Genomic DNA, 55,345 nt, shown 5'->3' on the forward strand with positions numbered 1-55,345 from the left:
ACCTATCAGTGAAGCCCGGAAGGAAGTCCGTTCAACTTTAATTGAAAACCGTGCCCTGTTAAACACGGATGCGGGATACAGTGTGATTGACGGAAGTAAAGAAGCGATGAAGCACCTGGAAAGTGGCAGGTTATCCTTGAAAAAGGTCACCGCGATTCTTTTGTTAAGTGACGGATTGATGATGCCCACGGGGCTTGAGGAAGCCGATGGCTGGGAGCAGTCGGCCAACATTGCTTTTCAGTATGGAGTGGACAGGTTAGTGAGTGCAGTGGAGGAAAGGGAGAACGATGATCCCGAGTGTATAACATACCCGCGTCTGAAAATGAAAGATGACAAGACAGCCGTTCTGATAGAAATCGGCTCGTAACTTTAATATTTGATTGCCGGGACTGGAACTGGTAAAACGTTTCGCTCCTGTTTTTAAGGTACTTTTCCGGACAATGAGCACAGATGTAAAGCACTGAAATAACGTTGGATTTTATGAAGCCGTCATATGCAGAACTGGGATAGAGAGAAGGAGGAGGTCGGTCGTCTCCTTCTTTCTATCCGTTAAGCTCTGCCGCGGCTTCTTTTTTTATCCATACTTTTTCTGGTGCTGCTTTTTCATAGCCAGATATTCTTCGTCTTCCCGGACTTTGATCCATTTCTGTTCGAAAATCCGGGCGGACTCGGCTTTTTCTTCATCTATATCGCGTTCTTTGACGTTTCCGTCTTCGTCGTACTTTTTCCCGCCTTTGTAATTAGCGTACCTTCTGGAACGGGTGTAGCCCATCTGCAGAAATTTCCGGGCCATGTCCATACCGACAAACTCGTTGTTCTTCTTGTAATCAAGGTACATATTGTATATAGCTTCCGAGGATTCCCGGGCAATCTCGGGAGTCTTGAAGCGCCAGTGTGCGAGAATCTCACTTTTATAGGGTTCCACGAGCAGGACACCCTGCTCGCCTCGTCCCACCCGGTATTTCTCGGGATTCTTGCGGAAGTCGGTGGTGTCGAAATCGAGATCATAATCAAAGCTCATGTTCGATCACCCCGAACATGTTCAGATCCAGCTCGTTGGAAAGCGATTTGACGAGGGCACCTCCGGCCGTGCTGTTTCCTTTGGCATCAATCGCCGGACCGATGATCCCTATTCCCATACGTCCGGGGACGGCACCGATAATAGCTCCGGAGACCCCGCTTTTTAGAGGGAAGCCCGCTTCCACGGCGAACTGACCGGACGAGTTATACATCCCGGACGTAAGCATAATAGATTTGACCGTTCTTAAGTGTTCCGGTGATATGAGGCGGATGTTCGTTTCCGGATCCCGGCCTTCGTTGGCCATAAAATGACCGACCCGGGCGAAATCCTCGGTACACATCATGACAGCGTTGGTACGGAAATAGAGATCGAGTGCTTCTTCCGGAGGCATAATCATTGCTCCCGTACTTTGCATGAAATAAGCGAGGGCACGGTTGCGGGCTCCGTTTGATTTCTCCGCTTCATATATTTCTTCGCTCATCACTAAATCAGGGTTTCCGGTGATCTGTCTGATGAATGTCATAAATCTTTCGAAACGCTCTTCGACGGAACCCCCTTTAACAAGGGCGGCAGTGGCGATAGCGCCGGCGTTGATCATCGGATTGAACGGTTTTTCCGTCTGATGCCTTTCCAGCTGACCGATCGAGTTGAAGAAATCTCCCATCGGCTCCATACCGACCATGTCGAAGACACGCTTCTTCCCGAAGTCGTTCAGCGCGAGCATCAGCGTAACGATTTTAGCTGTGCTCTGCATCGGAACATACAAGTCGGTCTTCCCGGCATGAAAATACTCCTCACCGGTCCAGACCGTAACTCCCAGTACGTCTTTTTTCGTATCGTCATACATAGGGATGACCGGTCTTACTTCCCCGTCTGATGCGTAGGGGAGACTGTCTTCGACTATCTGTTCCAGAAGCTGGTTGGATAATTGAGCCATAAGTGAATTCTCCTTTATTGAATGACTTAAGAGTATGATAAATATGCACGAATCATTCATTTTTAAAAGTGTACCCTCATTTTTTCCGTTCTATGCCTGCTTTTCTAAATAAAAAAAAGGTAAAATACTATGTATGAAACTGCGATTCATGTTATTATGAGAAAGTATAGAATATACGTAAATTCTGCGATAGGAAGAGTACGTTCTTTTGCCCATCCCAAGAGAATCACCGGCTGGTGGAAGGTGACAGATGGAGAAGAAGGGAAAATCATCCTGGAGAAGCGTCGTTGAAATGAGTAGATGCCGCCGGTTACGTGACCGTTACCCACGATGGTTCAAAGTGCCGCATACGTGCGGAATTCGGGTGGTACCGCGGAAATAACTCCGTCCCTTTTATATAAGGGGCGGTTTTTTTATACCTGTGTTTCTGGTGGGCCCGGTTCGTCCGGGATGGTTTTAATGGAAAGAGAGACTGGGGAACAGGGTTCCTTACTCAAACAAATCACGTGAGGTGAAGAGGAAATGCGTAAAGTCAATACGAAAGAAGTGGCAATCGAACGCGAAAATCGCGTCAAGGATTACTGGCAGGAGAAAAACGTGTTCGACCGTTCCATGGAAGAGCGGGAAGGAAACGAAACGTTCGTCTTCTATGAAGGTCCGCCGACAGCAAACGGTCTTCCCCATGCCGGGCACGTGCTTGGCCGGGTAATCAAGGACTTCGTCGGTCGTTATAAGACGATGAACGGCTACCAGGTTATCCGTAAAGGCGGCTGGGATACACACGGTCTCCCGGTGGAAATCGAAGTGGAAAAACAGCTCGGTATTTCCGGTAAGCAGGAAATCGAAGAATACGGAGTGGAGAAGTTCATCGAACAGTGTAAGAAGAGCGTGTTCGAATATGAAAAACAGTGGCGGGAGTTTACGGAAGCGATCGGGTACTGGCTTGATATGGACGATCCGTACGTCACACTTGAAGATAATTATATCGAGAGTGAGTGGTATATCCTGGCCGACCTGCACAAACGAGGTCTCCTCTCCAAAGGTCACCGGGTTACACCGTATTGCCCGAGCTGCCAGACGACTCTCAGTTCCCATGAAGTCGCCCAGGGCTATGAAGATGTAAAAGATCTGTCGGCCACGGCGAAATTCAAAGTGAAGGATGCGGAGAATGAATACTTCCTCGGCTGGACGACGACGCCATGGACACTGCCGGCGAACGTGGCGCTTGCCGTTCACCCGGAACTCGACTACGTCAAAGCGAAACAGCACGATGAAGTATTTATCGTAGCCCGCGATCTTGCGGACGCAGTGATGGGAGAAGAATATGAAATCATTTCCGAACATAAAGGGAGCGAACTCGTAGGAATCGATTACATCGCGCCGTTCCCGTTTGTAAAACCGGAGCGGGGTCACACCGTCGTTTCCGCTGGATTTGTAAACGCAGAAAGCGGTACAGGGGTCGTACACATTGCCCCTGCCTACGGGGAGGATGACTACAACCTCGTCCTTGAAAATAATCTCTCTTTCTTTAACGTCGTGGACGGAGCGGGACGCTATACTTCCGACATCCCTCCGTTCGAGGGACGATTCGTCAAAGACTGTGACGTGGACATTGTGAAATATCTGTCGGAAGAAGGGCTTCTGTATGATAAAGAAAAATATGAGCACAGCTACCCGCACTGCTGGCGCTGTGACACGCCGCTCCTTTATTATGCGATCGAAAGCTGGTTCATCAAAACGACGGAGATGAAAGATAAGTTCATCGAAAATAACCAGACAGTGGAGTGGCACCCGGATCATATCAAAGATGGTCGTTTCGGAAACTTCCTTGAAAATATGGTGGACTGGAACATTGGTCGTAACCGTTTCTGGGGTACGCCTCTGAACGTTTGGATCTGTAATGAATGCGGTCATCAGCACGCTCCGGAGAGTAAATCGGATCTTCTTTCCAAAGCGAAAGGAGAAGTGACGGATGTCGAGCTGCATAAACCTTATGTCGATCGTATCCAGCTCTCCTGTGAGGAATGCGGCGGCACGATGGACCGCGTCCCGGAAGTGATCGACGTGTGGTTTGACAGCGGATCGATGCCGTTTTCCCAGTACCACTACCCGTTTGAGAATGAAGAAACGTTCAATAAGCAGTTCCCGGCGGACGTTATTTGTGAAGGAGTGGACCAGACCCGCGGCTGGTTCTACAGTCTGATGGCCGTATCCACGATGTTTACAGGGAAAGCTCCGTACAAGCGGGTTCTTTCCACCGGTCACATTCTTGATGAACATGGCAGGAAGATGTCCAAGAGTAAAGGGAATGCGCTCCATCCGATGGACCTCGTAAATAAATTCGGAGCGGATGCTTTCCGCTGGGCTCTGCTTGCCGACAGTGCTCCGTGGAACAATAAACGTTTCTCCGAGCGCGTCGTCTCCGAAGCGAAATCGAAAGTTGTCGATACGTTAGTAAATACGCACGGTTTCTTTACACTGTACGCGGATATCGATAACTACGAGTATGACCCGGAGGATACAGGAGAGAAGACGCTCCTGGACCGCTGGATTATTTCCCGCGCGAACACTGTGGCGGCCCGCGTGAGAACCGGACTTGACGAGTATGACTTTACAAAAGCTGCGAAGGAAATCGAGAAGTTAGTCGATGAAGTAAGTAACTGGTATATCCGTCGTTCCCGTAACAGATTCTGGGAAAGCGGAATGAGTGAGTCGAAAAAAGCTGCCTACTCCACGCTTCGCGAAGTGCTCGTAGGCCTGAGTCGTCTGCTTGCTCCATACACTCCGTTCGTAGCGGACGACATTCATATGAACCTGACGGGCGAAAGTGTCCATCTCGCTGCTTTCCCTGAGCGTGAAGAACATCGCGTCGATGAGAAGCTGGAGAGAGACATGGATGCTGTCCTTCAGGTAGTGGAACTTGCCCGCGGCGTACGTAATACGGAAGCGATCAAGACGAAACAGCCGCTGGCCGAACTGACGGTCATCCCGGTCAATCAGGATCGCGGCGCCGCTCTTAAAGAGTATCGCCCTATTATCGCAGAGGAAATCAACGTGAAAGAGGTCGTAGTAAAAGAATCCTCCGAAGATCTTATCCGGTATGAAGTTAAACTTAACTTCCGTGAAGCCGGACCTAAGTTAGGGAAAAACGTCAATACAGTGAAGAAATACCTGGAGTCGCTCTCTGATGAAGAGGCAGCTGATATCGTGACGAATCAGAAAGCGGTAGTTCCTGCAGAGGACGGGGACATCGAAGTGCCGATGGACCTTCTGATCGCTGAAAGAGTAGCCGACAGTGGACTGTCGATGGGATCGAACCAGGAATTCCACGTAGTGCTTGATACGACTATTACGGAAGAACTCCGCCTTGAAGGTCTTTCCCGCGAAGTGATCCGCGTTATCCAGGACGTACGGAAGCAGAAAGACCTGCCGATCGATCTTCGTGTAAACATAGCTATTGCAGGAGACGAAGATGTGAGGAAGGCGATACAGGAAAACGAGCAGGTCATCCGTGACAACGTACTGGTTAATGAGCTCGACCTGCAGGAAACAGAGGACATGGAAGAATTCGAAGTAAGCAGTCATAAGCTGAAGCTTCAGATTCAGACGTGAGATAAACACCTCCCGTTTCCAGTCTGGACTGATGCTCCGGGTAAGCGACCCTTATCCGGAACACTTCTGTCCGGCGAATGTGAAAATAAATAAAAAAGCGTACCTCGTGGAAAAGTATTCCACCAGGTACGCTTTTTTTGTTCAGTATTTTTCAGTTATATCCTCAGCAGTACTTATCGTAAGCTTCTGTCAGGTTCTCCACGATTTCTTCCACTTCATAATCTTCAATGTGCTCGCGTGGAATGAAATGCATAACCTGGCCGTCTTTTAAAATCGCCATGGAAGGAGAGGAAGGTTCGTATCCTTCCAGATAGTCGCGCATCCGGGCCGTCGATTCACGATCCTGACCGGCGAACACGGTGACGAGGTGCTCCGGCCGATTGTCGTTTTCGAGAGATTTGATAGCTGCAGGACGGGCCAGTCCGGCGGCACACCCGCAAACCGAGTTGATGACGACGAGAGATGTGCCCTTCACAGAGCTGATGAACTCGTCCACTTCATCCGGAGATACAAGTTCCGTAAAACCGGCTTCCGTCAATTCGTCTCTCATCGGCTGGGAAATTTCTTTCATATAAGCTTCATATGCGTTCATAGTAAACGCCTCCTTATTTATTTTCTTTCGTTTTCGTAGCCTGGGTCATCTGATACCAGACGGATCCTTCCGCTGCGTGACCGCCTTCGATCCGTTCGATGGCCATTCGGATCTGCAGGCGCACTTCAAATTCCGGATCGTCTTTTGCTTCCTGAAGAGCAGGAAGCGCCGTTTCGTCCCCTACTTCATAAAGGTACATAGCTGCTCTCCAGCGGACGATTTTACTCGGGTCCTTCAGGGATTTTATCATATGAGGAATGGCATCGGTGGATCCGATGTCGGAGATGCAGTCCCCGGCGGTTCTTCGGACGGTGACGGTCTTGTCAAAGAGCGCTTCATAGAGATAAGGGAGTACTTCCTCATCTTCGATCATCCCGAGATAAGCAGTCGCAAGCCTTCTTATCGAAGCTTTTTCATCATGCAGGGCTTTATGGAGTACGGGTAAATCTTCAAGCGTCGGGTGCATCTGATCGAGCGCCTGATAACGTATCCTCCAGTCGGAATCATCCAGTGTGGAAAGCGTAACCGGACTCTCCTGCTTTTCGGTTTCATTCCGGAAAGCGAGTTCCACCAGGCGGGCAAGACGTTCTTCGTCATAACTCGCGGAAATCTCCTCCTGCACCTGCCGGCCTACTTCTTCTGCATCTCCGTAGCGGGAGGCGTCCTCCTCCCACTTCCTTTCCATAATCATGTTTTCGGAAGCTTCGGACGCTTTCATGGCTGCGTTTGTGAACCTCTCGGGGAGGGCCACTCTCGTTTCCGTTTCCCCGTCCTGCAGCTTGATCTGCATCGGGATATTGCGGAATTTCTGAATGAATACCTGAACTTCCCCGAAACTCTCCTCAGGCTCTTCGCGGGAAGCTTCGCCCTGAAGTCCTTCATCCGAACCGAGAGCGTCCCGTACTTCCGGGAGGATGTCTTCCCATGATACTTTCGGATGACGTTCAAGAGCAAGGAAGTCCAGCACGTGGTAAATCCCTTTCACTCCGTTTATGTCAAAGAGCTGACGGGCCCATGAAGGGAAAGAAGATATATCTCCGTCTTTTGTATAGTTGTATGTCTCGCTCTGAGGCAGACTTTCATCTAAATTGATTTTCATCGAATTGGGACTGGGAGTCGGTTCGATAGATACGATCCTCATGCATAGCACCTCCGTTATTTGTATCATATCAAAGTTTCAGAGTGACTTCTATCATTCAAGTTTTCGACGAAAAAATGAAACATTTTTCCAAGTCCTTCGTATACAGGGGATGGGAAGGGGAGATTTAGTATGGAGAGCATAATGAAGCTTGAAAAAGTGAACAAGACAATCGGTTCTCATCACGTCATCAAGGACCTGAGTTTTGAAATTTTTCCCGGGGAAGTGTTCGGATTTCTCGGACCGAACGGAGCGGGAAAAACCACGACGATCCGTATGATGGTAGGCCTCATGAGTATGAGCAGCGGCGATATCGTCATTGCCGGCAACAGTATACATAAACAGAGAAGTAAGGCAATGGAACAGGTCGGGGCGATCGTTGAGAACCCCGAAATGTACCCATTCATGAGCGGTTGGAAAAACCTTGTACACTTTGCCCGGATGGGGAAGGATGTAACAGAAGAAAGAATCATGGAAGTCGTTCAGCTCGTCGGTCTGGAGAAACGGATCAATGATAAAGTGCAGAAATACTCTCTCGGAATGCGTCAGAGGCTCGGTATCGCCCAGGCTCTGCTGCACCGTCCTTCCGTCTTGATTCTTGATGAACCGACGAACGGGCTCGATCCTTCGGGAATGAAAGAAATACGGGCGTATGTAGAGCGCCTCGCCAAAGTGGAAAACGTGGCTGTAATTGTGTCGAGTCACATCCTCTCCGAAATGGAACTGATGTGTGACAGGTTCGGAGTCATCCATAACGGCGAACTGGTCGATATCCAGTCCGTGAAGGACGCCGTCGCAGACGCGGAAATGGAAGTCAGTATCGAAGCAACTCCGCTTGATGTGGTGGAGCGCATCCTCAAAGAAGAGACGAAAAATGTGATTACGAAAAAACAGCGTTGCCATATTGTCCTTGAGAAAGACCGGATTCCGGACATTACGACGAAGCTGGTTGAGAATAACGTCAGCATTTATAGTATATATACCGAGAGGAAAACACTTGAAGACGAATTCCTGAAGGTGATTGGAGATGGTGTCATTGATTAGCCTGATTCGGAACGAATGGATGAAACTGTTCGCTCAGCGCTCTACGTGGATAGGAATTATTTTGTTCGTCTGTCTCATCACCGGGTTTGCGTTATTTATGACGACCGGTCCTTCTTCCTCCGAACAGTACGGAAGTGACTGGAAGCAGGAATTGCAGCAGGAAAATAAAGAGATGAAGAAACAGATAGAGGAAACACCGTCCACAGCCGGGTTCAGACAGGATCAGATAAAGAAGAATGAATACCGGATTGAAAACAATATCGCTCCGAATGAGTTCACCGGGTGGAAATTCGTACAGGAAAACCGGATGTTCGTTTCGCTGATCAGTCTATTTACAATTATTATAGCTGCAGGCAGTATCGCTAATGAGTTCCGTTGGGGATCGATTAAGCTGCTGCTCATCCGGCCGGTGTCACGCACGAAAATTCTATTCTCCAAGTTCATCACTCTGCTTCTGTTCGCTTTGCTTCTTCTCGTCGGTCTGTTTGTATTATCGATGGGACTCGGAGCTTTATTATTCGGCCTCGGTTCATGGACGGACCCATACGTATTTATGGAGGGCGGTGAAGTGAAAGACACTTCTATCATGGCTTTCTCTCTTATGCAGTATGGCTTCTCCTCAGTAAATCTGCTTATGATGGTAACATTCGCTTTTATGATTTCGGCCGTCTTCCGGAACAGCGCGCTTGCTATAGGAGCGGCTGTATTCCTGATGCTGAGCGGGAACTCGATCGTCGCTTTCTTTTCCGACAAAGTATGGGCGAAATATATCCTGTTCGCCAATACGGATCTGAACCAGTTTGTCACGGGCACACCATTAATCGAAGATTTGACTATGACTTTTTCTGTTTCGGTACTGATTGTATATTTCCTCGTTTTTCTTGGGGCCGCCTGGCTCGTATTTACAAAACGGGATGTTACGAGTACTTAAATTTTAAATCGCTTCTTTCATATGGAAGCATTAAAAAACTCCGACCATTGAATGAGAATGGTCGGAGTTTTTCAGTATTAATTATTTTTCTTCTTTTACTTCATCCGGTACCTGAAGGCCGAGACCTTCGGCGACACGGGTTCCGTAATCAGGGTCGGCTCTGTAGAAATGAGCGATCTGACGAAGCTGGATTTCCTCTGAAGTCACCGGTTCCATATGACCTACTACGGCATCAATGAGACGATCCTGCTCATCTTTACTCATCAGACGATACAGATCTCCTGCCTGCGTATAGTGATCGTGGTCCGGGTAAGGTACGCTATCGGCATAGCCTTCCACTTCGAACGGATTGATCTTCGACGTATCATCTTCTTTCGGAAGATGATCGTAGCTGTTCGGTTCGTAGTTGTAATTGCTTCCTCCGTTGCCGTCTACACGCATGTAACCATCGCGCTGATAGTTATACTGTTCGTTTTTCGGACGGTTTACGGGAATCTGTTCATGGTTTACACCGAGACGGTAGCGCTGAGTATCGGAATAAGAGAACAGACGGCCCTGAAGCATTTTGTCCGGAGAAGCTTCGATGCCGGGTACGAAGTGAGCCGGGGAAAGTGCAACCTGCTCCACTTCGGCGAAATAGTTTCTCGGATTCCGGTTGAGCGTCATTTTACCGACTTCGATACGTGGATAGTCTTTCAGAGACCATATTTTCGTAACGTCAAACGGATCCCATTTGTATGATTTCGCATCCTCAAACGGCATAATCTGTACGTATAGCGTCCAGGAAGGAAAATCACCTTTATCAATAGCGTTGAAAAGATCTTCCGTGTGATAGTCAGGATTCGTTCCGGCAATTTCATCCGCAACGGAAGCGTCCAGACCTTTCACACCCTGGTCACTGACGAAGTGATATTTAACCCAGAATGGTTCTCCTTCGGCATTCACCCACTTGTAAGTATGACTCCCGTACCCATTCATGTGACGGAAAGTAGCGGGGATACCGCGGTCTCCGTGAAGGTATGTCACCTGGTGAAGAGACTCGGGGGAGTGAGACCAGAAGTCCCATACCATGTTTTTGTCTTTCAAGTTTGTCTGAGGGTTTCTTTTTTGCGTATGAATGAAGTCAGGGAACTTGATAGCATCGCGAATAAAGAAGATAGGGGTATTATTACCTACAAGATCGTAGTTTCCCTCTTCTGTGTAAAATTTAATGGCGAAACCGCGCGGATCACGGACGGTATCGGCTGAACCGGATTCCCCTGCGACAGTGGAGAAACGGATGAACATATCCGTCGCTTTTCCTTTTTCACTGAGAAAGTCCGCTTTTGTGTAATTGGAAATTTCATCATTTGTTACTTCGAATGTACCGTAGGCTCCGGCACCTTTGGCATGTACGACTCGCTCAGGAATTCTTTCGCGGTCGAAGTGGGCCAGTTTTTCCAGCAGGTGTACATCCTGAATCAATCCAGGACCGCGACGACCGGCTGTGAGTGAGTTCTGATTGTCTCCAACGGGTGCGCCGCTCGAGGTAGTAAGACGATTGTTCTTATCTGTCATAATCCAAAACCTCCTGTATAATTTCTACAATATCCATTATAACAAATGCCCGTTTAAAATCAATGTTTTTTTATAATGATTTTAAATAGATGGCGATTCATGCTTTCGCAGATGCTTCGAGGAGAAGGTCGTGGAAAGAGGATTACGTGTGTTAATAAAAGGAAATAACAGGTGAGTATTTTCTTAAAAAATATAGTATTTTTCTCTTTACAATAAAGGGACTATCTATTATATTTGGGGAACCACAGGAAATCGGTTTCCACTCTTGTCTGTGGTGGAAGCGGAACCTGTAATAAACTGAATAAAGGAGGGAAAAAATATGACACTACTGTACACGAAAGCCCGTGAACTTTTTGAGGAAGATTTCAAAAAGAATCCAGTCGCTAAAGAAAATGCAAAACCAACTTCGGGTGTGAAGCAGACACGGAGCGGTAAATTGTTCCGGAAGCCTAACAAGCGCAAGTAATGGTGATGCAGTGGTGGAGTTAACTCTATGAGAAAAAATAAGCAGTTCTGTTTAGGACTCTTAATAAACGAAAGTCATTAGGTCAGCGTCTTTGAGTGAGCAAAAAATGCTCAGGACGCTGATTTTTTTACATATAAAATGCTCCGCCTGTCTTTACTGTAATAGTTTACGTACGGCTTCTTCAGGATATAGATAGAAGAAATAACAGATAGGAGTGGAGAAATTGCTATTTGCTGATAATGCGTTTAAAGGGAAACATATAGTAGTCACCGGAGCGTCCAGAGGAATCGGCAGGGAAACGGCCATTCAGCTGACCAGGGCCGGAGCGTCGGTTACGCTTACAGGCAGAAACCGGGAAAGATTAGAGGAAGTACAGAAAGAATGTGAAAATGGAACAGGGGAAACGCAGATTGTGGTGGCAGACCTTAATCAGGCAGCAGATCGGCAGGAGCTGGTTGAGAAGTCTCTCGAGTTTCTTCCGGTATATGGACTGGTGAATTCAGCCGGCGTCCTCAGCACTTATTACCTTGAGGATATTCCGGAAGAAGAGCTGAGGAAAGCGATGGAAGTGAATTTCTTCTCGCTGACTCTACTCACTCAGGAATTTTACACGGAAATGAAAAAGAGGGAAGAAGGAGCCATCGTCAATCTCTCCTCCCTTTCCGGTCTGAGAGGGACACACGGGAACGTGGCGTACTGTGCTTCCAAATTTGCCGTGACGGGATTCACCCAGTCGCTTGCCCATGAAGCGATCCGCTCCAATATCCGCGTGAACGCCGTAGCACCCGGTTTCGTCGATACAGAAATGGGGCGGAAGGCCGTCGCTGCAAAAGCTGAGAGGGAAGGACGGAGTTTTGAAGAACAGTGGGAACTGGCCCAGTCCGGGAATCCGTCCGGCAGAATTACGACTGCCGGAGAAGTGGCCGGTACGATTCTGTTTCTCCTCTCCGAAGCTTCCGAAAATATTATCGGGGAATCAGTGAAAATATCCGGAGGAAGTGTCATGAGATAGTTTGTATTTCCGTATCAAGGGAATTATATTTTTAAGAAAATACGAGCTCATTAAAAGGAGGAACGTTTGTGGGACGTCTTTTAAAACGAATAATCAAATATGGACCGATGCTCTATCCGCTAATCCGCAAGTTTATGAGAAGAAAGCGCTGAAGCGTTCCGGTCATTATAAAATAAGCGTGGATCCGGCGCTTATTTTATTTTATACTGCGGGCTTTTCAGTATAGGCAGATAACTTTTGTTATACTTACAGGTAGAAAAAAAGGGGGGAGAGTCATGGAAGAATGGGATAAATCGAGAGTAGTCCGCTTTTTCGGGGGCCGGGGACTTCTTTACATACTTGGAGTACTTCTGCTCATCGGGGTGAACATCGCCGTGTATTCGAATATATCTTTTATATTCGATCCGCTGTTCGTTTTTATAGAGACGGTAGCACTACCGATCATTCTGGCCGCCGTCGTATACTATCTGCTCCGCCCTGTCATCACTCTGCTCGAAAAAACCGGTATCCCCCGTATCTGGGGCATACTGATTACCACCATAATCGTTGCGGGTCTCATCACCCTGCTCGTCTTCCTCGTCATTCCGTTTTTTGAGCAACAGTTCATGAAAATGGTGGAGGAGCTGCCTGATTACGTTATGCAGGTGGCGGAAGGTCTGGACGAATGGCTCAAAAATTCTATATTCGCCTCCTACTATAATGATCTGTTCGGTGATTTCTCACAGACGCTGAATAACCTGCCGGAAAACTTGAGTACGTATATCGGGGACGCGCTTTCCGGGATTACGAGCATTATATCGGCGGTCACTACTATAGTCATCGCTATCATTACACTGCCTTTCATTCTGTTTTACCTGCTCAAGGATGACCATAAGCTTCCGGGTGCGATGCTGCGCATTCTTCCGCCACGTACACGGCCGGAAATGAAAGAGATGTTCCGGGACATCGATCGGCAGCTGGCTGCCTATATCCAGGGGCAGATTATCGTCAGCTTCTGTATCGGTCTCATGCTGTACGTCGGATTTCTGATCATTGGCATCGATTACCCGGTAGTTCTTGCGGGTATCGCCAGCGTGACGAGTGTCGTTCCCTATCTCGGCCCTACGATCGCGATCACTCCCGCACTCATTATTGCGCTCGTGACTTCCCCGTTCATGCTTATAAAGCTTGTGCTCGTATGGACCGTGGTGCAGCTTTTGGAAGGCAAGTTCATTTCTCCGCAGATCATGGGAAAACGGCTCCACGTCCACCCTGTCACCATCATTTTTGTTTTGCTCACTGCCGGCCATCTGTTCGGTATTATCGGAATTATACTGGCCATTCCGGGATATGCCATTCTGAAGGTTATCGTTTCCCACCTGTTCCACTGGTTTCAGAGACGTTATAACAAATTTGCTGTCGGAAACGATAAATACGACCTTTAGTTTCAAAAAAATCGTCTTTTTTCCGAAAAAAAGATTTAACAGCAGAAGAAGAGGGAAAGAAAATAAAGGTGAATTTGAAACGTTCAGGTCTGCTTTTCGTATACACAGTAGAGAGGTCACGGTCATACTTTTTTTGGATGAGGTGAGGCAACGGTGAAAAAACTGGATGAATTGATTCACGATTTGCGTAACATAGGTGTGGAAGTGGAAAAAGTATACAAGCTCTCAGAGGGGAAATAAAGACGCTCATCACGAGCGTCTTTATTTGGATAGGTTTCGGTTTATGAATACACGAAAAAGGAGAGGAGACAGATATAGTGCTTACGAAATGGGTATTTACAGAAAGACAGGCTAGTCTCATCGAAAAAGCGGAACGAATTAAAGAAACGGCTTATGCACATGCCGAAGAAGCGGACGAAAATGCTTCCTTTCCGGACGAGGTCATGGACAAAATCAAAGAGGAACAGTACCCTTCTCTGCCTCTGATACAGAACCTGGGAGGAGAAAACATAACTTTGTACGAATTTCTGCTGATGCAGGAGAAGATCGCCGAAGGGGACGGTTCTGTCGCTCTTTCCATCGGCTGGCACATGGGAGTCATGATGGAACTGCGTGATGAAAGACCGTGGCAGGAAGAAAGGCTGGACCGGTTAATGAAAGAAGTGGCCGGGGAACAGAAAGTACTCAACCGTATCGCCTCCGAACCGGCTACCGGAAGCCCGACGCGTGGCGGCATGCCGGAGACTACGGCCAGAAGGGAAGAGAACAGTTATATACTGACCGGAAGGAAAACGTTCGCTTCTCTTGCCGATCATCTTGATTATTATCTTGTTTCTTCTTATGTGGAAGACATCGATACGATAGGCTGGTTCCTTATCCCGAAACAGACAGCGGGCGTGTCCGTCGAGAAAACATGGGACACACTCGGTATGAGAGGTACGGAGAGCGACGATCTGCTGATGAAAGATGTGATGCTTCCGGTGGACGCTCTGGTGGAAACGAAGTCCTCGAAGCCTCCCGTACCGAAAGGATGGCTGCTTCACATACCGGCCTGTTATCTCGGAATCGCTGTAGGAGCCCGGAACGAAGCTGTGGAATTTGCGAAAAATTTTCAGCCGAACAGTCTCGATACCCCAATCAGCGAAGTGCCTCATATTCAGGACAAAATCGGTACGATGGAGTGGAAACTTCTGCAGGCTCACAGTTTTCTCTATGATACAGCAAGAAAATGGGATGAATATCCGGAGCGGAGAAACGAATGGGCGGAGGAATTAGGGGCCGTGAAGCTGGCGGTCACCAATGCCGCCCAGGAAGTGGTGGATCTCGCTATGAGAATCACCGGAGGCCGCGGCCTCTCCAGGCGTCAGCCGTTCGAAAAATATTACAGAGATGTAAGGGCAGGTCTTCATAATCCGCCGATGGACGATGCTGTCATCAGCATGCTCGCCAGAAATGTATAGCTGTTCATAAAATAAAAGAGGGCCTGCGGAGGCCCTCTTTTATTCGCGCTTACTCTCTTTCGACGTTTTTCTCCCGTGTATCGTACGTACGGCGCCACGGAGAATCTTTCGTTACGTATATGACCCACCATATAAGGAGAGGCTGGAAAAGCGGGCGCAGCCAGAGAGCAGTGAGACTGGTGTTTTCCGTCCACGGGGCTGGCACCTGCTGGATGGCTGCGTAAATGTTAGCCGGCAGAACTACGACGAGGAATACGGCTGTTGCGAGTCCCGCCGCTTTTCTCGTATGAGGGAAAATAAGCAGAAGGGAGAGCAGCCATTCCGTAATTCCTGTAATATAAACGAGCTCGTAGCGGAAAGGGAGAAACTCGGGGATCATCGCCGCAAATCCGCTGTCATAAATAAAGTGAAGAATTCCTGCGGAGAATAGCGCACCTGCAAATAAGTAAAGGCCGATCGTTTTAATCATCGAAGACAATCCTTTCGTGTTGGATTTATATTACTGTTATTCATTCAGTTCGGTTATAATAAGTATAGGTCTATTACATTTTTTTAAGGAGAAGATTAACGATGAAACTAATGAAATACTGGCTGCTTACGGGCGTTGCGCTGGTGATGTTCCTTTCTGCCGCCGTTTCTGTACAGGCTTCGAATTCCAACAGTATTAATGAGAAACTCGGTCTGCCTATTGTAGTGTACGGAGATGCCTTATCTGAAAGCCAGAGGTCGGACGTCAGTGACCTGCTGGAGACTTCGAAACATGAGCAGCTGGACGAATTTACAGTGACAGGCCAGGATATAGCTGAATATATCGGCGGCAATCCCAACTCCAACATGTACTCCTCGGTAAAAATCATTCACCAGGACAGAGGCGGGCTGAATGTTGATATTGTGAGTCCCGACAACATTACAGAAGTTACCCGGGAGATGTATGAAAACGCCCTGCTGACGGCGGGAGTGGAAAACGCTGAGGTGCTTGTAGCTTCATCAGTCGCTGTGAGTGGCCATTCGGCACTGACAGGCATTTACAAAGCGTACGATGCGAAAGGTGCTTCTCTCGATAAAGACCGGATGCAGGTGGCAAGCGAAGAACTGGATGTAGCCACTTCCATCGGGGAGAAAGAAGGAATAAGTAAGGATGAAATCAGCAGTCTGCTTACGGAAATCAAAAAAGCTATTGCCGAGCAGAACCCTGCCACCCGGGAAGAGGTGGAGCAGATTGTAGAAACGCAGCTTGACTCGCTGCAGATCGAGCTCAGCCCGGAGGACAGAAAAAGGTTGACCGATTTGTTTGACCAGATGCGAAATCTGAATATAAATTTCGATGAAATGCAGAGTCAGCTCGATGACTTGGCCAGTGGGTTCCAGGATCTTATCAATGACGAAGGGTTCTGGAATAACATTAAGACAGCCGTTCAGGACTTCCTCCGTTCCCTGCGCAACTTCATAGATTCAGTTCTGAATTGACAGAGTAAAGAGAAGCGCTCCACAGGCGCTTCCCTTTTTTAGTTTTTCACTATTTTTGCATCTTCTACAATTTGTTCATAAGGCACGTCCTGTACCCCGTCATAATATTTCTTAATCGTGCCTTTTTCATCTACAAGAAAGAACTGGGTGCCGTGTGTCACCTGGTCCTGACCTTCCGGCTTATCTACGATAATATGGAAACTATCTTTGGCGAAAGATTCAATGGTCTGCTGATCGTAACCGGTGACGAAGGTCCAGTTAGAGAAATCCACTCCCTGCTCTTTACCGAAGGACTTCAACTTTTTCGGATCATCGACGGTCGGGTCGATACTGAAGGAGACGAATTCCACGTCCACCCCTTCTTCTTCCATCTTCTTCTGAAGCTGCGCCATATTTCTCGTCATAGGCGGACAGACAGTGTTACAGGAGGTGAATACGAAATCGGCAATCCATACTTTCCCTTCCATACTTTCCATACTGAAGGACTCCTTGGCCTGGGTAGTGGCTTCAAAACTCCCGGTTTCCCAGTCCACCGGGTCCTCAAGTTCTTTTTGGTCGCATGCTGCAAGAAACAAAGTGAATAATATAAGAATCCATAGTTTTTTCAACGAGGGTGAAGCTCCTTTCCGTATGTATCTTTTATTAGTGTAACTACTCGCGTGGCGATGTACAATGAACAAATTGAGAACTTTCACTTTTTCTCCATATGCTCTCCTCATCGGGCTTAGCCCGGAACTTCTAACCGAATGGTTCCGCTTTTCTTTTGTCCAGCTGCAACTTCCAGAAGCTCGTGACCTAAGCAGTACCCTTATTTTCGGGATAGGGCACCCGAAAAGTAAGCCTCCTGCTTACGCCAGCGCTTCTAAACGGAAGTTTCCGCTTTTCATGATCCAGCTGCAGCGTCCAGAAATTCATGTCACAAGCAGCTCGGACCAGTGAAAGGAAAGGTCGTCTTTCACGTGACCGGTCTGCTTGTGCCTTCATTTCTAATCGGACGCTTCCGCTTTTCTTTGTCCAGCTGCAACTTCCAGAAGCTTGTGACCTAAGCAGTACCCTTATTTTCGGGGTAAGGCACCCGAAAAGTAAGCCTCCTGCTTACGCCAGCGCTTCTAAACGGAAGTTTCCGCTTTTCTTTACAACTGTTCGATGTGCAGATATACTGTTACGAAACGATAAGCGGAGGGGTTTATTCATGAGAGATTCATCATTTTTCACTAAAGTTGTTCATCATAAAGCTGACCAGACGGCTGCGGTCCACAGTAAGGCGACGCCTATTTATCAGACTTCGGCCTTTACGTTCAAGGACCTGGATGATCTGGAGAAGTATTATGAAGGAGAGACATCCTACCTTTATTCCAGGGAAAGAAACCCGAATCCGGAAGAGCTGGCCGAGGGTGTTGCTGCTCTTGAAGAAGGAAGCGCGGGAGTTGCAGCAGCTTCGGGCATGGCAGCGATATTTGCGGGAATTCTTTCCGTCGTAAAGCCCGGCGATCATATCGTAGCTGCTGAGGATGTGTATGGCGGGACGCACAACCTTCTCTCTCATGAATTGCCTTCTCTCGGCATTGAAGTAACGCTCACATCTTTCCGTGACCAGAAAAGCATAAAAGGGGAAATACGCCCGAACACGAAATTGCTTTATTCAGAATCAGTGACGAACCCGTTCCTCCGGGTGGAGGATATGACAGTTCTTCAGGAAATCGCCGGTAAAAATGATTTGAAAATTATGATAGATAATACGTTTGCCACACCTTATCTGCTGAGGCCTTTACAGCAGGGCGCCGACCTCGTCGTCCACAGCGCCACGAAGTATCTCGGCGGTCACAGTGATGCGACAGCAGGAGTGCTTACAGGAGAAAGAGAGCTCGTAGAGAAAGCACGCCGAAAAATTGTCTCCCTCGGCTCTAACCTGAGTCCGTTTGAAGCATGGCTGACGTATCGCGGTACGAAAACGTTAGGAATCCGTATGGAAAAACAGTCCCGGAACGCCCAGGCTCTTGCAGATGCCATGCAGAGAAATGCAGATGTGGGGAAAGTTTATTACCCGAAAAACGTATCGGCAGAAGGTAACGGCGCCATCGTTACGATAGCACTGAATAAATCTATAGATATGAACACCTTCTACCGGACGCTCGGCTGGATCAAGATTGTGCCGAGTCTTGCCGGAGTTGAAACGACCGTTTCTGTTCCTTCACGTACGTCTCATCGTGCCCTTTCCGATAAAGATAAAGAAAGATTCGGAATCGACGACCACATTGTCCGGGTCTCTGTCGGAATCGAAAGTTCGGACGATATCTCCGCTCAGTTGGAACAGGCAATCGAAGCCTCTAAATAAGAATTTTCTAAAAATTATTGACTTTTTCGGATGCTTCCGTATATAATGCAAAGCATACCATTTAATTGAATAGCGACTCTTATCAAGAGCGGCTGAGGGACTAGGCCCTGCGAAGCCCGGCAACCTTCAAACATCGGTTTGAAAAGGTGCCAATTCCTACAGATCTTAGAGGTCTGAGAGATAAGGGGAGGATGTAAGTATATTTAACGTAAACCTCTTCTTATCGAAGGGGTTTTTTGTTTATATCTCTTCACTCAGACCCTCTGCCATACATTATACAGGAGGGATTTTTTATGACTGAACAATTTGGAAATTACGATCTGGACACGCTTGCCCTGCACGGGGGACAGGAAGTGGATCCGGCAACGGGTTCGAGAGCCGTACCGATCTATCAGACGACGTCCTACGTATTCGATGATACCGAGCACGCCAGGAACCTGTTTGGCCTGGAGGAGCCCGGAAATATTTATTCAAGAATCGGCAACCCGACCGTAGATGTTTTTGAGAAAAGAATTGCCCTTCTTGAAGGCGGTACGGCTGCTGTGGCTACTGCCTCCGGAATGTCCGCCATTGCATACTCAATACTGAACGTTGCCGGAGCAGGAGACGAAATCGTGGCGGCAGGTAACCTGTACGGAGGAACGTATAACTTATTTGCAAAAACGTTACCTCGTTACGGTATTGACGTGAAATTCGTCGATCCGGAAGATCCCGTGAACTTCAAAAAGGCGATTACGGATAAAACGAAGGCGGTATTTGCGGAGACGATCGGTAACCCGAGCCTGCACGTGCTTGATATTGAGCAAGTGTCTGAAATTGCCCACGAAGAGGGTGTACCGCTAATTATTGACAATACGTTCGCGAGTCCGGTCCAGTGCAAGCCGCTGCAGTGGGGTGCGGATATCGTCGTTCACTCGGCAACCAAATGGATCGGCGGTCACGGTACAGCTATTGCCGGAGTAGTCGTGGACGGGGGTACCTTCGACTGGGCGAACGGAAAGTTTCCGGGCTTTACAGAGCCGGACGACAGCTACAACGGTCTCGTTTATTCGAGAGACCTCGGGGAGGTGGCATTTGCCACTAAATTCCGGGTGCAGCTCCTTAGGGATATGGGGGCGTGCCTCAGTCCTCAAAATGCTTTCCTTCTGATTCAGGGGCTGGAGACACTGTCTTTACGCATTGAACGTCATGCTGAAAATTCCCTGAAAGTGGCTAAGCATCTGCAGGCGCACCCGGACGTGGAATGGGTCTCCTACCCGGGTCTTGAGGGTCACCCGGCACATGAACTTGCCGATAAGTATTTGCAAGTCGGCTACGGAGCTATCGTTAACTTCGGTATCAAAGGAGGAAGAGAGGCCGGAAGAAAGCTGATCGATAACGTCTCTCTCTGGTCTCATGTTGCGAACGTAGGGGATGCGAAGTCTCTGATCATACACCCAGCGTCTACTACGCATCAGCAGCTGTCCGCAGAAGAACTGGCGGCAAGCGGAGTGACAGAAGAACTGATTCGTTTGTCCGTAGGAATCGAATCGGTCAAGGATATCATCAATGACCTGGATGAATCGATTGAGAAGGCGACGGACAGGGCGGCTGCAGGCAAGTCATAGGCCTGCATACTGCGCCTAGGCTCGAAAAAAAGTATATTTCTGCCGGATTAAGAAGAAAAGCACCGGTTTTGCATCTGGACATTTAGGGGAAAGGATAGGTAAGAGTCCAGTTTACAAAATGGGGTGAAGTCATGTTTTATTCGCTGACGTTTCAAAAAATCGTTCTATTCGCATCAATAGGTCTTATTATAGGTGGATTAATCGGTTTTGCAGGAGTACTGGGATTTGATCTGGATGGATCCATTTTCATCATTTCCGTACTGCTCAGTATGCTTCTTGTATTTGCTGCAGCAATGTTTGCGGAACTGTATCACATCCGGGAAGCGATCAACCGCTCCCGCAACCGCTAGGCGAGCCCGTTCAAACGGCTCGCTTTTTCTTTGGTATATTTATTTCACAAAAGAAACCAGGGGCTGAGTACGAGCAGCAGGAGATAAAATATTAAAATTACAGAAAAAACGATATAGCTTATTTTTGTGAGCTTTTTAAAAATGATGAAGAAAGTCGCCAGCACGGTTAAAATAATGCCCAGTGAATAAAGCAGTGCCATATGGATGTCCCCTTTCCTGTATGAATATACGTAGGTATTTCTATTGTTGCAAAGGAAAGGTTTGTATCTGCCCGCTTTAGGGAAACGGGAAGGAACCGGATACAGTCAGGAGCGTGGGCCATGATCGAATTGTTGTTTGGAGCTGTCTCCCTGGTGTGGCTGATGGAGTTCCTCGTTTACTCCTCGCCCGCGTCCCGGCAATCGGAGAAAGTATCTTTCTGGTATATCTTTTCAGCCATGCTCGTAGCAGTGGCAGTGATTCTTGGAGTGGATATGTGGAAAGTGGACGTCCCGGCAGTGAAATGGACGGGTCTCTTTTTTTACGGAGCCGGCGTAACGCTGCGTCTTTCGGGTATTATGCATTTGAAAGAACAGTTTACAAGGAACGTAAGCGTAAGAGAAGGTGATTATCTGGTCAGCAGCGGCCCGTATCGCATATTGCGTCATCCGCTATACACCGGACTGTTAAGCATTGTCATCGGTTTTGCGCTCAGTAACGGCAGTCTATTCGGACTTCTCGTGGGAAGCGTTCTTATAGCCGCAAGTCTTATATACAGAATTAAACTGGAAGAGGCGATGCTTACGAGACAGTACGGAGATGAGTACGCGCAGTGGTGCAGGATAAGATATCGGCTGATCCCTTTTCTTTATTAATATGGAGGTGCTAAGTATGGCGAATCAGAAAGCGGTAGTAGTAGGAGCAGGTCTAGGCGGTATGTCGGCAGCTATACGATTGAAGGCGGACGGTTATGATGTAACGGTTCTCGAGAAAAACGAAAATATCGGTGGAAAACTGAACCAGAGATCCGGGAAAGGATTCACTTTTGACACGGGTCCTTCCATCCTCACCATGCCCTGGGTCCTCGAGCAGCTGTTCGAAAGCGTGCATCGTGATATACACGATTACATAACTATCAAAAGGGTCGAACCTCAGTGGCGGACTTTTTTTGAAGATGGCAAACAGCTTGACGTAACGGGTGATTTGCCTACGATGCTTCAGGAGATGTCCAAAGTGACGGATCGCCCGAACAGTTCACTGACAAGCTTCTTATCGTACAGTCAGGATATGTATGACCTGTGCCTGAAGAGTTTCTATAAATACAGTATCTCGGGTCTCAGTGATCTCAGGAAACATCACTCCTTCAAAGAACTCATGCAGATGGACCCCATGAAGACGGTGGCTAAAGCGAACCAGGAGCATCTGGACAACAAGCATCTGGAGCAGTTATTCAATTTCCTCGTGATGTATGTCGGTTCCAATCCCTACTCCGCACCCGCAATTTTGAACCAGCTGGCGTATGTGCAGCTGGGGCTCGGCATCCATTATGTCGAAGGAGGCATGTATCAGATTGCGGAAGCAATGGGAAAAGTGATGGAAGAACTGAAAATAGACGTTCATCTTGAGACACCTGTCTCTCATATAGTGACAAAAGGAGAAGAAGTGACCGGTGTGGCTACTGCCAGCGGTACGATGGAAGCGGATGTCGTCGTCTCCAACCTGGAGGCGATTCCTACGTACCGTTACCTGGACGGCACGAAGAAAGGGAAGAAAGAAGCGAAACAGCTCGAGAAAAAATATGAACCGACAGTTTCAGGACTTGTATTATTACTGGGGACGAACAAAAAGTTCGAACAGCTCGAACACCACAATTTCTTCTTCTCCGACGACCCCGAGAAGGAATTCAAGGAAATTTTCGATAAAGGGAAGCCGGCCGAAGACCCGACTGTCTATATAGGTGTGTCGTCCAGATCGGATGAAACCCAGGCCCCGGATGGGAAAGATAATCTGTTCGTCCTTACTCACGTTCCACCTCTCGAAAATAAGAAAAGAAAAGGCTGGGACTGGGAAGCATACAGAAAGACGGTCATTGAGAAACTTGAACGTATGGGGCTCGAAGGCCTGGAAGACTCCATCGATTTTGAATACCAGTTCGCACCGGAAGATCTCGAATCCCTGTACGGGGCAAACGGCGGTTCGATTTATGGTGTCGTAGCGGACAAGAAGTCGAACGGCGGCTTTAAAGTACCGGCTCAGAGCGCTCTTTACGATAACCTCTACTTTGCCGGAGGTTCCACGCACCCGGGAGGCGGAGTGCCGATGGTAACGCTGTCCGGCCAGTTGACGGCGGATTTAATCAAAAGCAAACAACAATAGTTAGGAGTTCAAGTTTATGGCAGTCCTCATATTTTTAGGGTTTTTTGTTTCTGCAATCGCCACTTTTTTCATAGCTTCCAATCTTGCAGTGTTCGGCGATGCAGTAAAGGAGAAAACAAAAGCGACCTCTACTTTTGTGGGAGCTGTAATCGGCATAGCTATTTCTCTTCCGGAACTCACCTCGAGTGTGACGGCAGTTTTTATCGATACGCCGGGTCTTGCAGTCGGTAACCTGATAGGTAGTAATCTCTTTAACCTTCTGGGTCTGGCAGTGTTCGATATCATTTACCGGAAACATGAAATTATGACCCGGACTACGGTGGAAAGTAAACTGTACGCCTATCTCGTCATTTTTCTGACGATGATCGTTATAGTTGCCGTGGCTTTTCCGTTGCCCACCCCCTTTCTTCACGTAAGTTATTCTTCGGTCGCTCTCGTATTATTTTATGCAGTCGGAGCCCGATTCATTAATAAGCGTACGGAATACAAAGGACGTAAAGTGAAGAACGAAAAGAAGCAGGAAAGATACCGGGAATATACAAAAAAGCAGGTGCTTACCCGTTTTATAAGTCTCAGCGTCGCCATTATGATTATGGGTAGTATTTTAACGATTACGGCTGAGGAGATAGCACAAATTACCGGACTCGGCTCTTCGTTCATCGGTGCATTCCTCGTCGCGATCAGTACTTCTTTGCCGGATGCGTCGAGTGTCGGTACCGCTTTAAAGATGCGCAACTATAATCTTGCCATCAGTTCTCTGATCGGCAGTAACGCGTTTAATATTCTTATTCTGGCTATTACCGATGTAATGTATTTCCGGGGAAATCTTTTCAGTGAATCGAGCCGGGTCAACGTAATTATCGCTGTAGCATCGATTGTATTTGTACTTCTATTCCTGATTAGTATTTCCAGGAAAAAACCGAAGTACCAGTTTACGTACATGATCCCTTCTTTTTTGATCATAATTCTTTACTTCGCCGTAACACTCTTTTCGTTCCAGATGAAATAGAGAAGTATGAATCAGCATAAAAAAACCGAACCTTTAATCAGGGGTTCGGTTTTTTGTATTGATATGGCGGGCTGTAAGCATTTCCGGTTTTCCTTCCCATCGGAGAACAAATTACGCTCCGAAAGTAACGGAAACCTGGTTTTCCTGCCCGAGGAGGGAAGGGAGGGGCAGTGAAAGTCACGATTTCAGAGTAATCCTTCCTTTCGTAAAGCCTCTACTCGTGTGAAGGGAAGGATTCCTGTATAAGGACGCCATTTTCTCCAAAATAAAGGACGGATCCCGGACTGCCTGTCGGAAACACTACAGCCTGAAATCCATCCTCTATAATCTATTTCTTCCTGCCGAACGGGAACCACCAGTTCCAATGTCCGAACAGTTTCATAAGGCTCGGTACAAGCAGCAGGCGGATAATCGTAGCGTCGATGAAGATAGCTATGGCTATCCCGATTCCTATCTGCTTGACGGGAACTACACCCGTGAATGCAAAAGCTCCTGTAATCACAATCATGATCAGGGCAGCGGACGTTATGATTTTACTCGTGTTCGCCACGCCTTCCACGGTCGAGTAGTGATTGTCTTTCGTTTCCAGATAAAATTCTCTCATTCTGGAGATGAGGAATACTTCATAGTCCATACTTAGACCGAATACAAGGCTAAAGACGATGACCGGTAGAATCAGAGCAATGTCCGATTCGTTCAAACCGAAATGACCTCCCTGGAAGAGCCACACGAGAATCCCGAACGTGGAAGCAAGTCCCAGGATATTCATGAGAATCGCCTTGATCGGAATTAAAATAGACCGGAAGGCAAACATCAGTATAAAGAAAGTGGAAACGATAATAATAGTCAGTACGAGCGGCAGTTTATCGAATATTTCATCGTAAATTTCCTGGTTGAAAGCGGGAGTTCCACCGATACGTGCATCTTTTTCATCTTTCCACTCTCTGACAAGGCTTTGGGCTTCTTCTGAATTGTCGGCTACGGAAAGATTCACCGGAAGGAGAAGCTTGTCACCGGCGATGAATTGTTCAATAGCCGGTTCAAGAGCACTTTTCGTCTGCGGGTTCTGCAGGGCCGCATATAACTCCTCCGACGATCCGACGTCGGCCGCCGAATACAGAGAGTCTACGCTGTCCACGATACCGGGATCCGAATAAGTATCGATCTTCTCATTCATCTCTTCGAGTCCGTCTTTACTGAGCCAGTCTCTGTCTTCGTTGACGACTACCTGAATCGTACTGTCGGAGTCGCTGAGGAAAGTATCTTCGATCGTTTCGTAAGCACTTCTCGAATCGTAGCTTTCAGGCAGCGCGTCAATCGTCGGGATAGAAACGCTCATGTTTGAGATCGGAATAACGCCGATAAGCAGCACGATGAGAGATAAAAGTGCAGTCATTACCGGACGTTTCATAATACGTTTAGCGAATGCTCTCCAGCGCGGCACAGTGTCTTTCTCCGCAGGCAGGACACGCAACTTGTTGATTCTCGGTCCAAGCAGTCTCAGGAGCCCGGGAAGAAGTGTGAGTGACGTGAATACGGCGAGAGTGATGACTATAGTTCCTCCGAGTGCTATATTCAGAAAGATATCTACATTAATGATACTCATGGCACCGAGTCCGATAAATACACAGACTGCAGAGAAGATGATGGAGCGGCCGGCTGTACGGATCGTCGTCACGATCGCATCATCGATGGGCTGCCGGGCCAGTTCTTCCCTGTAACGGTTAATGAACAGAAGGGCAAAGTCGATACTTAGCGCAAGGCCGATCATAGGAGCGATGTTCAGTATGAACACGGACAAAGAAATGTTTTCCCCGGCAAGCGCCAGAAGTCCAAATCCGGAAACGACTGTCACTCCTCCGATAATCAGCGGAAGCACTGAAGCGGTCAACGTTCCGAAAGCTACGAGAAGAATCAGTAAAGCGAAAGGCAGGCCGATCAGTTCGGCGTTTTTTAAATCCGTCTGGCTGGCTTTATTGATGTCTTCCGATATGACCGGTTCACCGGTCAGCGTCACTCCGGATGTATCTTCCGTAATAGAGCGGATTTCGGAAATTTCTTCGGTGAGTTCCGTGCTTTCTTCATTAAAATTGATGGCTGCGTAAGCAGTGTCTTCCTTATACATATCCTCCACATCGAGGGGCGACTGGATGGAGGAGGCTATATCCAGCTCCTTTATGCTGGTAAGCGTATCTTCTATTTTTCCATCGTCCGCCTGTTCAAATAACACGAGGATAGTTGATTCGGGACGATCAAAATCATCTGTAAGTATTTCCTGAACTTCTTCATATTCTCCGTCTGTGCGGAAACCGTCTCCTTCAAGAAGCGACGGGAGGTCCAGGGCGAAATATCCAAGTACAGCGAAAGCTATCAGCCACAGGGACAGCAATAAGGCCCGAAGCTTCACGATACCATGTGCTAATTTTTTCATAAAAGTTGCTCCTTTTTTCTTAGACTCCTTTCCTTATTGTACTCATCCGAAGGGGAGAAATAAAACATAAAGAGTTATCAGCAGAAGAAATCGGGTAAAGACGGGAGAAGAGGTGATAGTTATGGATTTACCTGAAGAAGTGATAGAGAGGGCAAAACGGAATATCGAGCCTTTTGATACGGAAGGATTCGTGCTTGGCAAAGGCCCGGTCCCGGCAGAAATCATGATGGTGGGGGAAGCTCCGGGAGAAAACGAAGTGTATGATGGGGAGCCTTTTACCGGGAGAGCCGGGAAAGAACTGGATAAACAGTTATCCTACCTCGGATGGACGAGGGATGATGTCTACATTACAAGTGCAGTAAGAAGCAGACCCTACAAGTGGGAAAAACGGTCGAACTCCGAAGAAAAACGGAAAGCGAACCGGAAACCGAACAAAAAAGAAGTGAAAGCTCATGCGGAACTTCTTGATGTACAGATAGATACAGCCGATCCGAAAGTGATCCTTCTGCTTGGAGGAGTCGCTTATCAGAGACTTGTGGACGAAAAAGGGAAAATTTCCGAAGTGATTGGAGAAAGACTGGAGACACCGATTTTGAAGTACGACCGGGAACAGGATACGTATGTTCCTTCTGACGAGAAGTATATCGTCGTTCCTTTATATCATCCGGCGGCCGTGTTTTATAACCCGGGTATACGGGACTCCATTTATGATTCCCTGGATCGTTTGAGAAGCTATTTGTAACTCTAAACTCCCCCGGGTTTTATGAAGTAAAATCGCCGGGGGAGTTATTACATATAATAGATTATTAACCTAGGTTTCGTTCTTAAGAAAGACAGCTCTTTTAAATTAAAATTTCACATTAGTGGACCGTCTTTTTCTCTGCACGATCAATACTGTTCAAACGGTTTAGTAGACCGACTCCAAAATCACCATCCACGGTTTGTGAGGTGTTTTCATTAAAGATGCTACTTGAACTTTCATAAGCGGAAGCACCATGTTCGTAAAAGTCGAGACCAGCGATTTCTTCACGTTGCGATACACGGATGCCAATAGTCTGTTTGATTATAAAGACTCCGATAGACGTTGCAGCCATCGTCCAGACAGCTACAGCTACTATCCCTGCGGTCTGGATAAATAACAATTCGCCTCCTCCTCCGTAGAAAAGGCCTCCATTTGTAGCAAACAACCCAACTGCAAGCGTCCCCCATGCTCCACATATTCCGTGCACTGCGATTGCTCCGACAGGGTCGTCGATTTTAAATACACGATCAAACAATTGCACTGTTTCTATCAGGATGGTGCCGGCGATGAATCCAGTGACAATCGCTCCTGTCGCTGAAAGGTCAGCAGCTCCTGCAGTGATACCTACCAGACCAGCCAGTGCGCCGTTCAAAGTAAGTGAAGCATCGATTTTTTTGAATTTAATCTGAGAATACATTGCTGAAGCGATAACCCCGGCAGAGGCAGACAAAAGAGTGGCCGCTATGACCGATGGTACAAGGGAAGGATCAGCTGCTAATGTACTTCCTCCGTTGAAACCGAACCAGCCAAACCAAAGTATGAAAACACCCAGCGCTCCAAGCGGGATATTGTGCCCCTGAATAACATTGATGCGATTTCCGGAATATTTACCGAGTCGTGGGCCGAGAAACATAACAGTCGCCAGTGCCCCTATGGCACCTGTCATGTGAACAACGGTAGAACCGGCGAAGTCTACAAAACCAAGTTCTGAAAGCCATCCGCCACCCCACACCCAATGTCCAACAATTGGGTAGATAAGTCCAGTCATCAGCAGGGTGAGTAACAGGTAGGCACTGAGCTTCATACGCTCGGCCACAGCTCCGGATATGATAGTGGCACAAGTTGCAGCGAACACTGCCTGGAATATGAAGAACCCGACCTGATCTTCGTGGCCGCTAAGAAGGAAGCCATCCAGTCCTATAAGTCCTCCTCCAGAGTTTCCGAACATAATCCCATATCCCACAAGAAAGTAAAGAATAGAAGCGATTGATATCGTCATAAAGTTCTTCATTAGAATGTTGAGAGCATTTTTAGAACGAGTGAATCCTGATTCTACCATAGCAAAACCGGCGTGCATGAAAAACACAAGAAATGCTGCCATCATGACCCAGACCATATCTATGGAAGCGACAACAGTTTCTGGAGAGATGGTCTGAGCACTGGAAATCACCGGGAATTCTAATGTCAATAACAATAATAAAGGAATAATTTTTTTCATAAGTCTAGTCACCTTTCCTTGATATAGTTTTCAGATCAGGGCAGCTTTGCCTTTTTCGGCAGTTCTGATACGATATACTTCCTCGATCGCAGAAACAAAAATCTTACCGTCTCCTGTTTCGTTTGTCGTGCAGGTATCCATGATTATTTTCACGATGGAATCGACTTCGTGCCCAGCGACTACCATCTCCACCTTCACTTTCGGATACAATTTAATTTCATATCTTGTTCCCCGAAAGATTCCTTCTTTCCCTTTTTGTTGACCACAACCTGCGACTTCCGAAACTGTCAAACCTTTTACACCTGCCTGGTCCAACTGATGCCGCAAGGGCTGAAATGCTTCGGGTCGAATAATCGCTTCGATCTTTTTCATTGGAAAATCCTCCTTTGATGTTAACTTACTTAACATACTTAGTAAGTTTTAAAATACTATACACAAAAAATTCAGAAAAATCAACTTAACTATGTAAGGAAAGCTGACATGAATTTAAAAAAAGAATGTTTGTAAGGGCTCTCATTGTTGCAGGGGTAAGGTTTATAAAATTTAATATTTTTTCAAAAAAATAAGAGACAGGCATAGAAGCCTATCTCTATAAATCATCAAATCCATTATCTTCTGAAACTTTTGTGTACTGCCTTGATTTCTGTTCGAAGAAATCCGATTTCCCTTCATCGACGTTTTGGTAAGCACGTATCCAGCGCATCGGGTTTTTCCGGTGTTCCGGAAACGGCCGGTCGGCTCCCATCTGCTGGGCCCTCGTGTTGGCTGTAAAGCGGATGTAGCTGTCAAGATCCATCATCGGAATACCCGGAAAGTCCTCGCCTATAATATGGTGAGCCCATTCAATTTCAAGTTCAGCCGCCTGCCGGAAGGTTTCTGTCGTGAATTGACGAAATTCCTCGTTATTCAGCTGCGTCTGTTCTTTGAGGGTTTCGTTGAAGATACGTGAGAAAAGGTGGACGTGGATCTGTTCATCCCTGTTGATGTAGTTGATCATCGTAGAAGTGGAAACCATCTTCTGGTTGCGGGCCAGATTATAGAAAAAGGCAAACCCGGCATAGAAGAACAGTCCCTCCAAAACAACGTCATAGACGCAGGATTTCAGAAAATTCTCCGGTGAAGGGTCATCGATAAAATCCTGATACCCGTCCGTGATGAACTGGTTCCGTTTCTGCAAAATCGGATCGTGTTTCCAGTAATCGAAAATCTCCTCCTGTTCCGCTGAAGGAACGAGAGTGGAGAGGATATAAGAGTAAGACTGGTTGTGTACGACTTCTTGAAAAGAAAGTACCTGCATCAGTGCCGCAAGACTCGAGTCCGTAAGGTAGTCCGCGATTTTCCCCGAGTAGTCCGTCTGGATAGAGTCGAGAAAAGCGAGAAGGCCGATAATTTTTTTGAAAGACTGCTGTTCGCGGTCGGAAAGTTCCGGCCACTGCTTCAAATCATTACTCATATTGATTTCGTCCGGAATCCAGAAATTTTGGAGCATATTTTTATACATAGGATAAGCCCAGGCAAATCTGGTATCGTCCCAATTAAGAACGTTAGATGTTTTTCCGTTTATAATACCGGTGGAACGGTTCGGGGCCTCGTAATCGACGAGTTTCCTTTTTTCTATAGTCATAAGTATAGACTCCTTTCAAAGTTCAAAATAATAAAGCTAAGCGGAAGGCTAAGGGAATGGGGGGATCCCCCTGAGCCTCCCGCTTAGCCCGGAACCCCGGAACAGGTGGTTCCGCTTTTATTTTATCCAGCTGCAACTTCCAGAAGCTCCCGCCATAAGCCGTAATCTTATTTTCGGGGAAGGTCGCCCAAAAAGTAAGCTTCCGGCTTACGTCAGCGCTTCTACCGGGAAGTTTCCGCTTTTATGGTATCCAGCTACACCACCCAGGAGTCCGCTGTCTAAGCAGTAGCTTCTTTTTCAGGGAAACCCCCTGAAAAATGAATCTCCCACTTAGCCCGGAACTCCTGAACGGGTGGTTCCGCTTTTGTTTTTCCAGCTTCAACTTCCAGAAGCTCCCGCCATAAGCCGTAATCTTATTTTCGGGGAAGGCCACACCCGAAAAGTAAGCTTCCGACTTATGTCAGCGCTTCTACCCGGAAGTTTCCGCTTTTGTTTTATCCAGCTACGCCATTCAAAAGCCCATAAGATAAGTGGTCCCTCCTCGTTCGGAACAGTTCATCCGAACCCCGGAGTGCCCGCTTATCTTAGAGCTTCTAAGCGAATGGCTCCGCTTTTGTTTATGAAGAGCAGCTTTCGCATTCGTCATAGGTGCTGCCGGAGGTGGAGCGTGTGTAATACGTCGTTTTCAATCCTTGAGCCCAGGCGTCAAGGTGAAGGTTCAGTAAATCTTTGGCGTGGATGTCATTTTGTACGTACAGGTTAAATGATATGGACTGATCGATATACCTCTGTCTCCGGGCATTCTGAGCAATGCTCGTATGCTGGTCGATATCGTGGGCTGATTTATAGTACCAGTAGTTTTCCGGGTTCAGATCCGGTGCTGTAACAGGGATCTTAAAGTCTTTTTTCTCCTCCGAATAGAATTTTTTGAATATCGGATCGATACTGGCAGAGCTTCCTGCGATGAGAGAAGTACTCGAATTCGGAGCAACTGCCATAAGATAGCCGTTTCTCAGTCCGTTCCTGTTCACCCTGGAAGCAAGTGTTTCCCACTCGTCTGAGGTGAGCCCGCGTTTTTCGAAAAAGGCACCTGTTTCCCAGTCGGACCCTTCGAACAGAGGATAACTTCCTTTTTCCCCGGCGAGCTCAGCACTCGCCCCGATAGTCAGATAGGCGATTTTTTCGTAAAGGTCATCGGCGTACTGGACGGCTTCCCCCGACTCCCAGGCGATTTTATTCTGTGCCAATAGATGAGCCCATCCGAACGTACCAAGGCCGATGCCGCGGTAGCGCTTGTTTGTCCGTTCCGCTTCGAGCACGGGGATGTGATTCTCTTCGATAACGTTATCGAGCATCCGCACCTGGATCGGAACGAGTCTTTCAAGAGCATTCGCCGGTACGGCTTTGCCGAGGTTGATGCTCGAAAGGTTGCAGACGACAAAGTCTCCAGGGTTGTGCACGGTAATGATTTGTCCGTTTTCCGTGTACTGGGCAGTCTGAGTCGTGGCACTCTGGTTCTGGGTTATTTCCGTACACAGGTTACTGCAGTAAATCATGCCTGCGTGGTTATTCGGGTTCTTCCTGTTCACTTCATCCCGGTAAAACATATACGGCGTGCCGGTTTCGAGCTGTCCGATCATGACGCGCTTCATAATGTCAATGGCCGGCACCTTCTCTTTGGACAATTCCGGCTCACGCACGCAGGCTTCGTACCGGTCGCGGAACGTCCCTTCCCCTTTTTGTTCATCGAAAGAGTCTTCCAGAGAGAAGCCCATCTTCGTTCTCACTTCGTGAGGGTCGAACAAATACCAGTCCTGTCTGTCCCGGACGGCTTCCATGAAAAGATCAGGCACGGAAATTCCGGTGAACAGATCGTGGGTTCTCTGACGTTCGTCTCCATTATTCAGGCGACTGTCGAGAAACGAGAAGATATCTTTATGCCAGACGTCCAAATAGACGGCGACGGCCCCCTGTCTCTGGCCAAGCTGGTCAACACTTACCGCCGTATTGTTCAGCTGCTTCATCCACGGGAGGATACCGGAGGAGACCCCTTTAAAACCTCGTATATCACTGCCCCGTGAACGTATTTTACCGAGATAGACGCCAATGCCTCCGCCATGCTTACTTAAATTCGCGATGGACGTGTTGCTGTCGTAAATCGACTGCAGACTGTCGTCTACCGTTTCGATAAAGCAGGAACTGAGCTGGCCGTGAGATTTCCCTGCGTTTGCCAGAGTTGGGGTGGCGACAGTCATATAAAGATTACTGAGCGCCCAGTAGGCCTCTTTGATGTAATGGAGGCGTGAGGAGGAATTCTCCCCGGCCATAAGATTCATCGCAATGATCAGCCATCTTTCCTGAGGGAGTTCCATCGTCTGTCCATCTTTCATTTTTGCAAGGTAGCGGTCATCCAGAGTCTTCAGACCGATGTAAGTAAATTGAAGGTCTTTATTGCGGTCGAGAAGAGATTCAAGCTCCTCCGCTTCTTCTTTGGTATAATGGGTAAGCAGGGAATGATCGTAAATTCCTTCCTGGACGAGCGCTTCCATCAGCCCGTAAAGGTCGGTATACGGACTCTCCGTCCGCCGGTTTTTCTTCGCTTCGGTGTACATCGTCTCCAGATGTGCCCGGGCGGCGACATAGGTCCATTCCGGTTCGGTTTCGTCCATCTCCGCGAGTGTTTCCAGAACGACGGAAGTGCCGTCTGTGATTTTCGGGTAGACTTTTGAAAAATCGAGATGAGGGAACGTGCTCTGAAGCTGTTCGAGCCAATATTTCCAGTCCGCTGTTACGGTTGCTGACATAAGTAAGTCCTCCTTCAAGTACCTTTATAAAAAATAAAAAATCCGCCCCCGGGACAGGAGCGGATGAAACCATGATACGGGTATATGTACGCATCATCGTTTCATCTTCTCCAACCCCGAAAAAGGTGAAACTTTCCGATGAAAAACAGACAGGTTTCCTGGCTCGTACCCGATCTTACTCCAGCCCTTCCCGTAGTAATCTACAGTGGAGATGCTGTTTCGCGGATACTTACAGTTGCGGGGGCAGCTCCGGTTTCTTACCGGATTCCCTATTAAGCTCTGTGAGCATCTGTTTTTCAATCTATATATTGTGTTTTTTAAAATATAATTACTATATATTGATTCTATCATACATAAGATTAAATGAAATAACAAGGAGGAAAAAATAATGATCGATAAAAGATGGCATGAGAAAGCGGAAGAGAAGTGGGATAATTTTTCCGGAAACTGGGGTCAGAGAAGTGAAAAAATGTGGAAAGAAGGAAGCAGAAAAACGGTTCTTCCATTTATGCAGTCCTTCGTATCTGAAGGATCTACGGTTCTTGATATCGGATGCGGCGATGGAGAGGGGAGCGAGATGCTGAGACACTCGGGGTATGAGGTGACCGGTGTCGATATTTCGTCGAAAATGATTGAAATGGCAAAAGAGCGTTGGAGCGGTATCCACTTCCAGCAGGCCGACCTTGCCAAACTCCCTTTTGAAGATGGGGCATTCGACAGCGTAATGGCCATTAACTGCCTGGAATGGGTCGCGTCACCGCTGCACGGATTAAAGGAAATCCAGCGTGTCGTAAAGCCTGGAGGGGTAATGGTTGCCGGTATTCTTGGTCCTGCTGCCGGCCCTAGAAGTAACAGTTATCCGAGACTTGAAGGGGAAGACGTTGTGTGCAATACGATGATGCCCTGGGAATTCGAACGTTTGGCCGGCACTCACGGGTGGACGGTTGAGGGGATGTCTTCCGTACCTAAAGAAGGAGCTCCGGAGAATCTCTCCACGCCGATGCTGGAACAGGCAGTATCCTTCATGACGCTTTTCGCTTTGAAAAAGACGAGCGGGGCCGTTTCTGAACAAGGATGACCGCTGTTACTACAAGAATGAAACCGGTCAGTTGCCACAAGGTCAGAATTTCGCGGAATACGAAAAAACTGAGGAGCGTGGCCGCCACCGGTTCGATGGTGGCTATAATCGAAGCCCGGCTCGACTCGATTTTCTCGAGCCCTTTTGTGTACAGCAGGAAGGCAAGAGTGGTGGAGAAAAGGCCGATACCGCCGATATTCAACCAGACAGCCGGGAGAGTGAAAGTGCTTTTGATATCGCCAAGTCCGGCAAATGGGAGAATGGCTATGCTTGCGAATACGAAGGTATACACCGTCACTGTTACGGAAGAATACTTCCGCAGGGCGTAAGTTGCAAAAATGCTGTAGAGCGCATAAAAGAATCCGGACCCGAGCCCTGCCAGGACTCCGTACAGAGAGAGATCGAAGCCGGAGAACGGGATTAGTCCGACGACGAGTGAGCAGCCGATGAGCGTGATGGCGAGTGCGAGAATTTTGTTCCCGGTAAACAGTTCTCCGAACAGGAACCGGGAAAATATCGTAACGAAGGCGGGGGCGGTGTACAACAGGGTAACAGCGACAGCTATGGAAGTTTCCTCCATAGCTATAAATAGACAAAGATTGAAGAACACGATACTGATAATACCTGTACCGATAAAATAGTGGCTGTCTTTCCAGTTAATCCGCAGGTCTTTCTTCCCGTTAAAATATGTATAAATGAGCAGCAGCAGAGCGGCACTGCTTACCCGGACGGCCACCACCTGGACAGGCGTGAAGCCGTAGTCGTACAGAAATGTGACGAACAGACCGATAATCCCCCACAGAGCAGCCCCGGCTGCGATGGAGATCATAGACATGTTTCTGCTCATGGTAACCGCCTCCCGCGCTAATAAATAATAGTTCTTTCCATCTTACCAGTTCGTTACAGTTATGAGAATAAGGATTCGGAAAACCGCCGGTCACTTAAAAGAACCTCTGATGAATTGCTCATCGGAGGTTCTTGAAACAGAGGACGGTATTTTATTTGTCTTCTCCGCACGTAAAGCAGTACAGCTGTTTATCTTCCGTAACGATGCCGTCCAGGAATCCGTCCTTACAATAAACTTCTTTTCCGCAGGAAGCGCAGTAGCCGACGAATTCTTCCACAATACCCCTCCTTTTTGGATAAGAGTTACTCAGTTACGACTTCCACTTCCCAGTTTTCGTTAACATAAAGGCCGACGACTTCGGCTCCGAGGTCCCACGTTTCAATCAGTTCCACGGCGCGTTTTATTTCTTTTTCCTTCTGAGAGCGGTCCGCCGGATTCCCGGCGCAGTCGTGATGCCCCGCGATTGTGATTGTTCCTGATCCATGTTTCTCTGTAGAAACGAGAACTTTTTTCTTAATCTCTTCAAGCTGACCGGCACTGCCTTCGAGCAGGACCTTGTTGGGACCGGCTTCCGTAATCATATCGATGTATTCCACCCCGTATGTATCTTTCATCCAGTTGATGACCGGAAGCTGGACTCTGCCGTCCATACAGTTAATTGAAGTAGCAAATGACATTGATAATTCCTCCTTGTTTATAACGTTTACCCGATTGCCATTTAATTATAGCGAATTTTTTGACGAAAAAAAACTCCCGCGAATTTCCAAAGTTTAGAAAGAAAGGAGAAAGGTAATAGTGGGTAAAGAATTCAAAGCAGTCGAAAGGGGAATGTAATATGAACCAGGAAGAATTGAAACAGCATATCAGTAGTATTATGAAGGATAATAATGTAGGTACGCTGGCCACTGTTAAAAATAATAAGCCTCATACCCGTTATATGACGTTTCAGCACGACGAGAATCTGACGTTATTCACTCCGACGGACAGAGAGACGTACAAAGCGGAAGAAATCGACGAGAACCCGTTCGTCCACATCCTTCTCGGATATGAAGGGGAAGGCTACGGAGACGGATTCCTTGAAATCCAGGGTCAGGCCAACATTCGTGATGACCAGGACATCAAGGACCGCGTGTGGAACGACCATATGAAACATTGGCTCGGCGGAAAAGAAGATCCCGACTACATCGTACTTGAGATTTTTCCTGAAACGATCCGCCTCATGAATGAAAGTGATGAAACTCCACAACAGCTGGATATGTAAAGAAAATGCGTGCGGCGACTTTGTCGTCGCGCTTTTTTGATTTTTATTGCACCAGTTTTTCGTAGGCCAGCCGTTTGCTGCCTTCTGTTAAATAAATGACTCCGCAGTAGGTATAGCCGTGGCTCAGAAGCAGTTGCTGCATCGGTACGTTCTGTTCGTGCGTATCCACTTTCACGCTCGGAATAGAACTGTTACGGGCCATCTTTTCTGTCTCTTTTAACAGAAGGGAGGCAAGGCCCTGTTTTTTCATGTCGCCCTTCACTGCAAGCCGGTGTATGACGAGATAATCTTCCCGGCTCATCCATTCCCCCTCGTAAATGGTACGGTAAGTCATTTCCTCACGGGGGGAGATGACCGTACTCGCTATAATCTTTCCGGATTCAGTGAGTACGTAACTTTCCCCGCGCCTGATGTCTTCCGATATAGTTGTTTCATCGGGATAACCGTTCGTCCACTGGCTGATGTTCCGTTCCCGGAACTGCTGCTGGGCTTCCTGTATAATAGGCATGATTTCCGCCACATCTTCTGCGGCAGCTTTTCTGAATTCCATAGTCATCTCTCCTGTCATTCTTCAATATGGTCGATCATCTGTTCAAGCGTCTGCATAACGTGATCGTCTTTGAACGTATAGTAAATACTTGTCCCTTCCCGGCGATGTGTCACCAGCCGGTAGAGCTTGAGGGTGCGCAGCTGATGAGAAACTGTAGACTGTTTCAGGTCGAGCCCGGAAGCTATGTCGGAGACCGAGGCTTCTTTCTGACAGAGATAATGCAGGATCCGGATCCTCGTCGGATCGGACAGTACTTTAAAAGTGTCGGCCGTTTTCTGTATCGTCTCTTGTGTGACAGATTCACTCATACTCATCCTCCTCAGCCATACTGCATAGTTCATCTTCGTATTCTATTTCAATGGTAATGTGATCCAGCCGGATATCTTCAAGGATGGAAGTGATCGCTTTTTTCGCCCTGCACACTTCCTCCTTCGTCGCTTCCGCAGCTACTACAGCGTGAGTGGAAAAGGCATGGTTTTCCCCGTCCAAAGACCACAGATGGGTATGATGGGCGGATTTGACTTCGGGAACGTTGCGGATCTCTCTAGTTATCCTGTCAAAGTCCACTGATTCCGGTACTGCTTCAAGGAAAAGTCGCATCGTTTTGATAAGATTGATTACGATGTTGTAAAGGATGAACAGCGTAATACCGATGGAAGCAAGCGGGTCCAGGATAGGCAGGTCGAAGAAAGTCATTACAATTCCGACGACCAGCACGGCTGCCCAGCCGAGAACATCTTCGAGCATGTGCCATGACATCACTTTCTGGTTCATGGAATCTCCGCCGCGGAGCCGGAAGACAGCTGCACCGTTAACGATGATACCGAGGACGGCGAGACCTATCATTCCGAGGGTATTCGGTGTCTCCGGATTCCACAGCCTCGGTACGGCTTCCGTCAGGATGAAAATAGAGCCCGTGGTCAGTACGACACTGTTAATCAGGGCCGCCAGCAGGGAAAAGCGTTTATAACCGAAAGAATAGTTGTTTGACTGGTCCTTATTCGAGTATCTCTGAAGAAACCAGGCGAGACCAAGCGAAAGAGAGTCCCCCAGGTCGTGCAGAGCATCCGAGATGATAGCGATACTGTTTGTGAGAAGACCACCGATCAGTTCTATGATCGTAAAGAAAAAGTTAAGGAAAAAAGCGACCTTAATATTTCCGGTGGTCTCATGATGATGATGGTGGTGTGACATTGAGGTGCCTCCTTATATGACTATATGTTCATATAGTAACATACATTACGGATCATACAAACGTTCCAGCTGCTCATCCCAGGGGGGATGTTTGAGAGTATCTATAAAAGTGAATAAACAGACTGAATATGTTTACGGAGGAGATAACAATTATGAAGACATACACTAATCAATATATAAATGGAGAATGGGTCAAAGGTTCGAGCGACAAAACTATTGAAAATAAAAACCCTTACAATGATGAAGTAATTGCAACTATTCCGTCCGCAAGTGCCGGAGATCTGGATAAAGCCTACAAAGCTGCAGCACAGGCCCAACAGCAGTGGAAAGAGAAAACTCCTGCAGAGAAGCGGGATATTTTTTTGAAGTGGATCGATCTGGTCAAAGAAAGAAAAGAAGAAATCGTGGAGTGGCTGATCACGGAAGCCGGAAGCACGCGGGTGAAAGCGGAAGTCGAATACAGCGCGGCTCTCGATATCATTACGGAATCAGCTTCTTTTCCGACACGCATGAAAGGGGAGATCATCCCTTCCAACACTCCCGGAAAAGAAAACAGGGTGTATCGTGATCCGAAAGGCGTAATCGGTGTAATAGGGCCATGGAACTTCCCGTTCCACTTAACAGCCCGTTCACTTGCCCCCGCGCTCGCCAGCGGGAACGGCGTAGTCATTAAACCGGCCTCCCACACTCCGATCACTTCCGGTCTTCTGCTTGCTGAGCTTTCGGAAGAAGCAGGTTTCCCTAAGGGACTTGTCAACGTAGTAGTCGGAAGAGGTTCTGAAATCGGTGATGAATTCATCACTCATCCGATTCCTGAAATGTTCTCTTTCACCGGTTCCACGGAAGTAGGAAGTCACATCGGGGAACTGGCCGGGAAAAACATCAAGGATACAGCTCTTGAACTCGGTGGTAACAACGCTATGATCGTGCTGGAGGATGCGGACGTGGACAGAGCTGTCGAAGCCGCCGTGTTCGGCAAATATTTACACCAGGGCCAGATCTGCATGTCCCTGAATCGTCTCGTTGTGCATGAAGATGTACACGATGAATTTGTTCAGAAATTCAAGGAAAAAGTGGAAAGTCTCCCGTACGGTGATCCTCAGGACGAGAAGACGATGGTAGGACCTCTGATCGCCAAAGACGAGGTGGATCGTATTCTTGAAGGCATCGATCAGTCGGTACAGGAAGGCGGAAAACTGCTGACCGGAGGTAAAGCGGAAGGAAATGTACTGCTTCCGACCATACTGACTGATATGGATAACGAAAAAGCACTGGCGAAAGAAGAAGTGTTCGGTCCTGTAGCGTCGGTTATTAAAGTCTCCGGTGAAAAAGAAGCGATAGAAGTCGCGAACGGTACTCCTTACGGGCTGTCCGGTTCAGTATTCACAAAAGATGTGAACCGGGGCGTGGAAGTAGCCAAACAGGTGAAAACAGGTATGATCCACATCAACGACCAGTCTGTAAACGACGAAGCACACGTAGCATTCGGCGGTGAGAAACAGTCCGGTATTGGCCGTTTCGGTGGAGAATGGGCCCTGGATAAGTTCACGACAGTGAAATGGATCGGTGTCATGAACGGGTACCGCGAATTTCCGTTTTAAAGAGTCATACTGTTTTTAAAAACCATCCGGAAGTCCGCGGTTCCAGACGGTGAGTCCTCTCTCCTCGGGCCGTGCTTCCCATTGCGGATGGTTTCACTTTTATACTTAGGGGGTTACGTTGTGAAATTAGTTATAATTGGCGGGGATGCTGCCGGGATGAGTGCAGCGATGCAGGTAGTGCGTAAAACGGAAAACCCCGAGGTGGTAGTGCTCGAAAAAGGGGAGGTCTACTCTTACGGTCAGTGCGGTCTTCCCTACGTCATCAGCGGGACCGTACCTTCGACGGACGACCTGATCGCCAGGGACGTGGAAACGTTCAGAGATAAATACGGTATCGATGCAAGAGTGAATCATGAGGTCACTTCTGTGGATTGCAGTAAACGCAAAGTGTATGGTATCAATCAGGACGGTGAAAAGTTCGAAGAAAGTTATGATGAACTTCTCGTGGCTTCGGGGGTCAGTCCCATGCTCCCTCCGTGGAAAGGAAAAGATCTCCAAGGAGTGCACGCCCTGAAGACGATACCGGATGCGAAAGAGATTATGGCGGATCTTTCCGAAGATGTGGAGAAAGTGACGGTAATAGGCAGTGGTTATATAGGTCTTGAAGTAGCCGAGAACTTCAGAGAAATCGGCAAAGATGTCCACATCATTACCCGGAGTGATTATCCGGGTTCCATGGTCGATGGTGATATGGGCAAACTGATACAAGAAGAAGCCGAAAAGCAGGGTGTGAGAATAACCCGGAACAGCTCGGTGGAAAGACTTGAAGGGGAAGAGTATGTGCAGAAAGTCGTGACGGAACAGGGAGAATTTGAAACCGACCTCGTTGTTGTGGCTACGGGCGTCACACCTAACACAAGCTTTATGAAAGGGACGGGTATTTACACTGCGAAGAACGAAGCTATCGAAGTGAACCGTTTCATGGAAACGAATCTTCCGCACGTTTACGCAGCGGGAGACTGCGCTGTGCAGTACCACCGACTGAAGAAAAGAAATGACTTTATCCCCCTCGGCACTCATGCCAATAAACAGGGGCGTATTGCCGGACTGGTGTTGAGCGGCCACCGTAAATCATTTAAAGGGATCGTGGGGACGTCCATTCTGAAGTTCTTCGATCTTACGATAGGCAAGACCGGCCTTTCGGAAAAGGAAGCGGAGGAAGAAAATATACCGGTGGAAAAAGTGTACGTTGAAGCAACAAACGCTGCCGGATATTATTCCGATGAAGAACCGATGTCGATAAAGATGCTCACAGAACCGGAGACCGGAAAGCTTCTGGGAGTACAGATCATAGGACCTTACGGCGTGGATAAACGGATTGATGTTATGGCTACCGCTCTTTATAATGAAATGACTGCAGAAGACCTGCTCGATCTCGACCTTGCTTACGCACCTCCTTACAATAGTGTATGGGATGCTTTGCAGCAGGCGGCAAGACGCGTGAAATAAAATCGGAAGGAGGAAGACAGCAATGGCTGAAAAAGGCTGTGTGAAATGCGGGAGTACGAAAGCCGGGATGAAGGAAGTGACTATGAACGGTCCGGGTGTTTCAAAGATGTTCGATACGGAAAGTAACGATTTTATCGTAGTTTCCTGCGAAAACTGCGGGTACTCGGAATTTTTCAATAGAGACGTCTCGGAGGATTATAACGTGTTCGACCTTTTTTTCGGGAAGTGAGAATGGAAGTTAATTCCTGAAAACAGTTGTCCAATTCCTGTCGCTCGAGTATGATAGAAGAAACACTATACAGCGGAGGTATGGCTATTGATCAACATGAATGATTTCCAATCCATGATGCAGATGCAGGCGACGAAGAACGTTCAGGGAAACAGAGGGGTGGAAAGTCCGGGAGCCGGTCTGCAGCAGATGTTGTTTCAAAATATATTGAAGGCTTCTATGGACACGCTGCTGTCTTCAGCGGAGGAGAAAGAAGCACAGACCCCGGTTCAGATTTTTATCGGTGTCCAGGCACCTCCTATTACGGAAATCTCCGGTGAAGAGGAAAGCGAAAAGAGCGACGTGGACGGTCTGATCCGTGAAGCTTCCGAACGTTTCGGGGTGCGGGAAGATCTCATACGTTCCGTAATACAGGCCGAATCGAATTTCAACCCGGAAGCTGTAAGTCATGCAGGAGCACAGGGGCTTATGCAGCTGATGCCCGGCACGGCTGATGCTCTCGGGGTCAGGGATCCGATGAACCCGGAAGAAAACGTTATGGGAGGCACTAAATACTTACGTGATATGCTTACCCGCTACGATGGAAATGAGCAGCTGGCTCTTGCAGCCTATAACGCCGGCCCCGGCAACGTGGATAAATATGGCGGAATCCCTCCCTTTCAGGAAACGAAAAATTACGTAAATAAGGTTCTGAATATCGTGTAATCAGCGAAAATACTGGATGCAAAGAAACCCGAATAAAAGTTATTCGGGTTTCTTTGTGTCCTGAGGTCAAGCGACGGACGTCCGGAGTGCTTCAAGCCGGAACTTTGCCTCACAACACTTTTTCAGGCTTTCTTTATGTCCGCTCTGTAAGGGGAGAGGTCCCGTCCCATCTCGAGATAACGGAGAAAAATCTGCGACATTTCAATGAGCCTGTTTTTTACTTCTTCATTCTCCAGCTGTTTATCTTCCGTGAAATGTCCGGGGTGGGCATAGACATAGTTTGGCGTGATAAGGCACCGGAAATAGTCCAGAACCGGTTTGAGCTGGTTCTCAATGACGAGGTGGTGCTGCAGTGTGCCGCCAACGGCAATGATGGAAACAGGTTTGTAACGCATGGCGAGCGGGGAAATAGCATCAAACACGTTCTTCAGTGCTCCCGGTATTCCTCCCTGAAACACAGGGGTGGCTATGACATAGCCATCGGCCCGTTCGATGGAAGAGATCAGTTCCTTCATATCATCGTTGTACTCCTCGGGGGGACGGCCATCGACGAACTGAAGGTTATAGTGTTTCAGATTTATATTATTTATCGTTATGCCCGGTACGTTTTCTTTTAAATAGGTTTCCACAGGGGACAGCATCCGCTCCGTTTTCGTACCGGTAAGCGTACCGTTCAGTAATACAATATTCACGTTCGTTCCTCCTTCGCGAGAGACACACTTCTACTTAATATAGTAAAGCATACAACTTTCATAGGCAATTAAGAAAAATGGTGGTGAGGTTTATGAAGATGTGGAGAAGGATCAGGTTTCTTTTCAATTTCCGGAAGTCGATTCCGTTTTTGCTTTCCTTTTTCCGCTCCGGGGAAGTAAGGGGAGCGAAGAAAGCAGGGGCTTTACTGTTCGCGATGTTATATTTTCTGTTTCCCTGGGATGTGATCCCCGACTTCCTGATATTTTTCGGGGTGATCGATGACGTGACGGTACTGACGTTCATCCTGCAGCGGATCGTACAGATGGCTCCCGCTTCCCTGAAAGAAGAGTATAAGTTATGAGTGGATGTTTAACCTCTCCGTTTATAAGGTATACAACAGAAGGGAAGAGAAATTATCAAATTCAAGGAGTGATTCATTTATGAGCGATGTAATGTTCACAGCTCACGCAACGGTAAAAGGCGGCCGGAACGGTCACGTAAAATCCGATGACGGTCTGATCGATCTTAATCTGGCACAGCCGGGAGAAAGTAATGAAACAGGATCCAACCCGGAACAGCTCTTTGCAGCGGGTTATTCTGCATGCTTTGACGGTGCGCTGAATTTGGTAGCGGACAAGAAGAAAAAAGATATCGATTCCGAAATCACAGGTGACGTCAGCCTGATGAAAGATTCTTCGGATGGAGGACTTAAAATCGGGGTCGTCCTTAACGTTACAGTGAAAGGTGTATCCCAGGAGGAAGCGGAAGAGCTTGTTAATGAAGCTCACAAAGTCTGCCCTTACTCCAAAGCGACAAGCGGTAACATTAACGTGGAATTGAACGTAAAAGCTGAATAGTATGCTGTAAAGGTCCGGGCGTTTTCTGCGTCCGGACTTTTTTATGTGCAAAAAATAAGGTATGATAAAGGGCGAATGTATGTTTTGGGGAAAGAGGTTTTTTAATATGATGGCACCAGGCCACCAGGTCGTAGGGTTCACGTTCGGCGTAGCAGCCGTAACTATGCTGCCCGCCCTTCCGTTCCTTCCCGAGCGACCTCTGGAAGTAATAGCGTTTTTTCTGTTTGTGCTGTTCGGGGCTCTCGTACCCGATATCGATACTCCCCGTTCAAAACTCGGGCGGAAGTTCTGGAGAATTCTTATCACCATTTTCACGATTACCCTTATCGTCTACCTGTTCGCTCCTTCCTTTTTTGATACATATAGAGAACCGCTGAAGACGTTCGTGATGCTGCTGCTTCCTGTGCTTCTCATGATACGTGGACACCGGAAGATGACTCACTCTCTATTCTTCCTTCTGTTTCTCGTTGTGTACAGCTATTTCGTCCAGTGGCTGCTCGGTCTGCCATGGTATTATTTCGGTGGTCTGATCACGGGGAGTGCTTCCCATTTGTTCGCCGACTATATTACGAAGCGGGGCATCCCTCTTTTCTACCCTTTCAGTAAAACTCACTATTCTTTTTTCATTACGTTCAGAACGGGATCTATCGTCGAAAAAATTCTTACCTTTCTTCTCGTAATTGTAAATGTATGGTACTTACTGTTGGCTTTGTAGAATAGTTTGGTACAATGAAACAGGCAACTATAAATGAATATGAAGGAGTATTGGCGTATGTGGGAATGGAAAAATATATACAGAGGCCTCATGATGGGAGCGAGCGACGTTGTTCCCGGGGTGAGCGGAGGCACGATAGCCGTAGTTTTGGGGATATATGACCGTCTGATCGAAGCGGTGAACGGTTTTTTCAGTAAAGAATGGAAACGTCACCTGAAATTTCTTCTGCCCCTGGGGCTTGGAATCATAACTTCCATCCTCATGCTTGCGAATCTGATCGAATGGCTGTTCGAGCACTATCCGGCTCAGACGAAGTTTTTCTTTCTGGGTCTGATTATCGGAGTTCTTCCGTTTCTCAGCCATAAAGCGGATGTGAAACATAAGTTCAAAACGAAGCACTATATCCTGATGCTTATAGGGGTCGTGCTCGTCAGTTCGCTCGCCTTCTTTCAGCCTGAAGAGTCTGGAGCGATGAGTAATCTGTCGTCAGGTGCTTATATTCTTCTGTTCTTCTCGGGGATGATTGCGAGCAGTGCGATGATTCTGCCGGGGATCAGCGGCTCTTTCCTTCTCCTGATCATCGGAGTATACTCCACGGTTATCGAAGGGATTTCAAACTTCCAGCTGGACGTTATGGCCGTCGTCGGAGCGGGTATCGTGGTCGGTATCATTGTCATGAGTAAAATCGTGAAGTTCTTCCTCGATCACTATCCTTCCGGAACGTACGGGGTGATTATCGGGCTTGTGCTCGGATCGGTGACGGTCATCTTTCCGGGAGTGCCCGCCGGTGCTGTTCCGGTGCTTATCAGTATCCTTGCGTTCTTGGGCGGTTTGCTTGCCGCGTGGGGACTTGGTCGTGTAGAGTATAAATAACAGAGAGAGGAAAGGGGATAATTATGAAAGAACTTAATACTACAGAACAGTTTCAGGCTGCAATCGAATCGGAAGAGCCCGTTATTTTGAAATTCGAGGCGGACTGGTGCCCGGACTGCAAACGGATGGATATGTTTATCGGGGATATCCTGGAAGAATACAACACGTACGAATGGTTCGTAGTCGATCGTGATCAGGTGCCGGACATTGCCGAGAAGTATGAAGTAATGGGGATTCCGAGCATCCTCATTTTCCAGAAAGGCAAAAAAATCGGTCACTTGCACAGCGCCAATGCAAAGACTCCGGAGGAAGTGGAAAGTTTTCTCCAGGAAACTCTTTAATAATAGAGAAAGGACCCGCGGTGGAAACACCCGGGTCTTTTTTTGGCCTGAATCGGGATAATGCCGGTAACAAAAAGCTGCAGGAAAAATTCCTGCAGCTACAGCATGATGTGATCGAGATAGGTGGTAATGGAAGTCTGCTCCGTAACGAAGAGCTGACCGTTCGATAAATGGAATGATTCCGAACCGTCATCGGGGAAGCCGAACATTTTCCTGAACACTTCCGCACTCTTCTTACGGTCAAGTCCGGTCCCGTATTCGACCGTCGTATCAGCCAGAGGGTTGATGTAGACGGAATCCTGAGGGAAATTATCCCCTTTCCATTCGATCAGAAACGGCAGCGGTACGGACGGGTGGGCAGGAAAAAGCATGCGCCACTCAAGCAGTGTCCCGTCTTCCTGCTCCCGGGAACCGGGGAAAGGACCTTCGTAGTCGATTCCCTGACGATTGTACATCTCCAGAAAATCATCCATAGCGTCGGTGGAGAGAGCAATCTGGATAGTGCCTCCGGTAGGCTCCTGAAGCATCTGACGTATGAGAGGGTTTTCGGACTTTCCGGCTTTCTGAGTATCGTTAACTCCGAGCCACTCGATATAGAAACGATTATCGAAAAAGCAGAGGTCGTTATGCGTCCCCCAGCCCGGATGTGACCCTCCCTCTTTTCCCTGGAGGCCGTAGCGGGAAGTGAAGGAAAGCCTCTCTTTTTCGGTATCGGGTGTAGTAATGACGATATGGTCGATTGCAAGCATGGTACTATCCCTCCTGTGTCAGGTTAAAAGCATCTGCAAGCAGTTTGTAAGAGTGAAGTCTCTCTTCGAACGGGTGGACGATGGTGTTCACCATTATTTCATCTACTCCGTAGGCATCGGCAAGAGATTCCAGTTCCTGTTTCACTGTTTCTTTATCTCCTACTACCATCCGTTTCCGGTTTTCCCTGATTCTTTCCTGCTGGAAGAAAGAGTAGGAGTAGTTGAACGCTTCTTCCGGTGTCGGGAAGTGATGACGTACGCCTCCCTGTTCAATCAGCAAAAGAGCCAGATCAAGGCTGGAAGCAAGATATTCGGCCCTCTCCTGTGTATCCGCACAAACAGCGAATACGGAGACGTTCCCTTTAGGTTCCGTCTGCTGGATGGAGGAGGTGAAATGGTTGTTATACCTGTCCATCGCGCCCATGCCTCCGTGCCCGTTGATGAAATGGGCGAAAGAGTAGGAAGTACCGAGGTCCGCTGCCAGGCGGGCACTCGTTCCACTGGATCCGAGCATCCAGAGTTCGGGGGACGTATCTCCTTTTGGAGTAGCGTAAATATTCATTCCTGCAGGGTCTTCCCCGTGCAGGTAACTCATGAGCTGCTCCACCTGTTTGGGGTAATCCTCGACCCTTGGGAGTTTACCGCGGTTCAGTGCCAGGTTGACGTTCGGCATGCCGCCCGGCGCACGTCCGACACCAAGGTCGATACGGCCGGGATGAAGCGTCTCAAGGACGCGGAAACTTTCCGCTACCTTATAGGCGCTGTAGTGAGGGAGGAGAACTCCTCCCGTCCCGACGCGGATACGTTTCGTATGTGCGGCGAGATGGGTCGCCAGAATCTCAGGGGCGGAGCCCGCCAGACTGTTCGTACTATGGTGTTCAGAGACCCAGAGGCGGTGATAGCCGAGCCGATCGACGTGAGCAGCGAGTTCCGTCGTCTGCCTCATAGCTTCCTGCGGATCCGAGTCTGATAATATCGGTGACTGATCCAATACACTCAGTTTCATAAGTATCGTTCCTTTCATTTGTGTAAAAAGTAATAAAAAGCTGACTTTCCCTGTAGGAAAAGCGTTACTTTAATCGTGGCACCGGGAACCGGGAAATGCAAACAAAAGACCCTCCCCGGACGGGAAGGGAGAGTGGATTATGAGAATATAAGCGATACGGGCGGGCCGGGTATTATCTGTTTATAAGACCGAGCAGCCCGTAAGTGAACATCGTTTCCGGGTCTCCGGAAAAGAGACGCTTCATGTCCAGATGTTCGGTGTCGAGAGGGGAGACGAACGGAGTGCCGGCGGTGAGCGTCCCTTTGTTCTTTACCGCCAGCCACTCATCCGGCTGCATCCCTTCCATTATTTCTGTCTTTTCCCCTTCGCTTAACCCGGTCGCCACCGGTCTTTTCTCTAAGATCCCCTCTTCATTCATTATCCAGACAAACGGAGGGGTCTCTGTAACGAGAGTCTTTTCGAAAACAGCGGTCGTCTCCGGAGACGTGGCCGTAATGATGTCCAAATTGGTGTGATATCCGGCAAGGAGTTCTTCGGTGTCTGTCGTGATAGCCGCTTCGAATCCGTAACTGCTTTCCTTATCCAGACCGGACTCTTCGGGGAATTCGTGGAGGAGTGAGACGTTTCCTTCTGCGATCCTGTCACCCTCCGGAGTTTTCGCCAGCACGGACATTCCCTCCGACACTTCTGTTCTATCGGATTCGGAGAGTTTCCCCTGAATAAGCAGTTCGCTGGACTGGATAGTAAGTACAGGGTTGTTGAGAGTTTCGGCTACGTCGGAGACCGTCCCTTCAAACGTACTGGTGACGGCTATAGTCTCGCCTCCCTGCTCCAGCTGATTCAGCCGGTCTTCGAACATAGCCAGCTCGGCCTCTTTCCGGGCAAGCTCCATTTCTTTTTCCGCTGTCTGTTCTTCTTTTTCGAATTCGGTTTCTACGTAAGTGGAAGGAGCGGGATAATCGTAACTCTCATCTTCTATGTCGGTGTCCGGCTCCTCGATACTGTAGAACCTGACGTCTCTAAGGTAGTCTTCGATGGCCCTGATTTCCTCTTCCAGAAGCGTAATCTCCGACTCCAGTTCTTTCCGTTCCGCTTCGTAATTTTTCACTTCATACTCGTACAGTTCTTCCCCTTTTTCCACTTTGTCTCCTTTTTGGACAAGAAAGCCGCTGAAACTCCCCTTCTCTTTATCGAAGTACACTTCCTCCCGGTCAGCGGAAGCGAACACTCCTTTTGTTTCCACGTATTCAGAAACGTCTGTAGTGAAACTGCGCGACCATTCTTTTACATAGGATTTTTCGGCTACTTTGTCCTGGTGGTCGAAAAAGACAAGCAGGATGTTCGCTGCGATGAGCAGGATTACTGCTGTTCCGACTATACGTCTCTGGATTTTCTTCTTTCTCTTCATATGTACACCTCTTTCTTTTCTCTTTTATCTCAGCAGGTAAACAAGTTCCAGGTCGTAAAAACTCAAGGCTGCCGCTCCACTCCACAATAGAAGGTGCCACAGTATGAGGCCTGTCCAGATCCATGCCGGGCGGGTAGCGGAAATCTTTTTCAGGGAGGAAGCCTGGAACCAGATGATGAACAGCTGGAAGAGAGAAGCGGCTCCGGCGAAGCTGATGATCCACGTCTGTTCTGTAAAATAAGAAGCGATTATCCCGAAGGACAGAGGGGAGAGGGGCCAGTCCAGTCCCGCATATGTAAGTAAAGGTATCCAGGTAATACGCTCCACAAGCATGATAAGCAGAACATTCATCTGTACGATCAGGATTTTTTTATAGGAAGTACTGTTGAACAGCCAGAAAATCAGAGTGGAAAAGAAAAGGATAAAAGTGAAAAACAGCAGGGAGTAGCCGATTCTTCCGATCATGAACCAGGCTTTCCGCCATTCATATTCAAAAAGGCTCAAGCCGGTCATGTTCGCCGAGACAGGAGCTGTTCCGAGTCCGATCCAGGCTGTCCAGACGAACGTAAGGATGGTAGCAGCAAGCAGGAAGATAAGGGTGAGCCACACCTTCCGCGTTTTCTTCGCTTCATTCAGTTTCCACAGTTCATCATCATGCCTGAAAAACATTTTCCATAAATTCACAGAATATACCATTGAGTCCATCCTTTTCGTCTAAGTGTAGTATGAAACCATTTTAACTGAATTTACTATAACTTACCAGTTGCCTTACAACTGTCTTGGCCCCATCTATTGTTTAAAGAAGGGCAGGAAAGGAAATGCTATCCATAGCGTACCTTTAAGGAGGAACATGACATGGCTAGTTTTGACAGAGGCTTACTGGTCTATCAGGCGAACGCCGGTCAGGCCGAAATCGAACATAATTTATCCCAGGTGCTGCCGGTGCTTGCAGAGGCGGTGAAAGAACTGAGCACTGTACAGACGGAGAGTATTGAAGATCTGCACGAGACGGCGAAACGGTACAAAGATGAGATCGACGTATTTTTCATCCTGGGCGGGGACGGTACGGTCCATGAATGTGTGAATATCTTTGCAGAAGAAGAAAACCCTCCCAGGTTCGGCGTGCTGCCGGCAGGGACGTGCAACGATTTTGCGAGGATGCTCGGAATTCCGATGGATTTGAACCAGGCCGCCCGGGCCATTGTAAACGGGGAAACGAAAGCGGTCGACATTGGCAAAGCGGACGGTCGCTATTTTGCAAATTTCTGGGGAATAGGTCTGGTTACGAGAACGTCGTATAATATTGATGAGGAACAGAAGGACAGTCTCGGAGTACTGAGCTACTTCATAAGTGCTTTCAAAACGATGAGCGGGGCGGAGACGTTCGAGTATCAGCTGGAAATCGACGGCCGGAAGACGGAAGGCGAAGCCGTGATGCTTATGGTAATGAACGGTGCTTTTATTGGCACCCGCCAGGTTCCGGATCCCGAAGTGAAACTCGATGACGGTTATTTCAACGTAATGGTCATCAAAGATTCGAACTTCCGGCTGTTCCGGGAACTGATGACGATGAATCGTCCATGGACGAAGGAAGAGAACTTCCGGGAGCTGGAGTACAAAAAAGCTTCTCACATAAAAGTTACGACGGATCCGGTGGAAGAGGTGGACCGGGACGGGGAGATCGAAGGAGAGACTCCTTCGGAAATTACCCTCCTCCCGAAACACCTGTCTTTCCTTACCGGCGAGAGCGGGACTCACGTAGCTTTTGAGGAGTGAGGCTTGAAAGCGACGGCGATTCCGAGTGGATAGGTCACATTTTCGCGCGGCGGTTCTATCAGCACTCCTTCCTGATAGTAAAAGGAAGTCCGTTCGTATGCTGTGAACAAATCTCTGAACTCTTCCGATGTAAGCTGATGGACATGGAAAGGGGAACGGGTCGGCTTCCCTCTTCCCTGACCGAAGGGAGTGGAGACGAGAAGCGTTCCTCCCGGTTTCAGAAGACGATAGTAGTTACGGAGGAGCTTCTCCTCTTCCGCGATATGTTCAAGTGTTTCAAAGCTGACGATACAGTCGAAAGTACCGAGTTCATCCGGCAGAGTCTCCCCGGTCGCGTTATAGACGTGAAAGGAAGAATTCGGATGGTAATATCTCCCCCTGGCATAGCGGATAATTTCTTCATTTATATCCACTCCGATAACTTCCCTCACTTTTCGCTTTCTTCCTTTAGCAATCATGTGTGTGCCGTATCCGGCCCCGCAGGAAAGGTCCAATACCCTTCCATACATATAGCGGAGAGCAAACTGATAACGTGCCATATGTTCGAGAAGCATATTGTTTTCGGGTTTCGTGAATTCCGGTATGACCCTTTCTCCCGTATCTTTAAGCATGCCCTTCCACCGCCTCCCCCCGTAATGAGTATATATTCATTATGACACATACGCACTCAAGGCAACAGGTTTGACAATAGTAAATGAGGATATCTATACTTGCTAGTAACGATAATAACAGGAGAGGACGAAAGGCCATGGATGAACAGGAACTTTACAGAAAGAAAAAAGAGGACCCTTCTCTTAAATTGTTCGTAGTGCTGGCGAAGGCGGAGAGAGCGGTCGCCGATCTAGCTAAAGATGACATTCAGAAACATGGCTTGAACCCTACGGAATTCGGAGTGATGGAACTGCTTTTTCACCAGGGCGAGCAGCCGCTTCAGAAAATCGGAGAAAAGATTCTTCTCGCAAGCGGCAGTATTACGTATGTAGTGGACAAACTCGAAAAGAAAGGCTATCTTGAACGTGTGCCCTGCCCTACGGACCGCCGCATAACTTATGCTGCGATTACCGGAAAAGGAAAAGAGCTGCTGAACCGCATTTTCCCCGATCACTGGAAGCGCCTTGAAACAGTTATGGGAGGGCTTACGACTGAAGAGAAGGAACAGATAATTCCTCTCATAAAAAAATTGGGGATGCACGCCGATGAATTGAAAAAGTAGGAGGGAAGTTCTCCTGCTTTTTTTGTTTGGGTTTCTGTAACGTCGGGAAAGGGTAAGGACAGGCATAGATATATGGCGGGGAGGTGTACTTGGATGAAAGTGCTCATTATTGGTGCTGCAGGGAAAGTAGGCCGGCTGGTAGTGGATAAATTGAGCCGGACGGCTTATACACCTGTAGCTATGGTCAGGAGTAAAAAGCAGAAGGAGACGTTTGAGAATCAGGGTGTAACCGCCGTGATGGGAGATTTGGAAAAAGATTTCGAGTCTGCCTATGCGGACGTCGATGCTGTGATATTCGCAGCGGGGTCCGGACAGGATACCGGGGCCGAGATGACGATTATAATCGATCAGGAAGGTGCGATTAAAGCGGTGGATCGGGCTGTACATTTCGGAGTGCAGCGGTTTGTCATGCTCAGTTCCATGGCAGCCGATCGTCCGGAAGCGGGAAGCCGCGAAATTAAGCACTACCTGTTTGCCAAGCATAGAGCTGATGAATACCTGAAAAATTCAGGCATACCGTACACCATTGTCCGGCCGGGACCTCTTACCAGCGAGGCAGGGACAGGGAAAGTATTCCTTAACGAACACGTGAACGGAGGGAATTCCATTTCCAGGGATGATGTAGCCTCCGTGCTCGTTGAAGCTTTGATGCAGCCGAAAGCGGAAAATAGAAGTTTTGATGTAGTGGAAGGCGACACATTCGTGGAAGATTTGTTTCGTCACTGATATAGAAAAAATAGGACGACCTGGAGGGTTAAATAATGAGTGAGGGAAGTATTGTGCTGTATACGAGCAAACCGTGCGGCCAGTGTGACAAAGTGAGGGACATGCTTGATTCCTGGGAGGTGACCTACGAAGAAAGAATGCTCTCTGAGGACCCCGGGTATTTGAAAACACTGCAGGAAGCAGGGGTCTACGGTACGCCGGTTACGTTTATAGGAGACGACCGGGTGCTCGGTGTACAGGAAAACAAACTGAAGAAAAAAGTGGGCGCATAGGAAAGGGACGGACGAAGCTCTGTCTCTTTTTTTATGCGACAGAAAGGTTTGTTTTATCATTGAAAAGGAATATAATGGTGGTCTGAAGGAAAACGGAAAACTTGTCGCGGACAGACAGGAAAAGAGGAGGAGTCTATGAGTAATAAACCGCCGATACATACGAAATTTTATTACGGCTGGGTGATCGTCTTCGTGGCCGCATTAAGCGTGTTCTTTTCCGGGCCGGGACAGACCTATTCAAATTCCATTTTTATAGACTATTATATTGAAGACTTCGGTTTCAGCCGCTCCACAGTGTCCGGACTGTATTCGGCCGCTACGCTGGTGGCAGGTATCACTTTGTTTACGGTAGGGAGAATGGTCGATCGTTTCGGTCAGCGGGTAATGATGATCGGGGTGGGTTCCGGATTAGCGCTGGCTCTGTTCTGGAACTCGGCCATCACCGGCCCGGTCATGATGTTCGTCGGCTTCTTTCTGATCCGGTTACTCGGGCAGGGGTCGATGACACTGGTGCCGAATACCCTGGTTCCCCAGTGGTTCATCAAAAAGAGAGGGCGGGCCCTCAGCGTAATGGCTGTCGGTACGTTCGCAAGTTCCGCCCTGTTTCCGCCTTTGAACGCATGGCTCATCGAATCGTTCGGGTGGCGAAGTGCGTGGGTGATCCTCGGTATCTCCATCCTGGTGCTGTTCATTCCGGTGACTGTATGGCTGGTGCGCAATCAGCCGAAAGATGTCGGAGCCCTTCCGGACGGGACGCCACATAAAAAACCGGGGGAAGAGGAGATCAGCGGTGAAATCAGCGAAGTGAGCTGGACGTTGAAGCAGGCGATGCAGACGAGGACGTTCTGGTTTATTCTCTTCTGTGTTATGGTACCGGCTCTTGTGAACACGGCCGTCACCTTCCACGTCGTATCAATCATGGATATGAAGGGTCTCGGGGTCGGCATAGCGGCTACCATACTTACCGTGATGGCGATCGTAGGTTTTCCCACGACCTTTCTTACCGGTTACCTGGCAGATCGTTTTTCCATCCATTACATACTGGCCATCACTTTTTTCGGGCACATCCTTTCGCTCGTCCTCCTGTTTTTCACAAGCTCCACCCTTCTCGCCTTTTCTTTTGCGGTGGTGTGGGGAGCGGTGAACGGATTTGAAAGGATAGCCCTTAATATCGTCTGGCCCAATTATTTCGGCCGGACGCACCTCGGAAGTATCAAAGGTCTGGCGCAGACGGTCATGGTCATAGGGTCGGCTCTCGGCCCGCTTCCTTTCGGTATCTTTTACGATCTGTTCGGGGGTTATCAGGAGGCCATACTCGCTATCCTCATCTTCCCGGTAACGGCAGTGATTCTCGCTCTGTTGTCTCCGAAACCGGATCCTTTCGAATATGGAGTGACCGGCGAGGAATGAACGCAAACTAAAAAAAGCGGACGGTCCGGGAAACATACCCGGCCGTCCGCTTTTTTTTTTATGCTGGAGCTGCCTAGTCTTTATAAAAAGCCACGACGAGCCCGCCTTCTCCTGAATACGTGGAGATCAGAGGACCCATTTCGGTGATCATCGATGATTTGAACGGATAGGCGGACTGGATTTTTTCCAGCAGGGCTTTTGCATTCTCTTCATCATTACAGTGGGAAATGGCGATCGTTTTGTTTTCAAAGTCCCCCGTATACTCCCCGATCTGTTCCACAAGGCGACGTACCGCTTTTTTGCTTCCGCGCACCTTTTCCGTAACGTCGATGTCACCCACTTCTTCGGTCGCTTTCATGAGAAGTTTGATATTGAGGGTTTTGGCGATGGCCCCTTTCACACGGTCCAGTCGTCCGCCTTTGATGACGTTCTCGAGCGTCTTCAGAACGAAGAGGGTCGTCGCTTTCTCCAGACGCTCTTCCATATGGGTGACAAGATCCGGAAAAGACATCCCTTCATTAATCCTTTTCACGGCATCGTCTGCCAGAAGAGCCACACCGCAGGAAGCGGTCTTCGTGTTGATGACGGCGATCGTACGGTCCGGTTCCTCCTCCAGAAGCATTTTTTTGCCCATTTCCGCATGCTCGTACGTACTGCTCAGCCCCTGCGTCAGGGCCAGGTTCAGAATCGGCACGTCAGATGGAACGGCTTTGAACGCTTCGTAGAAATCGTTGGGGCTCGGAGACGAAGAGCGCGGGAGTTCATCGGCAGCCTTCAGTTTCTTGTAAAATTCGGGTAGATCAAGGTCGACGCCGGTCTTGTATTCCTCTTCGCCGAAATGGAGATTGAGCGGAACTACTTTGATATCATGTTTTTCAATGAAAGAGGAAGGAACGTCGGCTCCCCCGTCGATAACGATTTGAACTGTCAAAACGGTTCACCTGCTCTCTCTTAAAGTTGATAATATAATGATTGT

The 55,345-nt window shown here is 48.2% G+C and carries 58 protein-coding genes, 2 riboswitches and 1 other annotated feature (1 of these 61 only partly in view); of the genes, 32 read left to right on the forward strand and 26 right to left on the reverse strand.

All coding sequences use genetic code 11. The annotated features are described in order from the left end of the window. Positions 1–367: the 3' end of a protein phosphatase 2C domain-containing protein gene (locus BLU03_RS11535; protein WP_093107905.1), read on the forward strand. 488 nt of this gene lie to the left of the window's left edge; 367 of the gene's 855 nt are visible here — the last part of the coding sequence; its start codon lies beyond the left edge, outside the window; the stop codon is at positions 365–367. A gap of 207 nt (positions 368–574) precedes the next feature. Here BLU03_RS11535 and BLU03_RS11540 read toward each other — a convergent pair whose 3' ends face one another. Both BLU03_RS11540 and glsA read right to left on the reverse strand, forming a co-directional pair. Then, positions 575–1,021, reverse strand: a complete 447-nt coding sequence (locus tag BLU03_RS11540) for a DUF4385 domain-containing protein (protein ID WP_076571926.1) — start codon at positions 1,019–1,021, stop codon at positions 575–577. Then, positions 1,011–1,958 (reverse strand): glutaminase A, encoded by a 948-nt coding sequence (gene glsA, locus BLU03_RS11545; protein WP_093107907.1) that lies wholly within the window; start codon positions 1,956–1,958, stop codon positions 1,011–1,013. Before glsA ends, BLU03_RS11540 begins: the two co-directional genes overlap by 11 nt. A 177-nt stretch (positions 1,959–2,135) precedes the next feature. Then, positions 2,136–2,353, forward strand: a binding site (T-box leader). Between the two features lie 127 nt (positions 2,354–2,480). On the opposite strand from glsA, the gene ileS reads away from it, so the two are divergent. After that, a complete protein-coding gene (gene ileS, locus BLU03_RS11550) occupies positions 2,481–5,570 on the forward strand; it encodes an isoleucine--tRNA ligase (protein WP_093107909.1) in 3,090 nt (1,029 codons plus the stop codon). A 163-nt stretch (positions 5,571–5,733) separates the two neighbouring features. Here the strand turns inward: ileS and BLU03_RS11555 are convergent, their stop codons facing one another. Then, a complete protein-coding gene (locus tag BLU03_RS11555; protein WP_008591218.1) occupies positions 5,734–6,162 on the reverse strand; it encodes a BrxA/BrxB family bacilliredoxin in 429 nt (142 codons plus the stop codon). Between the two features lie 13 nt (positions 6,163–6,175). Next, positions 6,176–7,303: a conserved virulence factor C family protein gene (locus BLU03_RS11560; protein ID WP_008591220.1), complete on the reverse strand. Its 1,128-nt coding sequence runs from the start codon at positions 7,301–7,303 to the stop codon at positions 6,176–6,178. 129 nt (positions 7,304–7,432) lie between these two features. On the opposite strand from BLU03_RS11560, the gene BLU03_RS11565 reads away from it, so the two are divergent. Both BLU03_RS11565 and BLU03_RS11570 read left to right on the forward strand, forming a co-directional pair. After that, a complete protein-coding gene (locus BLU03_RS11565; RefSeq protein ID WP_093107911.1) occupies positions 7,433–8,344 on the forward strand; it encodes an ABC transporter ATP-binding protein in 912 nt (303 codons plus the stop codon). Then, positions 8,328–9,275 carry an ABC transporter permease gene (locus BLU03_RS11570; protein WP_176765469.1) on the forward strand — a complete coding sequence of 316 codons (948 nt, stop codon included), beginning with the start codon at positions 8,328–8,330 and terminating at the stop codon, positions 9,273–9,275. Before BLU03_RS11565 ends, BLU03_RS11570 begins: the two co-directional genes overlap by 17 nt. 81 nt (positions 9,276–9,356) lie before the next feature. Here BLU03_RS11570 and BLU03_RS11575 read toward each other — a convergent pair whose 3' ends face one another. Then, positions 9,357–10,832, reverse strand: coding sequence for a catalase (locus BLU03_RS11575; protein WP_008590953.1), 1,476 nt, complete (start codon positions 10,830–10,832; stop codon positions 9,357–9,359). 319 nt (positions 10,833–11,151) lie between these two features. Between BLU03_RS11575 and BLU03_RS13715 the strand changes: the two genes are divergently transcribed. The 4 genes from BLU03_RS13715 to BLU03_RS11595 all read left to right on the forward strand — a co-directional run bounded on the left by BLU03_RS13715 (position 11,152) and on the right by BLU03_RS11595 (position 15,194). Continuing rightward, positions 11,152–11,298 (forward strand): hypothetical protein, encoded by a 147-nt coding sequence (locus tag BLU03_RS13715; RefSeq protein ID WP_008590955.1) that lies wholly within the window; start codon positions 11,152–11,154, stop codon positions 11,296–11,298. Positions 11,299–11,512: 214 nt separating this feature from the next. Then, entirely contained in the window at positions 11,513–12,310 is a 798-nt protein-coding gene (locus BLU03_RS11580) for an SDR family NAD(P)-dependent oxidoreductase (RefSeq protein WP_322787584.1), read from the forward strand. A gap of 275 nt (positions 12,311–12,585) precedes the next feature. Beyond that, a complete protein-coding gene (locus tag BLU03_RS11590) occupies positions 12,586–13,734 on the forward strand; it encodes an AI-2E family transporter (RefSeq protein ID WP_093107915.1) in 1,149 nt (382 codons plus the stop codon). 317 nt (positions 13,735–14,051) lie between these two features. Continuing rightward, positions 14,052–15,194: an acyl-CoA dehydrogenase family protein gene (locus BLU03_RS11595; protein WP_093107917.1), complete on the forward strand. Its 1,143-nt coding sequence runs from the start codon at positions 14,052–14,054 to the stop codon at positions 15,192–15,194. A 49-nt stretch (positions 15,195–15,243) separates the two neighbouring features. On the opposite strand, the gene BLU03_RS11600 is transcribed toward BLU03_RS11595, so the two are convergent. Beyond that, positions 15,244–15,663 (reverse strand): DoxX family protein, encoded by a 420-nt coding sequence (locus tag BLU03_RS11600; RefSeq protein ID WP_093107919.1) that lies wholly within the window; start codon positions 15,661–15,663, stop codon positions 15,244–15,246. A gap of 101 nt (positions 15,664–15,764) precedes the next feature. Between BLU03_RS11600 and BLU03_RS11605 the strand changes: the two genes are divergently transcribed. Beyond that, the gene (locus tag BLU03_RS11605) at positions 15,765–16,661 is read left to right on the forward strand and encodes a DUF1002 domain-containing protein (protein ID WP_093107921.1); all 897 of its coding nucleotides are present in this window, start codon (positions 15,765–15,767) and stop codon (positions 16,659–16,661) included. 38 nt (positions 16,662–16,699) lie between these two features. On the opposite strand, the gene BLU03_RS11610 is transcribed toward BLU03_RS11605, so the two are convergent. Continuing rightward, positions 16,700–17,269, reverse strand: a complete 570-nt coding sequence (locus BLU03_RS11610; RefSeq protein ID WP_093107923.1) for an SCO family protein — start codon at positions 17,267–17,269, stop codon at positions 16,700–16,702. A gap of 584 nt (positions 17,270–17,853) precedes the next feature. Here BLU03_RS11610 and BLU03_RS11620 point away from each other — a divergent pair. The 3 genes from BLU03_RS11620 to BLU03_RS11630 all read left to right on the forward strand — a co-directional run bounded on the left by BLU03_RS11620 (position 17,854) and on the right by BLU03_RS11630 (position 20,953). Continuing rightward, a complete protein-coding gene (locus BLU03_RS11620) occupies positions 17,854–18,996 on the forward strand; it encodes a trans-sulfuration enzyme family protein (RefSeq protein WP_093107927.1) in 1,143 nt (380 codons plus the stop codon). Positions 18,997–19,072: 76 nt separating this feature from the next. Then, positions 19,073–19,183: riboswitch (SAM riboswitch) on the forward strand. A gap of 106 nt (positions 19,184–19,289) precedes the next feature. Beyond that, positions 19,290–20,603 carry an O-acetylhomoserine aminocarboxypropyltransferase/cysteine synthase family protein gene (locus BLU03_RS11625; RefSeq protein WP_076571902.1) on the forward strand — a complete coding sequence of 438 codons (1,314 nt, stop codon included), beginning with the start codon at positions 19,290–19,292 and terminating at the stop codon, positions 20,601–20,603. A 131-nt stretch (positions 20,604–20,734) separates the two neighbouring features. After that, positions 20,735–20,953 (forward strand): hypothetical protein, encoded by a 219-nt coding sequence (locus BLU03_RS11630; RefSeq protein WP_076571900.1) that lies wholly within the window; start codon positions 20,735–20,737, stop codon positions 20,951–20,953. Between the two features lie 44 nt (positions 20,954–20,997). Here BLU03_RS11630 and BLU03_RS13720 read toward each other — a convergent pair whose 3' ends face one another. Beyond that, on the reverse strand, positions 20,998–21,153 hold the full coding sequence (locus BLU03_RS13720) for a hypothetical protein (protein ID WP_159435691.1): 156 nt from the start codon (positions 21,151–21,153) through the stop codon (positions 20,998–21,000). A gap of 120 nt (positions 21,154–21,273) precedes the next feature. Between BLU03_RS13720 and BLU03_RS11635 the strand changes: the two genes are divergently transcribed. Genes BLU03_RS11635 through BLU03_RS11645 form a run of 3 tightly spaced genes read left to right on the forward strand, consistent with a single transcriptional unit; the run spans position 21,274 to position 24,317 of the window. Next, positions 21,274–21,807 carry a methyltransferase family protein gene (locus BLU03_RS11635; protein ID WP_076571898.1) on the forward strand — a complete coding sequence of 178 codons (534 nt, stop codon included), beginning with the start codon at positions 21,274–21,276 and terminating at the stop codon, positions 21,805–21,807. A 16-nt stretch (positions 21,808–21,823) separates the two neighbouring features. Further along, positions 21,824–23,308, forward strand: a complete 1,485-nt coding sequence (locus BLU03_RS11640; protein WP_093107929.1) for a phytoene desaturase family protein — start codon at positions 21,824–21,826, stop codon at positions 23,306–23,308. Between the two features lie 16 nt (positions 23,309–23,324). After that, positions 23,325–24,317, forward strand: coding sequence for a sodium:calcium antiporter (locus BLU03_RS11645; RefSeq protein WP_093107931.1), 993 nt, complete (start codon positions 23,325–23,327; stop codon positions 24,315–24,317). A 328-nt stretch (positions 24,318–24,645) separates the two neighbouring features. Here BLU03_RS11645 and BLU03_RS11650 read toward each other — a convergent pair whose 3' ends face one another. After that, positions 24,646–26,748: an MMPL family transporter gene (locus BLU03_RS11650; RefSeq protein WP_093107933.1), complete on the reverse strand. Its 2,103-nt coding sequence runs from the start codon at positions 26,746–26,748 to the stop codon at positions 24,646–24,648. A 121-nt stretch (positions 26,749–26,869) separates the two neighbouring features. Between BLU03_RS11650 and BLU03_RS11655 the strand changes: the two genes are divergently transcribed. After that, the gene (locus BLU03_RS11655; RefSeq protein WP_093107935.1) at positions 26,870–27,490 is read left to right on the forward strand and encodes a uracil-DNA glycosylase; all 621 of its coding nucleotides are present in this window, start codon (positions 26,870–26,872) and stop codon (positions 27,488–27,490) included. A 118-nt stretch (positions 27,491–27,608) separates the two neighbouring features. On the opposite strand, the gene BLU03_RS11660 is transcribed toward BLU03_RS11655, so the two are convergent. The 4 genes from BLU03_RS11660 to BLU03_RS11675 all read right to left on the reverse strand — a co-directional run bounded on the left by BLU03_RS11660 (position 27,609) and on the right by BLU03_RS11675 (position 33,416). Beyond that, positions 27,609–28,988, reverse strand: coding sequence for an ammonium transporter (locus tag BLU03_RS11660; protein WP_093107937.1), 1,380 nt, complete (start codon positions 28,986–28,988; stop codon positions 27,609–27,611). 30 nt (positions 28,989–29,018) lie between these two features. Next, positions 29,019–29,360 (reverse strand): P-II family nitrogen regulator, encoded by a 342-nt coding sequence (locus BLU03_RS11665; RefSeq protein ID WP_093107939.1) that lies wholly within the window; start codon positions 29,358–29,360, stop codon positions 29,019–29,021. Positions 29,361–29,577: 217 nt separating this feature from the next. Then, on the reverse strand, positions 29,578–30,612 hold the full coding sequence (locus BLU03_RS11670) for a ribonucleotide-diphosphate reductase subunit beta (RefSeq protein ID WP_093107941.1): 1,035 nt from the start codon (positions 30,610–30,612) through the stop codon (positions 29,578–29,580). A 617-nt stretch (positions 30,613–31,229) separates the two neighbouring features. After that, the gene (locus BLU03_RS11675; RefSeq protein ID WP_093107943.1) at positions 31,230–33,416 is read right to left on the reverse strand and encodes a ribonucleoside-diphosphate reductase subunit alpha; all 2,187 of its coding nucleotides are present in this window, start codon (positions 33,414–33,416) and stop codon (positions 31,230–31,232) included. A gap of 131 nt (positions 33,417–33,547) precedes the next feature. Then, a riboswitch (cobalamin riboswitch) is annotated at positions 33,548–33,724 on the reverse strand. Between the two features lie 80 nt (positions 33,725–33,804). Between BLU03_RS11675 and BLU03_RS11680 the strand changes: the two genes are divergently transcribed. Further along, a complete protein-coding gene (locus tag BLU03_RS11680) occupies positions 33,805–34,494 on the forward strand; it encodes a class I SAM-dependent methyltransferase (protein ID WP_093107945.1) in 690 nt (229 codons plus the stop codon). On the opposite strand, the gene BLU03_RS11685 is transcribed toward BLU03_RS11680, so the two are convergent. The 3 genes from BLU03_RS11685 to BLU03_RS11690 all read right to left on the reverse strand — a co-directional run bounded on the left by BLU03_RS11685 (position 34,439) and on the right by BLU03_RS11690 (position 36,018). Beyond that, positions 34,439–35,341, reverse strand: coding sequence for a DMT family transporter (locus tag BLU03_RS11685; protein ID WP_076571882.1), 903 nt, complete (start codon positions 35,339–35,341; stop codon positions 34,439–34,441). The two genes, BLU03_RS11680 and BLU03_RS11685, sit on opposite strands and share 56 nt — an antisense overlap. A 151-nt stretch (positions 35,342–35,492) precedes the next feature. Continuing rightward, positions 35,493–35,618 (reverse strand): hypothetical protein, encoded by a 126-nt coding sequence (locus BLU03_RS13845; protein WP_008590996.1) that lies wholly within the window; start codon positions 35,616–35,618, stop codon positions 35,493–35,495. Between the two features lie 25 nt (positions 35,619–35,643). Next, positions 35,644–36,018 (reverse strand): carbonic anhydrase, encoded by a 375-nt coding sequence (locus BLU03_RS11690; RefSeq protein ID WP_008590997.1) that lies wholly within the window; start codon positions 36,016–36,018, stop codon positions 35,644–35,646. Positions 36,019–36,176: 158 nt separating this feature from the next. Between BLU03_RS11690 and BLU03_RS11695 the strand changes: the two genes are divergently transcribed. Continuing rightward, entirely contained in the window at positions 36,177–36,602 is a 426-nt protein-coding gene (locus BLU03_RS11695) for a pyridoxamine 5'-phosphate oxidase family protein (protein ID WP_008590999.1), read from the forward strand. 43 nt (positions 36,603–36,645) lie between these two features. Here BLU03_RS11695 and BLU03_RS11700 read toward each other — a convergent pair whose 3' ends face one another. The 3 genes from BLU03_RS11700 to BLU03_RS11710 are packed head-to-tail and all read right to left on the reverse strand — an operon-like array spanning position 36,646 to position 38,346. Beyond that, positions 36,646–37,152, reverse strand: a complete 507-nt coding sequence (locus BLU03_RS11700) for a GNAT family N-acetyltransferase (RefSeq protein WP_093107947.1) — start codon at positions 37,150–37,152, stop codon at positions 36,646–36,648. A gap of 14 nt (positions 37,153–37,166) precedes the next feature. Continuing rightward, on the reverse strand, positions 37,167–37,460 hold the full coding sequence (locus BLU03_RS11705) for an ArsR/SmtB family transcription factor (RefSeq protein WP_008591002.1): 294 nt from the start codon (positions 37,458–37,460) through the stop codon (positions 37,167–37,169). Continuing rightward, positions 37,453–38,346, reverse strand: coding sequence for a cation diffusion facilitator family transporter (locus BLU03_RS11710; protein WP_093107949.1), 894 nt, complete (start codon positions 38,344–38,346; stop codon positions 37,453–37,455). The genes BLU03_RS11705 and BLU03_RS11710 overlap by 8 nt, the downstream gene beginning before the upstream one ends. 152 nt (positions 38,347–38,498) lie before the next feature. Here BLU03_RS11710 and BLU03_RS11715 point away from each other — a divergent pair, with 152 nt between their 5' ends. From BLU03_RS11715 to BLU03_RS13850, 4 genes are all read left to right on the forward strand, one after another. Beyond that, entirely contained in the window at positions 38,499–39,947 is a 1,449-nt protein-coding gene (locus BLU03_RS11715) for an aldehyde dehydrogenase family protein (protein ID WP_093107951.1), read from the forward strand. Positions 39,948–40,067: 120 nt separating this feature from the next. Continuing rightward, positions 40,068–41,396, forward strand: a complete 1,329-nt coding sequence (locus tag BLU03_RS11720; RefSeq protein ID WP_093107953.1) for an FAD-dependent oxidoreductase — start codon at positions 40,068–40,070, stop codon at positions 41,394–41,396. Positions 41,397–41,418: 22 nt separating this feature from the next. Beyond that, positions 41,419–41,625, forward strand: a complete 207-nt coding sequence (locus BLU03_RS11725) for a zinc ribbon domain-containing protein (RefSeq protein ID WP_008591009.1) — start codon at positions 41,419–41,421, stop codon at positions 41,623–41,625. A 96-nt stretch (positions 41,626–41,721) separates the two neighbouring features. Next, positions 41,722–42,330: a lytic transglycosylase domain-containing protein gene (locus BLU03_RS13850; protein ID WP_407690203.1), complete on the forward strand. Its 609-nt coding sequence runs from the start codon at positions 41,722–41,724 to the stop codon at positions 42,328–42,330. A 122-nt stretch (positions 42,331–42,452) separates the two neighbouring features. Here the strand turns inward: BLU03_RS13850 and BLU03_RS11735 are convergent, their stop codons facing one another. Then, entirely contained in the window at positions 42,453–43,022 is a 570-nt protein-coding gene (locus BLU03_RS11735) for an NADPH-dependent FMN reductase (protein WP_076571864.1), read from the reverse strand. Positions 43,023–43,114: 92 nt separating this feature from the next. Here BLU03_RS11735 and BLU03_RS11740 point away from each other — a divergent pair, with 92 nt between their 5' ends. The 5 genes from BLU03_RS11740 (at position 43,115) to BLU03_RS11760 (ending at position 45,809) form a co-directional block, all read left to right on the forward strand. Beyond that, on the forward strand, positions 43,115–43,384 hold the full coding sequence (locus BLU03_RS11740) for a YkvA family protein (RefSeq protein ID WP_093107955.1): 270 nt from the start codon (positions 43,115–43,117) through the stop codon (positions 43,382–43,384). Between the two features lie 79 nt (positions 43,385–43,463). Beyond that, positions 43,464–43,880: an organic hydroperoxide resistance protein gene (locus BLU03_RS11745; RefSeq protein WP_008591016.1), complete on the forward strand. Its 417-nt coding sequence runs from the start codon at positions 43,464–43,466 to the stop codon at positions 43,878–43,880. A 106-nt stretch (positions 43,881–43,986) separates the two neighbouring features. Continuing rightward, positions 43,987–44,595 carry a metal-dependent hydrolase gene (locus BLU03_RS11750; RefSeq protein WP_093107957.1) on the forward strand — a complete coding sequence of 203 codons (609 nt, stop codon included), beginning with the start codon at positions 43,987–43,989 and terminating at the stop codon, positions 44,593–44,595. Positions 44,596–44,652: 57 nt separating this feature from the next. Then, entirely contained in the window at positions 44,653–45,468 is an 816-nt protein-coding gene (locus tag BLU03_RS11755) for a DUF368 domain-containing protein (protein WP_008591020.1), read from the forward strand. Between the two features lie 23 nt (positions 45,469–45,491). After that, the gene (locus BLU03_RS11760) at positions 45,492–45,809 is read left to right on the forward strand and encodes a thioredoxin family protein (RefSeq protein WP_008591023.1); all 318 of its coding nucleotides are present in this window, start codon (positions 45,492–45,494) and stop codon (positions 45,807–45,809) included. Between the two features lie 98 nt (positions 45,810–45,907). Here the strand turns inward: BLU03_RS11760 and BLU03_RS11765 are convergent, their stop codons facing one another. From BLU03_RS11765 to BLU03_RS11780, 4 genes are all read right to left on the reverse strand, one after another. Then, positions 45,908–46,558: a VOC family protein gene (locus tag BLU03_RS11765; RefSeq protein ID WP_093107959.1), complete on the reverse strand. Its 651-nt coding sequence runs from the start codon at positions 46,556–46,558 to the stop codon at positions 45,908–45,910. A 4-nt stretch (positions 46,559–46,562) separates the two neighbouring features. After that, on the reverse strand, positions 46,563–47,564 hold the full coding sequence (locus BLU03_RS11770; protein ID WP_076571858.1) for an LLM class flavin-dependent oxidoreductase: 1,002 nt from the start codon (positions 47,562–47,564) through the stop codon (positions 46,563–46,565). A gap of 172 nt (positions 47,565–47,736) precedes the next feature. After that, entirely contained in the window at positions 47,737–48,972 is a 1,236-nt protein-coding gene (locus tag BLU03_RS11775) for an efflux RND transporter periplasmic adaptor subunit (RefSeq protein ID WP_093107961.1), read from the reverse strand. 24 nt (positions 48,973–48,996) lie between these two features. Next, on the reverse strand, positions 48,997–49,668 hold the full coding sequence (locus BLU03_RS11780) for a hypothetical protein (RefSeq protein ID WP_093107963.1): 672 nt from the start codon (positions 49,666–49,668) through the stop codon (positions 48,997–48,999). Positions 49,669–49,827: 159 nt separating this feature from the next. Between BLU03_RS11780 and BLU03_RS11785 the strand changes: the two genes are divergently transcribed. After that, on the forward strand, positions 49,828–50,748 hold the full coding sequence (locus BLU03_RS11785; protein ID WP_093107965.1) for a diacylglycerol/lipid kinase family protein: 921 nt from the start codon (positions 49,828–49,830) through the stop codon (positions 50,746–50,748). Here BLU03_RS11785 and BLU03_RS11790 read toward each other — a convergent pair. After that, positions 50,727–51,359: a class I SAM-dependent methyltransferase gene (locus tag BLU03_RS11790; protein ID WP_008591036.1), complete on the reverse strand. Its 633-nt coding sequence runs from the start codon at positions 51,357–51,359 to the stop codon at positions 50,727–50,729. The genes BLU03_RS11785 and BLU03_RS11790 overlap by 22 nt on opposite strands. 137 nt (positions 51,360–51,496) lie before the next feature. Here BLU03_RS11790 and BLU03_RS11795 point away from each other — a divergent pair, with 137 nt between their 5' ends. The 4 genes from BLU03_RS11795 (at position 51,497) to BLU03_RS11810 (ending at position 54,369) form a co-directional block, all read left to right on the forward strand. Beyond that, entirely contained in the window at positions 51,497–51,961 is a 465-nt protein-coding gene (locus BLU03_RS11795; protein ID WP_076571850.1) for a MarR family winged helix-turn-helix transcriptional regulator, read from the forward strand. A gap of 93 nt (positions 51,962–52,054) precedes the next feature. Further along, complete coding sequence (locus BLU03_RS11800) at positions 52,055–52,687, forward strand: SDR family oxidoreductase (protein ID WP_093107967.1); 633 nt, start codon at positions 52,055–52,057, stop codon at positions 52,685–52,687. A 35-nt stretch (positions 52,688–52,722) separates the two neighbouring features. Next, entirely contained in the window at positions 52,723–52,959 is a 237-nt protein-coding gene (locus BLU03_RS11805) for a glutaredoxin family protein (protein ID WP_076571846.1), read from the forward strand. A 135-nt stretch (positions 52,960–53,094) separates the two neighbouring features. Further along, positions 53,095–54,369 carry an MFS transporter gene (locus tag BLU03_RS11810; protein ID WP_093107969.1) on the forward strand — a complete coding sequence of 425 codons (1,275 nt, stop codon included), beginning with the start codon at positions 53,095–53,097 and terminating at the stop codon, positions 54,367–54,369. Positions 54,370–54,442: 73 nt separating this feature from the next. Here BLU03_RS11810 and BLU03_RS11815 read toward each other — a convergent pair whose 3' ends face one another. After that, positions 54,443–55,300, reverse strand: a complete 858-nt coding sequence (locus BLU03_RS11815; protein WP_093107971.1) for a DegV family protein — start codon at positions 55,298–55,300, stop codon at positions 54,443–54,445. Positions 55,301–55,345 lie beyond the last annotated feature (45 nt).

Origin of the sequence: Salimicrobium album (assembly GCF_900107115.1) — a bacterium.
GTDB classification, from domain to species: Bacteria; Bacillota; Bacilli; order Bacillales; family Halobacillaceae; genus Salimicrobium; species Salimicrobium album.

Coding starts and splice junctions, on each gene's coding strand:
- BLU03_RS11715 (WP_093107951.1), top strand. CDS start 38,499: ATGAAGACATACACTAATCAATATATAAATGGAGAATGGGTCAAAGGT.
- BLU03_RS11670 (WP_093107941.1), bottom strand. CDS start 30,612: ATGACTATAGAAAAAAGGAAACTCGTCGATTACGAGGCCCCGAACCGT.
- BLU03_RS11645 (WP_093107931.1), top strand. CDS start 23,325: ATGGCAGTCCTCATATTTTTAGGGTTTTTTGTTTCTGCAATCGCCACT.
- BLU03_RS11755 (WP_008591020.1), top strand. CDS start 44,653: ATGTGGGAATGGAAAAATATATACAGAGGCCTCATGATGGGAGCGAGC.
- BLU03_RS11620 (WP_093107927.1), top strand. CDS start 17,854: ATGAGAGATTCATCATTTTTCACTAAAGTTGTTCATCATAAAGCTGAC.
- glsA (WP_093107907.1), bottom strand. CDS start 1,958: ATGGCTCAATTATCCAACCAGCTTCTGGAACAGATAGTCGAAGACAGT.
- BLU03_RS11740 (WP_093107955.1), top strand. CDS start 43,115: ATGAAGATGTGGAGAAGGATCAGGTTTCTTTTCAATTTCCGGAAGTCG.
- BLU03_RS13850 (WP_407690203.1), top strand. CDS start 41,722: ATGAATGATTTCCAATCCATGATGCAGATGCAGGCGACGAAGAACGTT.
- BLU03_RS11695 (WP_008590999.1), top strand. CDS start 36,177: ATGAACCAGGAAGAATTGAAACAGCATATCAGTAGTATTATGAAGGAT.
- BLU03_RS11675 (WP_093107943.1), bottom strand. CDS start 33,416: ATGTCAGCAACCGTAACAGCGGACTGGAAATATTGGCTCGAACAGCTT.
- BLU03_RS11650 (WP_093107933.1), bottom strand. CDS start 26,748: ATGAAAAAATTAGCACATGGTATCGTGAAGCTTCGGGCCTTATTGCTG.
- BLU03_RS11805 (WP_076571846.1), top strand. CDS start 52,723: ATGAGTGAGGGAAGTATTGTGCTGTATACGAGCAAACCGTGCGGCCAG.
- BLU03_RS11790 (WP_008591036.1), bottom strand. CDS start 51,359: ATGCTTAAAGATACGGGAGAAAGGGTCATACCGGAATTCACGAAACCC.
- BLU03_RS11665 (WP_093107939.1), bottom strand. CDS start 29,360: ATGAAAAAGATCGAAGCGATTATTCGACCCGAAGCATTTCAGCCCTTG.
- BLU03_RS11625 (WP_076571902.1), top strand. CDS start 19,290: ATGACTGAACAATTTGGAAATTACGATCTGGACACGCTTGCCCTGCAC.
- BLU03_RS11710 (WP_093107949.1), bottom strand. CDS start 38,346: ATGTCACACCACCATCATCATCATGAGACCACCGGAAATATTAAGGTC.
- BLU03_RS11590 (WP_093107915.1), top strand. CDS start 12,586: ATGGAAGAATGGGATAAATCGAGAGTAGTCCGCTTTTTCGGGGGCCGG.
- BLU03_RS11775 (WP_093107961.1), bottom strand. CDS start 48,972: ATGAAGAGAAAGAAGAAAATCCAGAGACGTATAGTCGGAACAGCAGTA.
- BLU03_RS11605 (WP_093107921.1), top strand. CDS start 15,765: ATGAAACTAATGAAATACTGGCTGCTTACGGGCGTTGCGCTGGTGATG.
- BLU03_RS11540 (WP_076571926.1), bottom strand. CDS start 1,021: ATGAGCTTTGATTATGATCTCGATTTCGACACCACCGACTTCCGCAAG.
- BLU03_RS11760 (WP_008591023.1), top strand. CDS start 45,492: ATGAAAGAACTTAATACTACAGAACAGTTTCAGGCTGCAATCGAATCG.
- BLU03_RS11655 (WP_093107935.1), top strand. CDS start 26,870: ATGGATTTACCTGAAGAAGTGATAGAGAGGGCAAAACGGAATATCGAG.
- BLU03_RS11570 (WP_176765469.1), top strand. CDS start 8,328: ATGGTGTCATTGATTAGCCTGATTCGGAACGAATGGATGAAACTGTTC.
- BLU03_RS11660 (WP_093107937.1), bottom strand. CDS start 28,988: ATGAAAAAAATTATTCCTTTATTATTGTTATTGACATTAGAATTCCCG.
- BLU03_RS11785 (WP_093107965.1), top strand. CDS start 49,828: ATGGCTAGTTTTGACAGAGGCTTACTGGTCTATCAGGCGAACGCCGGT.
- BLU03_RS11630 (WP_076571900.1), top strand. CDS start 20,735: ATGTTTTATTCGCTGACGTTTCAAAAAATCGTTCTATTCGCATCAATA.
- BLU03_RS11560 (WP_008591220.1), bottom strand. CDS start 7,303: ATGAGGATCGTATCTATCGAACCGACTCCCAGTCCCAATTCGATGAAA.
- BLU03_RS11745 (WP_008591016.1), top strand. CDS start 43,464: ATGAGCGATGTAATGTTCACAGCTCACGCAACGGTAAAAGGCGGCCGG.
- BLU03_RS11635 (WP_076571898.1), top strand. CDS start 21,274: ATGATCGAATTGTTGTTTGGAGCTGTCTCCCTGGTGTGGCTGATGGAG.
- BLU03_RS11575 (WP_008590953.1), bottom strand. CDS start 10,832: ATGACAGATAAGAACAATCGTCTTACTACCTCGAGCGGCGCACCCGTT.
- BLU03_RS11795 (WP_076571850.1), top strand. CDS start 51,497: ATGGATGAACAGGAACTTTACAGAAAGAAAAAAGAGGACCCTTCTCTT.
- BLU03_RS11780 (WP_093107963.1), bottom strand. CDS start 49,668: ATGGTATATTCTGTGAATTTATGGAAAATGTTTTTCAGGCATGATGAT.
- BLU03_RS11800 (WP_093107967.1), top strand. CDS start 52,055: ATGAAAGTGCTCATTATTGGTGCTGCAGGGAAAGTAGGCCGGCTGGTA.
- BLU03_RS11700 (WP_093107947.1), bottom strand. CDS start 37,152: ATGGAATTCAGAAAAGCTGCCGCAGAAGATGTGGCGGAAATCATGCCT.
- BLU03_RS11765 (WP_093107959.1), bottom strand. CDS start 46,558: ATGCTTGCAATCGACCATATCGTCATTACTACACCCGATACCGAAAAA.
- BLU03_RS11565 (WP_093107911.1), top strand. CDS start 7,433: ATGGAGAGCATAATGAAGCTTGAAAAAGTGAACAAGACAATCGGTTCT.
- BLU03_RS11640 (WP_093107929.1), top strand. CDS start 21,824: ATGGCGAATCAGAAAGCGGTAGTAGTAGGAGCAGGTCTAGGCGGTATG.
- BLU03_RS11680 (WP_093107945.1), top strand. CDS start 33,805: ATGATCGATAAAAGATGGCATGAGAAAGCGGAAGAGAAGTGGGATAAT.
- BLU03_RS11690 (WP_008590997.1), bottom strand. CDS start 36,018: ATGTCATTTGCTACTTCAATTAACTGTATGGACGGCAGAGTCCAGCTT.
- BLU03_RS11725 (WP_008591009.1), top strand. CDS start 41,419: ATGGCTGAAAAAGGCTGTGTGAAATGCGGGAGTACGAAAGCCGGGATG.
- BLU03_RS11705 (WP_008591002.1), bottom strand. CDS start 37,460: ATGAGTGAATCTGTCACACAAGAGACGATACAGAAAACGGCCGACACT.
- BLU03_RS13720 (WP_159435691.1), bottom strand. CDS start 21,153: ATGGCACTGCTTTATTCACTGGGCATTATTTTAACCGTGCTGGCGACT.
- BLU03_RS11810 (WP_093107969.1), top strand. CDS start 53,095: ATGAGTAATAAACCGCCGATACATACGAAATTTTATTACGGCTGGGTG.
- BLU03_RS11770 (WP_076571858.1), bottom strand. CDS start 47,564: ATGAAACTGAGTGTATTGGATCAGTCACCGATATTATCAGACTCGGAT.
- BLU03_RS11685 (WP_076571882.1), bottom strand. CDS start 35,341: ATGAGCAGAAACATGTCTATGATCTCCATCGCAGCCGGGGCTGCTCTG.
- BLU03_RS13715 (WP_008590955.1), top strand. CDS start 11,152: ATGACACTACTGTACACGAAAGCCCGTGAACTTTTTGAGGAAGATTTC.
- ileS (WP_093107909.1), top strand. CDS start 2,481: ATGCGTAAAGTCAATACGAAAGAAGTGGCAATCGAACGCGAAAATCGC.
- BLU03_RS11555 (WP_008591218.1), bottom strand. CDS start 6,162: ATGAACGCATATGAAGCTTATATGAAAGAAATTTCCCAGCCGATGAGA.
- BLU03_RS11600 (WP_093107919.1), bottom strand. CDS start 15,663: ATGATTAAAACGATCGGCCTTTACTTATTTGCAGGTGCGCTATTCTCC.
- BLU03_RS11750 (WP_093107957.1), top strand. CDS start 43,987: ATGATGGCACCAGGCCACCAGGTCGTAGGGTTCACGTTCGGCGTAGCA.